The 57,671-nt window shown below is 43.1% G+C and carries 58 protein-coding genes, 2 tRNA genes and 2 pseudogenes (1 of these 62 running past the window's edge); 32 read left to right on the top strand and 30 right to left on the bottom strand.

Translation table 11 applies throughout. The features are described 5' to 3' along the window. Positions 1-62: 62 nt before the first annotated feature. The 7 genes and pseudogenes from BLQ60_RS07335 to BLQ60_RS07310 form a co-directional block, all read right to left on the bottom strand. A pseudogene (locus tag BLQ60_RS07335) lies at positions 63-714 on the bottom strand (hypothetical protein); the annotation flags it as partial. A 145-nt stretch (positions 715-859) separates the two neighbouring features. Beyond that, entirely contained in the window at positions 860-1,177 is a 318-nt protein-coding gene (locus BLQ60_RS07330) for a hypothetical protein (protein ID WP_092618166.1), read from the bottom strand. Beyond that, entirely contained in the window at positions 1,170-1,508 is a 339-nt protein-coding gene (locus BLQ60_RS07325; RefSeq protein ID WP_092618164.1) for a hypothetical protein, read from the bottom strand. The genes BLQ60_RS07330 and BLQ60_RS07325 overlap by 8 nt, the downstream gene beginning before the upstream one ends. After that, positions 1,505-2,134, bottom strand: a complete 630-nt coding sequence (locus BLQ60_RS07320) for an ASCH domain-containing protein (RefSeq protein ID WP_092618162.1) — start codon at positions 2,132-2,134, stop codon at positions 1,505-1,507. Before BLQ60_RS07320 ends, BLQ60_RS07325 begins: the two co-directional genes overlap by 4 nt. Beyond that, positions 2,131-2,331 (bottom strand): hypothetical protein, encoded by a 201-nt coding sequence (locus BLQ60_RS13960; RefSeq protein ID WP_143005198.1) that lies wholly within the window; start codon positions 2,329-2,331, stop codon positions 2,131-2,133. Before BLQ60_RS13960 ends, BLQ60_RS07320 begins: the two co-directional genes overlap by 4 nt. A gap of 37 nt (positions 2,332-2,368) precedes the next feature. After that, positions 2,369-2,857, bottom strand: coding sequence for a phage regulatory CII family protein (locus BLQ60_RS07315; protein WP_092618160.1), 489 nt, complete (start codon positions 2,855-2,857; stop codon positions 2,369-2,371). Between the two features lie 69 nt (positions 2,858-2,926). Then, complete coding sequence (locus BLQ60_RS07310) at positions 2,927-3,157, bottom strand: hypothetical protein (RefSeq protein ID WP_092618158.1); 231 nt, start codon at positions 3,155-3,157, stop codon at positions 2,927-2,929. Positions 3,158-3,253: 96 nt separating this feature from the next. Here BLQ60_RS07310 and BLQ60_RS14130 point away from each other — a divergent pair, with 96 nt between their 5' ends. The 11 genes from BLQ60_RS14130 to BLQ60_RS07260 all read left to right on the top strand — a co-directional run bounded on the left by BLQ60_RS14130 (position 3,254) and on the right by BLQ60_RS07260 (position 8,805). Next, positions 3,254-3,733 (top strand): hypothetical protein, encoded by a 480-nt coding sequence (locus tag BLQ60_RS14130; protein WP_244515984.1) that lies wholly within the window; start codon positions 3,254-3,256, stop codon positions 3,731-3,733. Continuing rightward, the gene (locus tag BLQ60_RS07300; RefSeq protein WP_092618156.1) at positions 3,708-4,544 is read left to right on the top strand and encodes a hypothetical protein; all 837 of its coding nucleotides are present in this window, start codon (positions 3,708-3,710) and stop codon (positions 4,542-4,544) included. The genes BLQ60_RS14130 and BLQ60_RS07300 overlap by 26 nt, the downstream gene beginning before the upstream one ends. Then, positions 4,508-5,452, top strand: a complete 945-nt coding sequence (locus BLQ60_RS07295) for a hypothetical protein (protein WP_143005197.1) — start codon at positions 4,508-4,510, stop codon at positions 5,450-5,452. Before BLQ60_RS07300 ends, BLQ60_RS07295 begins: the two co-directional genes overlap by 37 nt. A 181-nt stretch (positions 5,453-5,633) precedes the next feature. After that, a complete protein-coding gene (locus BLQ60_RS07290; RefSeq protein ID WP_092618152.1) occupies positions 5,634-5,843 on the top strand; it encodes a hypothetical protein in 210 nt (69 codons plus the stop codon). Positions 5,844-5,862: 19 nt separating this feature from the next. After that, positions 5,863-6,084: a hypothetical protein gene (locus BLQ60_RS07285; RefSeq protein WP_143005196.1), complete on the top strand. Its 222-nt coding sequence runs from the start codon at positions 5,863-5,865 to the stop codon at positions 6,082-6,084. A 17-nt stretch (positions 6,085-6,101) separates the two neighbouring features. Next, positions 6,102-7,121 (top strand): hypothetical protein, encoded by a 1,020-nt coding sequence (locus tag BLQ60_RS07280; RefSeq protein ID WP_092618146.1) that lies wholly within the window; start codon positions 6,102-6,104, stop codon positions 7,119-7,121. Between the two features lie 172 nt (positions 7,122-7,293). Further along, positions 7,294-7,461 (top strand): hypothetical protein, encoded by a 168-nt coding sequence (locus tag BLQ60_RS14040; RefSeq protein WP_171259071.1) that lies wholly within the window; start codon positions 7,294-7,296, stop codon positions 7,459-7,461. Positions 7,462-7,628: 167 nt separating this feature from the next. Then, positions 7,629-7,907: a hypothetical protein gene (locus tag BLQ60_RS07275; RefSeq protein WP_092618143.1), complete on the top strand. Its 279-nt coding sequence runs from the start codon at positions 7,629-7,631 to the stop codon at positions 7,905-7,907. Further along, positions 7,900-8,298: a hypothetical protein gene (locus BLQ60_RS07270; RefSeq protein ID WP_092618140.1), complete on the top strand. Its 399-nt coding sequence runs from the start codon at positions 7,900-7,902 to the stop codon at positions 8,296-8,298. The genes BLQ60_RS07275 and BLQ60_RS07270 overlap by 8 nt, the downstream gene beginning before the upstream one ends. Then, on the top strand, positions 8,291-8,515 hold the full coding sequence (locus tag BLQ60_RS07265) for a DUF7167 family protein (RefSeq protein ID WP_092618137.1): 225 nt from the start codon (positions 8,291-8,293) through the stop codon (positions 8,513-8,515). The genes BLQ60_RS07270 and BLQ60_RS07265 overlap by 8 nt, the downstream gene beginning before the upstream one ends. Next, on the top strand, positions 8,515-8,805 hold the full coding sequence (locus BLQ60_RS07260; RefSeq protein ID WP_244515983.1) for a DNA-binding protein: 291 nt from the start codon (positions 8,515-8,517) through the stop codon (positions 8,803-8,805). The genes BLQ60_RS07265 and BLQ60_RS07260 overlap by 1 nt, the downstream gene beginning before the upstream one ends. A gap of 4 nt (positions 8,806-8,809) precedes the next feature. Here BLQ60_RS07260 and BLQ60_RS07255 read toward each other — a convergent pair whose 3' ends face one another. Continuing rightward, entirely contained in the window at positions 8,810-10,063 is a 1,254-nt protein-coding gene (locus tag BLQ60_RS07255) for a tyrosine-type recombinase/integrase (RefSeq protein WP_092618134.1), read from the bottom strand. Positions 10,064-10,225: 162 nt separating this feature from the next. Between BLQ60_RS07255 and BLQ60_RS07250 the strand changes: the two genes are divergently transcribed. Continuing rightward, positions 10,226-10,302: transfer RNA gene (locus BLQ60_RS07250), tRNA-Ile, on the top strand. 495 nt (positions 10,303-10,797) lie between these two features. Here BLQ60_RS07250 and BLQ60_RS07245 read toward each other — a convergent pair. The 8 genes from BLQ60_RS07245 to pheS all read right to left on the bottom strand — a co-directional run bounded on the left by BLQ60_RS07245 (position 10,798) and on the right by pheS (position 22,811). After that, positions 10,798-12,288, bottom strand: a complete 1,491-nt coding sequence (locus tag BLQ60_RS07245) for an efflux transporter outer membrane subunit (RefSeq protein WP_244515982.1) — start codon at positions 12,286-12,288, stop codon at positions 10,798-10,800. Beyond that, complete coding sequence (locus BLQ60_RS07240; protein WP_092618129.1) at positions 12,285-15,416, bottom strand: efflux RND transporter permease subunit; 3,132 nt, start codon at positions 15,414-15,416, stop codon at positions 12,285-12,287. Before BLQ60_RS07240 ends, BLQ60_RS07245 begins: the two co-directional genes overlap by 4 nt. A gap of 9 nt (positions 15,417-15,425) precedes the next feature. Continuing rightward, entirely contained in the window at positions 15,426-16,703 is a 1,278-nt protein-coding gene (locus BLQ60_RS07235) for an efflux RND transporter periplasmic adaptor subunit (protein WP_092618126.1), read from the bottom strand. Between the two features lie 73 nt (positions 16,704-16,776). Continuing rightward, positions 16,777-17,364 carry a TetR/AcrR family transcriptional regulator gene (locus BLQ60_RS07230; RefSeq protein WP_092618123.1) on the bottom strand — a complete coding sequence of 196 codons (588 nt, stop codon included), beginning with the start codon at positions 17,362-17,364 and terminating at the stop codon, positions 16,777-16,779. A 174-nt stretch (positions 17,365-17,538) separates the two neighbouring features. Continuing rightward, the gene (locus BLQ60_RS07225; protein ID WP_092618120.1) at positions 17,539-18,876 is read right to left on the bottom strand and encodes an MFS transporter; all 1,338 of its coding nucleotides are present in this window, start codon (positions 18,874-18,876) and stop codon (positions 17,539-17,541) included. A 102-nt stretch (positions 18,877-18,978) separates the two neighbouring features. After that, positions 18,979-19,278, bottom strand: coding sequence for an integration host factor subunit alpha (locus BLQ60_RS07220; protein WP_092618118.1), 300 nt, complete (start codon positions 19,276-19,278; stop codon positions 18,979-18,981). Continuing rightward, positions 19,275-21,665, bottom strand: a complete 2,391-nt coding sequence (pheT, locus tag BLQ60_RS07215; RefSeq protein ID WP_092618116.1) for a phenylalanine--tRNA ligase subunit beta — start codon at positions 21,663-21,665, stop codon at positions 19,275-19,277. Before pheT ends, BLQ60_RS07220 begins: the two co-directional genes overlap by 4 nt. A gap of 165 nt (positions 21,666-21,830) precedes the next feature. Further along, positions 21,831-22,811 carry a phenylalanine--tRNA ligase subunit alpha gene (gene pheS, locus BLQ60_RS07210; RefSeq protein ID WP_092618114.1) on the bottom strand — a complete coding sequence of 327 codons (981 nt, stop codon included), beginning with the start codon at positions 22,809-22,811 and terminating at the stop codon, positions 21,831-21,833. Positions 22,812-23,028: 217 nt separating this feature from the next. Between pheS and BLQ60_RS07205 the strand changes: the two genes are divergently transcribed. Next, on the top strand, positions 23,029-24,234 hold the full coding sequence (locus BLQ60_RS07205) for an acetyl-CoA C-acetyltransferase (protein ID WP_092618104.1): 1,206 nt from the start codon (positions 23,029-23,031) through the stop codon (positions 24,232-24,234). 10 nt (positions 24,235-24,244) lie between these two features. Then, entirely contained in the window at positions 24,245-26,383 is a 2,139-nt protein-coding gene (locus tag BLQ60_RS07200) for a 3-hydroxyacyl-CoA dehydrogenase NAD-binding domain-containing protein (RefSeq protein WP_092618101.1), read from the top strand. Positions 26,384-26,468: 85 nt separating this feature from the next. Here the strand turns inward: BLQ60_RS07200 and glpD are convergent, their stop codons facing one another. From glpD to glpK, 3 genes are all read right to left on the bottom strand, one after another. After that, positions 26,469-27,989 (bottom strand): glycerol-3-phosphate dehydrogenase, encoded by a 1,521-nt coding sequence (gene glpD / locus BLQ60_RS07195; RefSeq protein ID WP_213030468.1) that lies wholly within the window; start codon positions 27,987-27,989, stop codon positions 26,469-26,471. A 187-nt stretch (positions 27,990-28,176) separates the two neighbouring features. Next, a complete protein-coding gene (locus BLQ60_RS07190) occupies positions 28,177-28,938 on the bottom strand; it encodes a DeoR/GlpR family DNA-binding transcription regulator (RefSeq protein WP_092618093.1) in 762 nt (253 codons plus the stop codon). A gap of 24 nt (positions 28,939-28,962) precedes the next feature. After that, positions 28,963-30,486 (bottom strand): glycerol kinase GlpK, encoded by a 1,524-nt coding sequence (gene glpK, locus BLQ60_RS07185; protein WP_092618090.1) that lies wholly within the window; start codon positions 30,484-30,486, stop codon positions 28,963-28,965. A gap of 282 nt (positions 30,487-30,768) precedes the next feature. On the opposite strand from glpK, the pseudogene BLQ60_RS07180 reads away from it, so the two are divergent. The 4 genes and pseudogenes from BLQ60_RS07180 (at position 30,769) to BLQ60_RS07165 (ending at position 34,277) form a co-directional block, all read left to right on the top strand. Further along, positions 30,769-31,725 (top strand): annotated as a pseudogene (locus BLQ60_RS07180) (sensor domain-containing diguanylate cyclase). 177 nt (positions 31,726-31,902) lie between these two features. Then, positions 31,903-32,841: a patatin-like phospholipase family protein gene (locus tag BLQ60_RS07175; protein ID WP_092618088.1), complete on the top strand. Its 939-nt coding sequence runs from the start codon at positions 31,903-31,905 to the stop codon at positions 32,839-32,841. 63 nt (positions 32,842-32,904) lie between these two features. After that, the gene (locus tag BLQ60_RS07170; RefSeq protein ID WP_092618086.1) at positions 32,905-33,369 is read left to right on the top strand and encodes an NfeD family protein; all 465 of its coding nucleotides are present in this window, start codon (positions 32,905-32,907) and stop codon (positions 33,367-33,369) included. Positions 33,370-33,437: 68 nt separating this feature from the next. Next, entirely contained in the window at positions 33,438-34,277 is an 840-nt protein-coding gene (locus BLQ60_RS07165) for an SPFH domain-containing protein (RefSeq protein ID WP_092618083.1), read from the top strand. Positions 34,278-34,400: 123 nt separating this feature from the next. Here BLQ60_RS07165 and putP read toward each other — a convergent pair whose 3' ends face one another. Then, on the bottom strand, positions 34,401-35,894 hold the full coding sequence (putP, locus tag BLQ60_RS07160; protein ID WP_092618082.1) for a sodium/proline symporter PutP: 1,494 nt from the start codon (positions 35,892-35,894) through the stop codon (positions 34,401-34,403). 310 nt (positions 35,895-36,204) lie between these two features. Here putP and BLQ60_RS07155 point away from each other — a divergent pair, with 310 nt between their 5' ends. The 5 genes from BLQ60_RS07155 to BLQ60_RS07135 all read left to right on the top strand — a co-directional run bounded on the left by BLQ60_RS07155 (position 36,205) and on the right by BLQ60_RS07135 (position 40,062). Then, entirely contained in the window at positions 36,205-37,425 is a 1,221-nt protein-coding gene (locus tag BLQ60_RS07155) for a cupin domain-containing protein (RefSeq protein WP_092618081.1), read from the top strand. 137 nt (positions 37,426-37,562) lie between these two features. Then, positions 37,563-38,261, top strand: a complete 699-nt coding sequence (queE, locus tag BLQ60_RS07150; protein ID WP_092618078.1) for a 7-carboxy-7-deazaguanine synthase QueE — start codon at positions 37,563-37,565, stop codon at positions 38,259-38,261. A gap of 130 nt (positions 38,262-38,391) precedes the next feature. Continuing rightward, positions 38,392-39,060, top strand: a complete 669-nt coding sequence (gene queC, locus BLQ60_RS07145; protein ID WP_092618076.1) for a 7-cyano-7-deazaguanine synthase QueC — start codon at positions 38,392-38,394, stop codon at positions 39,058-39,060. Between the two features lie 23 nt (positions 39,061-39,083). Continuing rightward, entirely contained in the window at positions 39,084-39,458 is a 375-nt protein-coding gene (locus BLQ60_RS07140) for a hypothetical protein (RefSeq protein WP_143005195.1), read from the top strand. 136 nt (positions 39,459-39,594) lie between these two features. Continuing rightward, on the top strand, positions 39,595-40,062 hold the full coding sequence (locus BLQ60_RS07135; RefSeq protein WP_092618072.1) for a peroxiredoxin: 468 nt from the start codon (positions 39,595-39,597) through the stop codon (positions 40,060-40,062). Positions 40,063-40,253: 191 nt separating this feature from the next. Here the strand turns inward: BLQ60_RS07135 and BLQ60_RS07130 are convergent, their stop codons facing one another. Further along, entirely contained in the window at positions 40,254-40,850 is a 597-nt protein-coding gene (locus BLQ60_RS07130) for a nicotinate-nicotinamide nucleotide adenylyltransferase (protein ID WP_092618069.1), read from the bottom strand. Positions 40,851-40,936: 86 nt separating this feature from the next. Here BLQ60_RS07130 and BLQ60_RS07125 point away from each other — a divergent pair, with 86 nt between their 5' ends. Then, positions 40,937-41,734, top strand: coding sequence for an enoyl-CoA hydratase-related protein (locus BLQ60_RS07125; protein WP_092618067.1), 798 nt, complete (start codon positions 40,937-40,939; stop codon positions 41,732-41,734). 57 nt (positions 41,735-41,791) lie between these two features. Here the strand turns inward: BLQ60_RS07125 and BLQ60_RS07120 are convergent, their stop codons facing one another. The 5 genes from BLQ60_RS07120 to rlmE form a co-directional block, all read right to left on the bottom strand. Then, on the bottom strand, positions 41,792-42,145 hold the full coding sequence (locus BLQ60_RS07120) for a hypothetical protein (protein ID WP_092618064.1): 354 nt from the start codon (positions 42,143-42,145) through the stop codon (positions 41,792-41,794). A gap of 8 nt (positions 42,146-42,153) precedes the next feature. Then, entirely contained in the window at positions 42,154-42,465 is a 312-nt protein-coding gene (locus BLQ60_RS07115; RefSeq protein ID WP_092618061.1) for a YqfO family protein, read from the bottom strand. 36 nt (positions 42,466-42,501) lie between these two features. Continuing rightward, positions 42,502-43,356 (bottom strand): dihydropteroate synthase, encoded by an 855-nt coding sequence (folP, locus tag BLQ60_RS07110; RefSeq protein ID WP_092618059.1) that lies wholly within the window; start codon positions 43,354-43,356, stop codon positions 42,502-42,504. A gap of 157 nt (positions 43,357-43,513) precedes the next feature. Beyond that, a complete protein-coding gene (ftsH, locus tag BLQ60_RS07105; RefSeq protein ID WP_092618057.1) occupies positions 43,514-45,427 on the bottom strand; it encodes an ATP-dependent zinc metalloprotease FtsH in 1,914 nt (637 codons plus the stop codon). Positions 45,428-45,597: 170 nt separating this feature from the next. Continuing rightward, positions 45,598-46,245, bottom strand: a complete 648-nt coding sequence (rlmE, locus tag BLQ60_RS07100; protein WP_092618055.1) for a 23S rRNA (uridine(2552)-2'-O)-methyltransferase RlmE — start codon at positions 46,243-46,245, stop codon at positions 45,598-45,600. Between the two features lie 226 nt (positions 46,246-46,471). Here rlmE and yhbY point away from each other — a divergent pair, with 226 nt between their 5' ends. Further along, positions 46,472-46,798, top strand: a complete 327-nt coding sequence (gene yhbY, locus BLQ60_RS07095; RefSeq protein ID WP_092618053.1) for a ribosome assembly RNA-binding protein YhbY — start codon at positions 46,472-46,474, stop codon at positions 46,796-46,798. A gap of 22 nt (positions 46,799-46,820) precedes the next feature. Further along, the gene (locus BLQ60_RS07090; protein WP_092618051.1) at positions 46,821-47,357 is read left to right on the top strand and encodes a DOMON-like domain-containing protein; all 537 of its coding nucleotides are present in this window, start codon (positions 46,821-46,823) and stop codon (positions 47,355-47,357) included. Between the two features lie 166 nt (positions 47,358-47,523). Here the strand turns inward: BLQ60_RS07090 and BLQ60_RS07085 are convergent, their stop codons facing one another. Further along, positions 47,524-48,093: a hypothetical protein gene (locus tag BLQ60_RS07085; RefSeq protein WP_092618049.1), complete on the bottom strand. Its 570-nt coding sequence runs from the start codon at positions 48,091-48,093 to the stop codon at positions 47,524-47,526. 279 nt (positions 48,094-48,372) lie between these two features. Here BLQ60_RS07085 and carA point away from each other — a divergent pair, with 279 nt between their 5' ends. From carA to BLQ60_RS07065, 4 genes are all read left to right on the top strand, one after another. Then, complete coding sequence (carA, locus tag BLQ60_RS07080) at positions 48,373-49,512, top strand: glutamine-hydrolyzing carbamoyl-phosphate synthase small subunit (protein WP_092618046.1); 1,140 nt, start codon at positions 48,373-48,375, stop codon at positions 49,510-49,512. Positions 49,513-49,528: 16 nt separating this feature from the next. Continuing rightward, complete coding sequence (gene carB, locus BLQ60_RS07075) at positions 49,529-52,762, top strand: carbamoyl-phosphate synthase large subunit (RefSeq protein ID WP_092618042.1); 3,234 nt, start codon at positions 49,529-49,531, stop codon at positions 52,760-52,762. Positions 52,763-53,045: 283 nt separating this feature from the next. Further along, the gene (gene greA, locus BLQ60_RS07070) at positions 53,046-53,522 is read left to right on the top strand and encodes a transcription elongation factor GreA (protein WP_092618039.1); all 477 of its coding nucleotides are present in this window, start codon (positions 53,046-53,048) and stop codon (positions 53,520-53,522) included. Positions 53,523-53,644: 122 nt separating this feature from the next. After that, positions 53,645-54,337, top strand: coding sequence for a hypothetical protein (locus BLQ60_RS07065; protein WP_092618036.1), 693 nt, complete (start codon positions 53,645-53,647; stop codon positions 54,335-54,337). A 97-nt stretch (positions 54,338-54,434) separates the two neighbouring features. On the opposite strand, the gene ruvC is transcribed toward BLQ60_RS07065, so the two are convergent. After that, positions 54,435-54,980 carry a crossover junction endodeoxyribonuclease RuvC gene (gene ruvC, locus BLQ60_RS07060; RefSeq protein ID WP_092618034.1) on the bottom strand — a complete coding sequence of 182 codons (546 nt, stop codon included), beginning with the start codon at positions 54,978-54,980 and terminating at the stop codon, positions 54,435-54,437. Positions 54,981-55,128: 148 nt separating this feature from the next. On the opposite strand from ruvC, the gene BLQ60_RS07055 reads away from it, so the two are divergent. Continuing rightward, the gene (locus tag BLQ60_RS07055; RefSeq protein WP_092618031.1) at positions 55,129-55,698 is read left to right on the top strand and encodes an FxsA family protein; all 570 of its coding nucleotides are present in this window, start codon (positions 55,129-55,131) and stop codon (positions 55,696-55,698) included. 87 nt (positions 55,699-55,785) lie between these two features. Then, positions 55,786-55,861 (top strand) — tRNA-Asn (locus tag BLQ60_RS07050). A gap of 71 nt (positions 55,862-55,932) precedes the next feature. Here BLQ60_RS07050 and BLQ60_RS07045 read toward each other — a convergent pair. Continuing rightward, positions 55,933-56,961, bottom strand: coding sequence for a competence protein CoiA family protein (locus BLQ60_RS07045; RefSeq protein ID WP_092618030.1), 1,029 nt, complete (start codon positions 56,959-56,961; stop codon positions 55,933-55,935). Positions 56,962-57,037: 76 nt separating this feature from the next. Then, on the bottom strand, positions 57,038-57,671 hold the 3' portion of the coding sequence (locus BLQ60_RS07040) for a class II glutamine amidotransferase (RefSeq protein ID WP_092618029.1). The gene runs 215 nt beyond the window's last position; the window shows 634 of its 849 coding nt (coding positions 216-849); the start codon falls outside the window, past its right edge; it ends in the stop codon at positions 57,038-57,040.

The raw sequence follows: 57,671 nt of genomic DNA, 5'->3' as shown, positions 1-57,671 counted from the left end.
TCTGAATCCGAGTTTTCAGTGTTTGAATTCTCGTTTTGATTTTCTGCGCTCGTTTTTTGCTCGTGCGTGTTTGTGTGTGGATTTTCAGAATCAGGATTCAGGTTAAAGGATTCAGGATTCAGGATTCAGTGAATCAGGATTCAGGGCGTTTCTATCTGAGTTAGAAACAGTTATGAAACTGTTTCTAACTTGTTCTTGACTTGTGTTTGTATTGTTTTCTGCGCTCGTATTTGACGGTGCAAAACCGTTTTCGCCTTTTAAATCAGTGCTATTCCCTGCAAATTGCCCTGTTTTATTGTAAAAATCTTCGACTTGATCTTGTTGAAGATAAATCGGTTTACCCACAGTCGTTTTGTTTTTTGGGTTGCGATTGTAGACAGTGTAAATGCCGTTTTCGTCAGGAAGCTCGCTATCTTTCTCCAATCCATGCGGTGATTGATGCTTTGAAAAGTTAGTTATTTGGATAACATCCGTTTCATTGATGTTATATAACTTGATAAAACCGAGCTTATGAATGTTAGATAACAGTTCCGAAACGTTTATTTCATCCGCAGGGAATAATGACATTTTGATTTTTTTAGGTCGATTTTCTAAGCGACCCTCACGATCCGCCAAAGTCCACAAGCCGATGAATAACAAACGAGCTTCGCAAGATAGCTCTACAATGTCCTCATTCTGAAAAAATGAGGGCTTAATATTTCTTGCTCTAGCCATTACGCACCTCCCTGTTGGTCTTTAATGACTGACCAGCAGAACGCTATTGCAGTTGCACAGAACCAAAACCAATTTAAAAGAATTAAATTGTTTGAAAAAATGATCGACGCAGTAACGTACTGCACTGCCAAAAATTGAGTTCGATTCATGATTCACCTCGACTTTCAACAACACTCGAACACGCAACACACTTCTTGCGCACGGTACAAAATCGAGTTTCACCGTGCACAGGACAGCCAAAAAAGAACGTGCTTTTGTTGCGCTTTTTAGCCTCTTTGGCAACGACGTCTTTAGATCGCCCTCGCCTGTACACTTCGCCTGTATTGCTGAGTATTGTTGGCTTGTTTCCCTTTGCTTCCCACTCTTTTACTTCTTGCGCTATCGTGTAATTCTCAGGCTTGACTGGTGAGAACGTCTGAATCTGATATTGATGCGCTTGTGACGCTATACGACAGTCAGTCATGTGACCCTCCTCGCAAGGCATTAACAGTCGAAAGCAGATATGACTTACAGAGCGTTTCGTCATCTACAGAATTAAGCGCAACATGCAGATAGTTCTCAGCCTCATCAACAGCATCCAGAGCATGGCTAAGCCGTTCTTGTAGAACATCAATCCGCTTTTGCTGAACTTGCCACGATGCTAGCCATGAGCTCCATTGCTTTTTCATAGTTTCTGATAGGTATCGCTCCCCTGAGATTCTTTCAAACTCGTCATATCTAGCCTTTAGCTCCTCATAAGAAACTTGACACATTTTCGCTTGGTATTTTCCAAACGCTTCTCTAGCTTCAGTCATTGATCACCTCGCACAACACGAAACTCTATGACCCAAACCCACGGATTTTCAGCCCAAGAATCAGCGCCGTTAATTGATTCCCATAACTGCATAAATTTAGGTTTTTTGCAGTCACGTAAAAATGCCGAACCAACACCCTCTTTTACACAGTCAGATTCAGAAACATCATTCAGACGCTCAACTTGAATATTCGTGATTTCTAACAAAATGCGTGAAGCCCAACGTGGCATGTGGATAGATGGTTTCCATTTTCCATCTACCTTTGTTTCTGATGCTGCATAATAAATATGTGCATCCTTCACATCCCAAACTGGATTACCATCTTTATCGCAAATGTGATCATCTTCATTCCATGCATAACAGAATGTTTCACGCACCCAAAGACGATCGCCTATTTTTCCAAATGGACTTTTACATTTAAAAAATGACGAACAATGCGGAATGTCATCCTTTAAAATTTCATGAAAAGAAACTTCGGTTACCTTGTGTTCAACTTGATAAAGCGGGACAACTCTATTTTTCTTAACTGGCGGTTGAGCCTTTAATACACGACGAGTCTGTGTCTTTCGACCTTTCAAAATCGCTTGAACCATTTCTGTTTTGAATAAAATCGGGCGCTCTTTCATTGCTCACCCCCAAAATGCTTATGCGCTTCTTCTTTCAACGCAACAGCGCTTTCACGAGCTTGGTCACGTGACTTGAGTGCTGAGTCCATTAGCTCTGAAAGTCTCGTCTCTTTCACAAGATAATGACAGCACTGCTCATCCGTAAAATTCGGACACTTGTTTTTGCACGGATGTTGTTCTAAAATATCGTTATTCATTTGTTCACCATTTGAATCCAAAGCCTGACCTCAACCGTCAGGCTTTATTTGTTTGTAGGGATGAAGAAAATTGCTTGCATTGCGCTTCGAGTGAGTTGCGCAGTTGATGCAAGTTTGTTTCGACTTGATCCAGCACAGTCACCAACAAATCAAGCTCATTCGGTGTAATCCGCCCATCTGCCAGCGCATCGTGAACGCCCTGATTGATTTGACCGTTACCGATATTGATCTGTAGCAATGACTCAAGCACGCTCACCTGACGCTCAGATTCACCACACTTTGGCGCTGGTAAACACATAAAGCCGATGTCGTGTGCCATCACTTTGATCACCGCAGGGTTGCCAGTGAGTTTTGTAACCTGTTCCAGCCATGCGAGGCTTGGTACGTGGCTTTCCATGTTCTTGTTTGCGTAGTTCAGCACGGTGTTGTTGTGCGTGCCCGTGTAGTTTGCAATTTCTTCTGTCGACACGTCTGATTCACGTATCAACTTGTGCAATGCAATCTGTAATTCTCTTGATACTGCCATGTGATTTTTTCCTCAAATTTCACGTTTACGTGAGGCGTTGTACATTTGATACTTTGCTCATGGGTGCTCCTAAGCGTGTGCGGAATCTCGTTTCGAAGTAAATCCGAAATGCTCCAGTACATCGTCATCTGTAACCATGCCATCACTTTCACGTGACAATGCCTCTCGTAGTTTTTTACGAGGCTCTTTGTAGGCGTAAAAAAGATGGACCATTAAATAGTTAGGCGTAGTGCCAACTCGTTGCGCATACGCCTGAATTTGGTCTTCAGATAGGCTTTGTAGATATTCTTTAAATTTCATAAGAAATCCTCCATGCCTAATATTACCTTTTTGGTAATGTAAAAACAACCTTTTTTATTGTTTACCTTTTTGGTAAGTTTGGGGAGAATGTTTGCTATGGACAATAAGACTATTCGATATACGAATGTCCGCTATCTAGTTGATTTAATAGGCGGAGTTTCAAACTTTGCTCAAAGGCTAGACAAAGGACAATCACAGACAAGCCAATTTGCTGGAACTAATCCTATTAAGGGGATTGGTAATAAAATTGCTCGTGAAATAGAAGATGCTTTTAGCAAGCCTCATGGTTGGCTCGATGTGGCGCACCCTGAATTATGGGGTGTCCAGTCGAACATTGAGCAAGACACATCATCACGTAGTCCATCACTTAGCCATTTGGTGCAGAAGCTCGACCTATTAGAACAAAGCCAAAGCCTAACCAAAGAAGAAATAGACCTAATCAATCAAACGGTTGATGTTTTGAGTAAAAGTAAGAAAGTCAATAGAACAATTGATCTACAAGAAGCTGAACGTGCCAATCGTGCCATTTTTGATGAGGAAGCCACCACAAATGATCGTACAGAAGATCAAAAATGATCGGTTTTATAGTTTTATTGATTGGGTAAATCCAAAGTACCAAAACCTTAACCCTGTCTTTGTCGCCACCTATAATTTGCCAAATGTCGGCTTGGTGACGGCATATAGTAAAATTTATCAATTAAGCGCCGATAAGCGCAGTTTGATTAATGAGATTGTTGGCTATCTCTTTGCTAGTGCTTTAGGCATTCCACAGCCTGAATACGCTTTTCTCGCCGAGATTCCAACTACACATTTAAGAGATGTGGCAGTCAAGTACCCTCAATTTGCATGGCTTACGAAACTAAACTATTACCCTGCATTCTGTACTTCCCGACTGGATGGGGAAACAGCAGGCATCTTTCTTGGTGATGTGATACATACACAAGCCAAAGTGCAGACTGAGTTAAATAAATGGAAAGCTCTCCCTAATGCTGTAACGCTTGATGAGAATATTGCACATACCGACCGTCATTTAAATAACCTAATCCGAATCCGACACAACGAGTACGCCACAATTGACAATGGGCGTTTGATCTGCGATATAAGTGATGACTGGCAATGCACTATGCTTGCACCCAAGAAGCATTACACAAACAAGCTCTCTCAGATGGCTTGCAATCATTCCCCGAGTAATGATCAAGTCAGCACAATGCTTTCAATTTCAGAAAAACACCAAAATGCTTTTGAACAAATTCAGGACGAATTGATATACTGGGCTGGTCAACTTATCCCAAATAATACAGATAGGTCGCATTTTTTATCTTTTATTCAAGACCGTACAGGGCTAACAAAATGGCTAATAGAACAACGCTACCATCGACTGATATAGCATTTAATCTATTTGATGATGCTAGTCATTCTGATGTGCCAAAAATCACAGGACAGTGGTTTTCAATAAAAATTACTCCCGATCTTGTTGCAGATGATTCCTTTAATATTGGTGTGGTATTTATTGGCAATCACGATCAGAAACTACGTTACAAGCTCATCCCATCAGCTAAGCCTTTTCAGTGTTTATACGGCTTTGATGGATTAGACAATTTTAATTTTTTACTACAATCCACTCGTGAGCTTTTAGACAGTGGCGTGTTTGGCGAATCTGTATCACCGCATATTTCTTATTCGCAGCCGTCCCATTCATCAGGCATTACGGTTGATGAAATCCTCACATCACTATACAACACCAAAGTCCGATTACAGTGCGATGGCGACAGCATTAAGGATGAGGAGTTTAACTCATCATATTCTAGCGACCAGTTGCGCCGTAATTTTTTTGGCAAACTTAAAAAAGAAATGCCATCAGTTTATGAAAGAATCTACCATCAAGATCCGATTAAGCTGATTGACCCAGCAACCAATAATGAAATCAAGGTATCTTTGCCGATATGGAGCGAGCAACTTAATTTGCATAATGACAGCCCAGTGACGTTTGCTAACGTCATTTCAGCCCACTACAAGAGCGAAGTGCATCGTGGTTATAGCTTGGAGAAAAACGGCTGTACGCAAGTGCGCAATGCGTGTGAAATCAAGGGCAAGAAAGCCAAAGCGGGTATATTTATTTATCGCCCTAGCGTCAGCTCTATCGGCTTTAGCTCAGACATTATTGAGCAAGTGGATAATGACATTGAGCAAGTTTTACATTCCATTCTATTGATGAAAAAGAACGGCTACGACATTCAAGTCAAAGTCGAAGCTGATAAAAACAAACTCTACGAACACATGAAAGACTTCATCTAACCAACACCACCACAAACCACCTGTGAATCACTTTGCAAGTGGTTTTTTTATTGCCTTTAAAATCATAAATATAACCAAAAGGGTAAAAATAAATTACCTTTTTTCTAATTTTATCTTGCAATAAATTACCTTTTTGGTAATATCAACCTCATCAAGATAGCGACCAAGCTGGAACATACTCATGATGAAACGATTTAACAAAAAAGACGGCTACGGCATTGGTAATACAGCCAAACCCGCCGTAAACCACTTTCACTACACCACACCAACGCACGTGCGCTCACGTCAAAAACGCATCAAACACAATATGCTCTATGCAATCGAGCTGATGCTGTACGTCTTTGTTGCATGGGTCATGCTGTGCGGTATCGGCGCAGTGATGGGGCTGTAACATGGACAGTGGCATCAAAATGAAAACAGAGCACCAAGAACACATGTTCACGCTTCACTGTGAAAAAGTCGACGTAGCGCTCAGCAATGAACCTTTAGGTATGACCGTGCGCCAACTTGCCTGCAAATGTCGATTGAGCCTACGCACGATCTCAGATGCATTATTTGCGATTGGCGCTGTCTATGACGGTCAACGCTTCCACATTGATATGAATCGCAAACGTGCGGTGAATTGTTTTTAATTTTTAGAGGAACAACGATGAACGATCAATCCACCCATATCCAAATATTTGTGCCGTTGGCATTTTTAAAATCCGCTGTGATGTGCGCAGGTGATTTCGATTTGGATAACACCCAGCCATTTCGTAATGAACACGTGCATTTTCGTGACGGTCACATTGTAGCAACCAATGAGCATATGATGTTCTATGCGCCGATCAAGGGCTTGGCTACGGATGTGAAATTTAGCATTCCCAAGATTGACGTAAAACAGTTTATCGAGCGTGCGGAACGTCAAAATCTTAGCGCTCACAAGATGATTAGCATTCACTACAACGATGCTGTTAAAAATGGATTTTTAGAAGTCAAAAAGCATCTTCATTGTGAAGTGCATTTCCATGACCATCTGCAACTCGATAAATTTAACTGGCAAAATCCTGTCGAGCTATCAAACCAAGTTGTAGACAACGACTACCCGCATTTCCAAGCGAAATACATTCAAGTCATCGAAGATATTTCAAAACTTTTCGGCACGTTCTGCTCATCTGAAATCACCCCGACTGGCGCACGCAATCCAGCAAAAGTGGACTTTCTGTACAGCGAAATGGAATCACCCGCATACGTTCTGATCATGCCACGCCTGCATCATTCTGACAGCAATAAATACTGCGTAGAAGTGTACGAGAGTCCTGACGACACTGAGCCAACCGAGTGCGATCCAGCCGAATCTTTACATCATGCGATCAATGCAGTGATACGCATGCGTAAAGATGTCAAAGCAAACCTCACGTTGACTGCTGATCATGCGAGCACCTGCATCCAAGTCGCACGCTGGACGGGTGACGCAGAAAGCCATCATCGAGATATGTTCTATAACGATGCGTGGTTCGCCGAGCCACTTCGAGATTACAAGTCGCTCGAAGGTATCCGTGAGTTTATCGAAAAAACTGGCGATATTGTCGGCTGTATTGGCGCTGACGGAGCAACGACTATCGCACGCACGGTTGAAGAAGCCGAGTTGTTCTTTGCTGAGCATGGAGAAGCTGGCGTGACTTCTTAAAAGCCCATGCTATCTAAGCCGTGTAGTAATTGCGAAAGTGGCGACATGTACCACACGCCCACCTTTGCAGAGGTGTAAGCACAGAGTAGCAATGTAGTGTAACGGTTAGCCATGACATTATCGGGATAGCCCACCGTGGCGGTAAGGGTAATTAATTTTTTAGGAGATAGTTATGGGTATTGGATTTGTTGCATTTCTCGCTTTTGCATTTATTGGATTTTTCATTGCAGGCGTGTGGGTGGGTATTGATTTTTATCAAGCTAAGCTACGTGCCAAAGTAAAGAAAGATGCTTTGATTGAAGTTAATAATAAATTTTATCGGCTTGTTAAATTCGACTAATTTTTAAGGTGAAAGATGGATATTAAAGAACTGGTACAAGCAAGCCCATGCAAAAAGCGAATCTTATGGAACCGATATTAAGTCTTTTTACGGCTGGTGGCGCACCGAAGATGAAATCAAACAAGTAGTTGAAGCATTGCGCCAAGTATTCGGCAAGGAGATTGAAAATGATTGATATTGAAAAAGAGCGTGAACGCACTGGGTATAGCGGAAAACCACAGCAATGGCAGTTCGGCTTTGATCTAGCAATGTCTATCGCTCAGAAAGCCGAATCCGAAAAATGCGTTTGGCGTGAGACTGAGGATGGGATTTGGGGCACAGAATGCGGTCGAGATTATGTTTTCGATTCGTATGCAGCCCAAAAGCCGTCCGACAGCGGACAATACTGCTCGAATTGCGGTAAGAAAATCGAAGATGTACCTTTTGAGGATATTGAACATGAATAGCATAATCAATGGAAAACAGGCGTTAATTGCGCTGGCGAATGGTGAAGAAGTTCAATGGGCAACTGGTAATGATTTTCAAGACATTACAGACGAGTGGCAAGTCCGAGAGTTCTTACACCCTTCATTTAAGTTCCGCCTAAAACCAAAAATGATCTCAATCAATGGAATTGAAGTGCCTGCACCATTTAAGCCGAAAGTAGGTGATTGTGTTTGGAGCATATCGGATGATCCTAGTTGGGGATACTGCTCGTACAATTGGCTGGAAGGTTATTCTGTTGTTATTGGCGTATGGCGTACAGAACAGGAAGTAAAGCAGGTAGTTGAAGCATTGCGTCAAGTATTCGCTAAGAAAGTTGAAGAAGTGGGTTTTGAGGAGTGTGTAGATGAGTAAATTTAATTCGATAAAAATAAAGCTCTATTTAGGTATCGGCTTCCCTGGTGCGGTTCATGAAGAAGATGTTTTTCTTCACGAATACATAAGCGAAAGCGAATGGAACAAATTAAACGCAACTGAAAAAGAAGAGTTTCTACATGAAGAAATCTTTCGGGAATGGGTAAGTGGTTATCTCGATCAATCAGTTAGCATTTACGATGAGGAGGCAGAGTGATGGGCGCAATGCAAAAGATAGTTCGAGTAAGTAAACTTGATCAAATGACAGAAGCGCAAAAAGAAGCTGAACGTGAACGCTTTGAGGAACTTCCAGATGATGCGCTGGTTTCTCAAGAGATGACAGCAATTGTGATTGAGCGTTCACTGTCATTTTTGCAGAAAAAACGCTGTGAAGGTGGCGGCATCCCTTTTTACAAGGAAGAAGGCACACGCACGATCCTGTACCAAAAATCAGACATTCTTGCGTATCTCAAAGTAAAATTTAAGCGAATGATGCACACCGCTTAGTGCATCATTTCTTTTTCATCTCATCAACCAGATGCGCACGTTTATCAGCAAAAATAACTTGCTCGATCTCGTTCATCGCTTGACGTATCTTTTTATCACTCACTTGAATGTATCCTGCCGTCACATCCCTGTCGTCGTCTTCACGATGGTTCAACAGCCGTTTGATCGTATAGCGCCCATAGTCCAATCCCTCGGCTATTGATGCGAATGTCCTGCGCAAATCATGAAACGTAAACTGCACATCACAATCCGCATTAATCTTATCTCGCACTTTTGCAATATTAGAAATATGACCCGTCGCTGATTTTTTTGACGGAAATACCCAATTCCCATCGACATATCTGCGCCGTTTCTTCATCAATTGCCACAAAAAGTCGCCCATCGGCAAAGTATGCGGATCGCCATTTTTGGGATCAACTGAAGTAATAAAGCCATATTTCAAATCAATCGCATCCCAAGCAATCGATGCGCATTCTTCACTACGAAAACCCGTCAAAACCAAAGTTAATAAAAAATCTTTGTTGGTTTCGAGCTGCTGCCCTCGCCCCTGAAAATTTAAAACGGAATTTACCCAAGTCGGCAACTTATCCTCATTGATGTAAGTTTTTCGGCGTTTGATCTTATTCCATTGTCGTTTTGCTGTGAGCGTACTCACTGGATTAGATGTCGGCAAAATGGGGTGTTCGTTGTCATCAAGATAATGTTCAATCGAAAAGTTATAGATCGCACGAAATACACGCATCGCCATATTCGCTTGCGCTTTGCTATTCGCAGATAGCGATTGGTGCCGATCCTGAATCATTTTTCGAGTGATGTTTTTGAGCTTTATTTCTCGCCAATCTTTGAGATAGTTATTGATAACAGATTCGTAGTCGCTTCGTGTTCGTTCTGCCAGCTCACGCTCAACGCAATAGATCGCATACGCATCAAGTAGCGTTGGCTGTGACGCATCTAACTCATCATCACCAAGCGCACGCAGTCGATCATTTTTTTTAACTTCTGTGGGATTGATACCCCTGCTCATATCGAGCAACATTTCCTGCGCTTTCGCACGAGCCTGCGCTAATGTGAGCTGACCGTGAATGCCGACTGTCGCACGCACGTTCTTTCCATGAACTCGCTTTTCAACAACATATGTTTTGTACGTTGTATTGATGCGCACAGCAAAGCCGATCAAGTCCACGTCACGATAAATCGCTGGCGTTAATTCGAGTTGATCAATAAATGACTTTGTTAGCTTTACTCTACCTGCGCTCATGCGTTAAAATCTCGGCGTTTTGCAATATGTCGCAATATAACACAATAATTTCTAGTGCCTACTATGCGCCTACAAATTAAATTATATTGCAAATACCGTGATAATGATGCATTATTATTTCTGTATTTAAATATCGTAAATACAAAGAGTTAAAAAACTCAAGGGCCTATAGCTCAGTTGGTTAGAGCAGCGGACTCATAATCCGTTGGTCGACAGTTCAAGTCTGTCTGGGCCCACCAAATTTATGTATTATAACTATCAATATTGTCCAACATCACCACCTAACTCCATAAATTGTATAGATTTATGGTTTTTTTATGTCATGCTTTATCTCGTTTTGTCTCGCTTTAATTAGCCCTCTTGTGTATCCAGCTGTGTACCGAGTACGCTCATCAAATACTCGGATACAAAGTATACTTTATAATTTTCGGCGCATTCTGCACTAATTTACATTTGATTCTGCACTCAATCGCTAGTTTTCGTACCTCTTCAAACAATCAAAGCAGTTTTATTAGCTCATTCAAATCCATCTTTTCGTGCAATAAAAAGAGGCTGTCTCAAAACTATACCCCCCCTTGCGGAGTATACTCCTCATCCCCCTTCACTGGGGGAAGACCATTCAATAAAACCAAAGGGTTAGAATTCCTCCCCTTTTTAAGGGGAGGTTAGGTGGGGTTGAAAATTGGATTTTGAGACAGCTTCTTTTCGCATTTCTATCGAAGTAAACTCGCAAGCTATGAATCACTTTGCTGATTTTTCGCATCGGTAGAAGCATCTTGACTCGACTTAGCATCTGCGCCACCGCCGAGTACTTTATATAAAGTCACTCGGTTGGTCGCTTCTTCGAGTTGCAAACTGATCAGATTTTGCTGTGCGGTATAGAAGGTACGCTGTGCCGTCAGCGCCGTCAGATAATCATCAACGCCCTCTTTATAGCGTGCTGTCGCAAGAAGGTAGTACCGTGCTGAGGATTTGACTAAATCCTGTTGAGCTGTCATTTGCTGTTGAATGTATTCCCGTGCCGCCAATGCATTCGCCACATCATTGAATGCGGTTTGTATCGCTAGCTCATACTGTGCCACATAGATATTTTTCTGGATTTTAGAAGAATCCAACGTTGCTTTCAGCTCGCCCGCATTAAAGATCGGCACTGAAATCGACGGTGCAAAAGACCACACCCCAGTGGCTGCATTAAATAAACCTGCCAAGTCATCACTCGCCCGCCCTGCACTGGCAGTCAGCGAAATACTTGGGAAAAATGCTGCTCGTGCTGCACCAATATCAGCATTGGCACTTTTCAAGGTATGTTCGGCATAGAGCACATCTGGATGATTCAGCAGTACACTCGAGTCCAGATTACTCTGAATATTTGCCAATCGTACCTGATCAAAGTCGGCATTGGCTGGGGGTAAATAATCGTTCGGGACTTTGGTACCGACGACCAGATCGAGTTCATTTTTTGCCTGTGCCAACTCACTCTTGTAGCTGGCAATATCCGCTCGAGCACTGTCGACACTGGTTTTAATTTCCTCATAATCCATCGCCGAAGAAATGCCTTCTTTATATTTGGCATAGGTCAGTTGCATGGTTTTTTCTTGGCTGGCAAGGGTCTGCTGTGCGACCGCAAGCTGTTGCTGATAGGACACGATATTCAGCCAATCACCAGCAACCTCTGCAATCAAGCTCATCCGTGTACTGCGCTGAGTTTCTGCTGTGGCAAAATAGGTTTCTAAGGTTTCGTCCTTTTCATTTTTCAGACGACCAAAGAGATCCAACTCCCAACTGGTAAAGCCCACCGAAAACTCCGCAGACTGACTGATCGAACTGCTATTCCCAGAGCGGGTTTTAGCGCGAGTTTGCGTTGCAGATGCATCGACACTTGGAAACATCTCTGCACGTTGGATACGATATTGCGCTCGGGCTTTTTCAATATTCAGCATCGCAACGCGCAAATCCCGATTATTGTCTAATGCCAAAGCAATGGTCTTTTGCAAAGCAGGATCGGTAAATACACTGCGCCAATCCAGTTTGGCAATATCTTCGGCAGTAGTCGCTCCAACTGCTTGATTGCCAAAACTGCCTTGTACAGGCGAGTTTGGACGCTCGTACTTTGGTGCGAGATTGACACAACCATTGAGCACAAGGATGCTTGATAACAACACACCGATTTTAAAGTGCTTTGCATGATTCTTTGCATTGTTCCTTGCATATTTCATTGCAATCATGAATTGTGCTCCTGTGTCGTTTCAGCTTTGTCTTTTTTGGAAAAAATAGTACGAATCAATACATAGAATAGCGGGACAAAGAATATACCTAAAACGGTCGATACCAATGTCCCACCAAATACGCCTGTACCGAGTGAATGACGTCCCGCAGAACCTGCACCAGAAGAAAGCACCAATGGTAATACCCCCAGCAAGAATGCACACGAGGTCATAAGAATTGGACGAAGACGCATTTTTGCTGCATGAAGCACCGCATTGACTGCCGTTTCGCCTTTTTCTTCCAGCTCTTTGGCAAATTCCACAATCAAAATCGCATTCTTCGCCGCAAGACCAATGGTGGTTAATAGCCCGACTTGGAAATAGATGTCATTCGACAATCCTCTTAGACTGGTCAGCAACAGCGCACCCAGTACGCCGATCGGCACAGCCAGTAGTACAGAAAATGGAATCGACCAGCTTTCATAGAGTGCGGCTAAACACAGGAATACGAATAAGATGGAGACGGCATAGAGTAACGGCGCCATGCTGCCCGATTGTTGCTCTTGATAAGACAAGCCTGACCATGAATAACCAAAGCCACTTGGCAGTTGTTTCACCAAATTCGCCATTTCCGTCATTGCCGTACCCGAGCTTACACCTTCTGCGGCTTGACCACTGATTTCCATAGACGCAGAGCCATTGAAACGTGCTAAGGATGCAGGTGCAAAACTCCAACCACTTGAGGTAAATGCTGAGAAAGGCACCATATCATCATCTTCATTACGCACATACCAGCGGTTGATATCCGTTGGTGACATACGGGTTGATGCATCGCCTTGCACATAGACTTTCTTGATCCGTCCATTATTGACAAAATCATTGACATAGCTACTGCCAAGCGCCGTTGCCAGCACTGCATCAATATCGCTTTGACTGACTTTTAATGCCCCAGCCTTAGAGTCATTAATTTTCAAATCAAAAGTTGGTGCATCTTCCAAACTGCCATAACGTACCGAAGACAGCTTGTCATTCTTGTTTGCCAAAGCCAATAGCTTATCTTTGGCATCTACCAATGCATCATGTCCTGAACCACCAAGATCGGTGAGCTCCAATGTAAAGCCTGAACTTTGTCCGAGACCTGGGATACCTGAAGGCGCCATGGCAAAGATTTGCGCATCTTTGTACTGGGACATCATCTTGCCTGTGATCCGATTGCTAATTTCACCCGCACTCGCCTCACGCTCTCCCCAGTCTTTGAGGCTAATAAAGCCCATACCTGAGTTCTGACCACTCCCGCCTGTGCTAAAGCCAGCCACCGTCATCACAGTCTCTACTTCAGGCTGTTTTTCAATATAATCAGAAACTTCATCCATCACTGTCAAAGTTTGCTGTTGCGTAGCACCCGAAGGCAGTTTGACCGACACCATCAGCATGCCCTGATCTTCTTCAGGTAAGAACGAGGTCGACATGGTCATAAATAACCCTGCAATACCTGCCAAAATCACCAGATAGGCAATAATGACCGTCTTCTTATGACCGAGCACCCACTTCACACCACCGTGGTATTTATCGGTCATTTTATTAAAGCCATTGTTAAATCCAGCAAAGAAACGAGCCAACAGCCCTTTCTTCTTATGCTCAGATTTATCAATCGGTTTGAGTAATGTTGCACACAGCGCTGGGGTAATAGTCATCGCCACAATCACCGAAATGATCATCGCTGAAGCAATCGTCACGGAGAATTGACGGTAAATCGCCCCTGTAGACCCACCAAAGAACGCCATCGGGATAAACACCGCAGTCAAGACCAACACAATACCGATCAGTGCCCCAGTGATTTGCGTCATGGATTTTTCTGTCGCAGGTTTCGGTGCTAAGCCCTCCTCATCCATGATCCGTTCGACATTCTCCACCACCACGATGGCATCATCAACCAAGAGACCAATCGCCAGCACCATGGCAAACATCGACAAGGTGTTGATCGAAAAGCCTAGCAGTGACAACACGCCAAAAGTACCAAGCAAAACCACAGGCACAGCGACCGCAGGAATCAAGGTAATGCGCCAATTTTGCAAGAACAGATACATGATCAAAATCACCAAAGCAATCGCCTCAAACAAGGTGATGACCACTTCTTCGATAGAGATTTTGACAAACGGTGCCGTACTATAGGCGACCTTATAATCCACGCCTGTTGGGAAAAACTGTTTTAATTCATCCAGTTTTGCCAAGACTGCTTTTGACACATCGAGCGCATTGGCACCCGCTGCCAGTTCAATACCAATTGCTGCTGCATCTTTACCATTGAGCTTACTCACCATGGAGTAATCTTCACTACCGATTTCGACTTTCGCCACATCGGAGAGTTTGACTTCGGCACCTGATTCATCTGATTTTAAGATGATATTCTCAAACTGCTGCACCGTTTTCAGGCGACTACGTGCGGTGACCGTGGCATTTAATTCTTGCCCTTCGACTGCGGGTACAGCGCCTAGCGAACCTGCTGCTACATCACTGTTTTGAGTTTCGATCGCAGAGGTCACATCACTTGGCATCAATGAATAGGTTTTCAGCTTATCTGGATCGAGCCAAATGCGCATCGAATATTCCGAGCCCATGACCTGTACATTGCCCACACCGCTGACACGGCTGACTTGGTCTTGCACGCTGGAAACCATATAATCTGCCAAATCGGTGCCGGACATACTGCCGTCATTCGAGACGAAGCTGACCACCATAAACATGCTGCCAGAAGACTTGGTCACCGTCACACCCGTACTTTGTACTGAATCAGGTAATGAGGATTGCACCTGTTGTAGCTTATTTTGTACTTGTACCTGAGCGGTGTCAGGGTCTGTGCCCGAAGCAAAGGTCAACTTGACTGATGAACTGCCTGAGGAGGAACTGCTTGAACTCATATAGAGTAGATTGTCCAAGCCTGTCATGCCTTGTTCGATGACTTGGGTTACAGAGTTCTCAGTGGTTTCAGCAGATGCGCCAGTATAGTTTGCACTGATACTCACTGCGGGTGGTGCAATATCAGGATATTGTTCGATCGGTAAAGAATAAATCGACATCGCCCCTGCAAGCGAGATGACGATGGCAATCACCCATGCAAAAATAGGGCGATTAATGAAAAAATGGGCCATTTTTCGCTCCTAGTTTTTGCTTGTGGTCGTATTTGCGTCTGTGCTTGTTGTGGTGCTTTGCGTACTGGCTTGAGTAGTGCTTGCCGTATTCGTTGTCGATGTTGCTGTAGAAGTTGAGCTCGCAGCACTGGCTTCTGTATCGGCTTTTACTTGCGCTAAAACCGTTTTAACACTATCTCCTGCCGATACAGTGCTCGCACCCTCAATAATTAATTTTTCCCCTTGTTTTAAACCACCATTGACGATCCACTGATTGTCTAAGGTATCCGTCGTATCGATGACACGTTCTTCAACTTTGCCGTCTTTACCGACCAATTTCACCACAGGATCACCTTTGTGATTGCGAGTTACAGCTTTTTGCGGAATCAGAATGGCTTGATGATTGACCGCCATTGGCAATTCCGCTTTGACATAAGCACCGGGTAAGATCAGATATTTCGGATTCGGCACCAAGGCACGTAAAGTTACCGTCCCAGTTCCTGTATCCACCGATGAGCCGACAAACTCTAAAGTCCCCGACTGATCATAATAACTGCCATCTTCCAAAATGATTTTCACAGGCACTTTGCCATCTAAGGACTGTAACTTGCCTTCATCGATTTGCTTGCGCAGACTCAACAGCTCTGTACTCGACAACGTAATATCAACATACACAGGATTGATTTGTTCGATCGTGGTCAGCGCTGTGTCTTGATCAGCAGTGACCAAAGCCCCTGGTGTATATGTTGATGTTGCGATGCGACCAGAAATCGGTGCACGAACTGTGGTATATCCGAGATTAATTTTTGCCGTATTCAATGCAGCTTGCGCAGACATGACCGAAGCCTGACTTTGTTTTAATGTCGCTTCCGCATCGGCAAGATCTTGCTTACTGATCGCTTCGATTTTCATCAGATTGCGATAGCGCTGTACTTTGGGCTGATCAGAAATCAAACTGGCTTCGGCTTCAGCAAGATCAGCTTTGGCACTGTCATATGCCGCTTGGTATGATTTTGAATCCAGCTGATACAAAGGCTGTCCAGCCTTAACATAATCGCCTTCTTTAAATAAGCGTTTTTGAATGATACCGCCCACTTGCGGACGTACATCTGAGGTCATATAGGCAGTCACTCGTCCTGCCAAAGTATGTTTCATTTCCATCGATTGATATTGAATCACTTGCACCCCAACCTCTGGGGTTTGGTTCATCATTGCGGGGGCTTCTTCTTTGCTACACGCACTCAAAAATAATGGTGAACTGAGTAAAAATGCGGTCAGCAGTGCATATTGAAAATGGGATCGGTTCATATAGGCTCCAGTAATTATTTAATATTGATCGACTTTCTTAATCGTAAATCTTGACATTTCATTGGCATAATTGTTATGCATATAATGTCTCGATTGCGCTGAGCATTGCAAGATAGATTTTTTCCAGCGCATTTTGATCGACGCCTTTACTAAAACCTTTGCCCTTACGCAAGATAATCCCTTCTGAAATCGTCGCCATCACTTCAGAAATCGCCCGAATATCATACTGATCAGCACGAGGATAATGTCGTTGTAAAACCTCTTTGCCCATTTCACGCATCATTAGCTCTGACTTTTCCACCAAAGGGAAAACCGTGCTATTTTCTTTGACATTAAAGATTTCAAACAGCAAAGCAGATTCATCGGTGCTGATATTATTTGGATGACCATGCGCAAACTGCTGCGCACGCAACTGAATATCATGTTGCATGAGGTTAATATCAATCACTCGCTTTTGTGCGATATTCATCACGATACATTGGATAATTTCGTCTTTATCTTTAAAACAGCGATAAATTTGCCCCGGTCCTAGACTGCATTCATGCGCAATGACTGCGATCGAGAGTTGATTTAAACCATGCTTTGCAACGTATTGCATTGATTTTTCGATGATAAATTTACGACGGTGATGCAGTTTTTCAGAGAGGATACCGACAGCCATGCGAGTTCAGCCTTGTAGAGAGCGAGTGAGAATTTAAATTCTCCGCAATTTAATCCTCAACTTAGTGTTCAGCATGATGTGGCATTTTTGTTTTGTTTTTAATTGTATATTTTTAGTAATTTCATAAATTATTTTTGTGTATTCCATCACAGCTATTCAAAATGTCGTGCTCATTTACCGAGATATGGCATCGCTGTGTTTACTGCTTTTGTACCAAAACAGTTTCGGCAATAGACAACTTAACGAAATGATAAAAATCAGCAGTAAGGTGTGAAAATAACCCAGTTGCTCTGCCAAACCGCCACTGATGACATATAACCCACCACTCACCAAGCTCATGATCGCCACATGAAAAGTAAAATCCGTGCCTGCCATGTGTTGACGAGCATATCGCATGATCAGACTCAACATCGCCACCAACGCCAAAGCGGAACAGAACTCCTCTAAAGCATTGGCAAGATATAAGTGATATTTTGGAAATAAAATATGATTTTCAAATAGATATGCCAACACCACATAATAGCTGATCGCTAGACTTTGCAAAATTGCAAACGCCAAAAACATATTTTTTAAGCCAAACTGACGAATCATCAAACCTGCGAGTAAAGCGCCAACCAAAGCACAAATTGCCCCAAATACCGTCACGTTTAAACCAATCTGCGCCAGACTCAGTCCCATATCAATCATCATCGGCTTGATGATTGGACCACTAAGCCCATCAGCGACTTTGAAGGTCAGTAGCACGAAAAACCATAGTTTTAATTCAGGACTTTGCCAGAGATATGCCAAGCCTTGTTTAAACTTTAACAAAATCGAATCTTTGGTAATGGAATCAGCGAGTTCTATTGGTTGAATTTTCTGCGGTTCACTGTAAAACAGCACTGGGATACTATTGAGAAAAACGCCAAGACTGAGCAATAAAAAGGTCATTTTCCAAGACAGTAAGTCAATCGCATACAACACCGCCCCACCACCGACCAAGAAACCGAGCCGTGAACCAATCACTTGGAAACTATTACCCCAGTGGAGTTGCCCTTTCTTTAAAATATTGACTGCTAAACCATCTGTTGCAATATCTTGCGTGGCACAAAATAAATTGAGGCAAAATAGAACCGTGAATAATCCCCACAAAATCGTAGGGTTTGCCATTTGATCCATCGGTAAAAATGCCAATGCAATCAAGCAGATCAAGGTCAAACTTTGCGTAAAAATGATCCACGCACGATAATGTCCTAAACGTCGAGACCCAAATTGATCGACCACAGGTGCCCACAGAAACTTCAGCGCCCACGGCAACATCAACAGACCCGATACGCCGATCTCGGCAAGGGATACGCCATAATGACGTAGCAATGCAGGTAAGGCTTGAGTCATAAAACCAACAGGTAAACCTTGTGCCAAATATAGACTGAGCAATAGCCAAAGACTAAAATGTGAATGTTTAGAATGTATCGGTTGGTCAGATTGTATTGGCGCTACCGATGGTGAGTTGTGTTGCGGATTGTCGGTCATGAAGCGTCTTAATTGTTATATCATCAATGTAGATCAACATACCATAAAAAAATAAGGCTTCCATCGAAGCCTTATTTTTTTCATTCATATACAAATCGACAATTAATCATCAATTTGTTCATTTTCCACACGTTGTCTAAACTTCTGACCCGCACGGAATGTCACCACACGACGTGCGGTGATTGGAATTTCTTCACCCGTTTTTGGATTACGACCTGGGCGTTGGCGTTTATCACGTAATTCAAAATTGCCAAAACCTGACAGTTTGACTTGCTCACCGTCGATCAAAGCCTGACTCAATTCATTGAAAAATAACTCAACCAATTGCTTCGCTTCCCTACGATTTAAGTTGGTTTTTTCACTTAGGTGATCTGCCATTTCGGCTTTTGTTAATGCTGTCATGAGGCCCTCAATTTAGCTTTATACGTTGTTTCTAGGCTTTCAATTACATGATCCATCGCTTGCTTGATTTCCGCATCTTCTAAAGTTCGAGTCGGATGCTGGAACAGCAACGCAAATGCCAATGAACGGTGTCCAGTTTCAACGCCTTGTCCTGTGTAGACATCAAACAACCAACTTGCTGATAAATATCCGCCCGCAGATTGCTTGATCGTTGTTTCTATTGAAGTTAACGCAATATTAGCATCAATTACAAGTGCAATATCACGTCGAACTGAAGGAAATCGTGATAATTCTGTAAAATTATATGCAAATGGCTGTAAAAGCACACTTTGATCAATTTCTGCAAGCCATGTCACACCCAAATCTAACTCAGATTCTAATGATGGATGCAAACGTCCAAAATAACCCACCGACTGACCATTGACCAGAATCTCAGCGGATTGCCCTGGATGCAACCATGCACGCTCAGAACGCTGATACTCTGCCGACACATGCGCCGCATCCAGTAAAGTCTCCACTTCACCTTTGAGATCAAAGAAATCCATCGGCTGGGTTTTGGCATGCCATTGCTCAGGTGCTTTTGAACCAACGGCGATCATTGCCAAGGTTGGAATTTGTTTCAGATCATGAATTGATGAAGCGTTTTGATAATCAAAACGCAAACCTAGCTCGAAGAAACGTACACGATCTTGCTGACGATTTAGATTGTATTGCACGCATGGAATCAAGCTAGACAATAATGTGCTACGCATCACCGCCAAATCACTAGAAATCGGATTCGCCAAAGCCAAGGCATTAACCTGTGGATTGAGCTGTTTTTCCAACTTCGCATCGACAAAACTAAAGCTAATCGCTTCTTGATAACCGAGCGCCACCAAAGTCTGACGCAACTGTCCAATTTCACTTTGATCTTGATAATTTTCCAAAGTGATTTGCATATTCGGCTTAGTCGTTGGAATATTGTCATAGCCATAGATACGGGCAATTTCTTCGATCAAATCTTGATAAATCGCCAAATCATAACGATGCGATGGTGGAGTTACCGACCATTCTTGATTGTCTGCGTCACCTTGTGCAACCACATCACATTCAAGTCGAGTCAACACATCTTGGATAAATGAAGCTTCAACATGGAAACCAAGTAATTTATCCACTTGTGCTTGGCTCAATTGAATTGGCTCACGTTTTGGTAATAGCGCGACATTTTCAACTGTAGTCACTTCACCAAACTCACCACCTGTCAATTGTTGAATCAATTGACTGGCACGATCCATCGCCAAAGCAGGCAATTCAAAATCTACACCACGTTCAAAACGCTGTGACGCATCGGTATGTAAACCAAAACGGCGTGCACGCCCTGCGATCGCAAGTGGCGCAAAGAATGCACTTTCAAGGAAAATATTTTGCGTATCATCTGTCACACTCGATGACAGTCCGCCCATGATGCCACCAATTGCCAAGACTTTTTGATCATCAGCAATCACCGTCACATCGTCTTGCAATTCCACTTCTTGATCATTGAGCAATACTAGTTTTTCGCCTAGTGTGGCTTGACGAACATGCACCGCACCTTCGATCTTATCTGCATCAAAAGCATGCAAAGGCTGACCAAGTTCAAGCAAGACATAGTTGGTAATATCCACCAAAATACTGTGGCTACGAATCCCTGAATTGGTCAGGGCTTGCGCCATCCAGTCAGGTGTTGGCGCTTTGGTATTGACGTTTTGAATGACACGACCGAGATAGCGAGGTGAGGCTTCCGTCGTCACATTCACTGTTTTTTGCGCTGAAATCGTTGCTGGCACGGCTTGAATTTCAGGTGCTTGGGCACTTAGCTTGTTAATTACAGCCACTTCACGAGCAATACCACGAATACTGAAACAGTCGCCACGGTTTGGCGTGATACTGATGTCGATGACACGATCATCGAGCTTGAGATAATCACGGATATTGACACCAACAGGCGCATCCGCAGGCAATTCTAATAAACCATCAATTTGATCTTCTAAATCAATTTCCGATGCACCGCACAGCATCCCATGTGACTCAACGCCACGCAGTTTGCCTTTTTTAATTTTAAAATCACCTGGTAAAACTGCACCAATAGTTGCCACTGGCGCTTTCATACCAACAGTGACGTTCGGTGCACCACAAACGATTTGTACAGGTTCAGCTTCGCCAATATTCACCGTGGTGACACGCAAGCGATCGGCATCAGGATGTTGCTCTACCGTCAATACTTCACCGACCACCACACCAGTAAATGGTTTTGCTACTGGCGAGCTGTCGTCAATCTCTAGACCGAGCATAGTCAGTTGATCAGCCAATGTGTCGCTATCAACCACAGGATTCACCCAAGCACGCAACCAATTTTCACTAATTTTCATTTTTCAATAGTCCTTCAATCTCCCCTAACCCCTCTTTAAAAAGAGGGGACTTACATGAATCTCATTCGGTATAAGTTTCAGGATAAGTCCCCCTTTACAAAGGGGGATTTAGGGGGATTTCTTAATCACTCAATACTTCAAATCTATAAATCTGGATAAACTTACTTAGGCGAATTGACGCAAGAAACGCACGTCATTTTGATAGAACATGCGCAAATCATTCACGCCATAACGCAACATAGCGAAACGTTCTACACCAAGACCAAAAGCAAAGCCTGAATATTGCTCTGGATCAATTCCACAATTTTGTAGCACGGTTGGATGCACCATGCCACAACCTAAAATTTCCAACCATTTACCACGCTCATCCATAATGTCCACTTCGGCACTTGGCTCGGTAAATGGGAAATACGATGGGCGAAAACGCACAGTGAGTTCTTTTTCAAAAAAGGCTTCTAATAAATTGATGATGATGCCTTTAAATTCGGTAAAGTTGGTATTTTCCGTCACGTACAACCCTTCGATCTGATGAAACATCGGCGAGTGAGTTTGATCCGAGTCACAGCGATAGACACGACCTGGGCAAATAATGCGAATTGGTGGTTTTGCCGTTTCCATGGTACGGATTTGCACACCCGAAGTATGAGTACGCAATAAATGTTGTGCATCAAAATAGAAGGTATCGTGCATAGCACGTGCAGGGTGATGACTTGGAATATTCAAGGCTTCAAAGTTGTGATAATCATCTTCAACTTCAGGCCCTTCTGCCACCACAAAGCCTGCTTTGGTAAAAAATTGACTAATCCGCTCACGCACTTGGGTCACTGGATGGATACTACCGACATGCTGACCACGACCTGGTAAGCTAATATCAATGGTTTCGCTGGCAAGTTTCGCCGTCAATGCTTGCTGTTGTAGCTCAGCTTGGCGTGCGGTCAAGGCGTTGTTGATCGACTCACGCACGGCATGGATTTTCGCCCCTTCGATTTTACGTTGTTCAGGATCCATTTTGCCCAAGGCTTTAGACTGTTCTGCAAGTTGACTCTTTTTCCCTGTAAATTGCACACGGACTTGATCAAGTGCGGCAAGTTCATTGGCTTCGGCAATCGCCGTCAGCGCTTCAGCGGTCAAGGCTTCCAGTGACATAATAACTCTCAAATGTTCATCAATTTTTTTAGAGGCTGTATTCTAACAGTTTTTTCTCAAAATTTTTATGAAGAAGATGCAATAAAGCGTATCTCTCAAATAAATTGCACAAACTAGCATTTTCCATCACTGCGATTAAACATTCGTGTCATTGCAGATCAACGTCGATTCTGTACACTACTTGCAGGAATTTTTTGAATAGACATAGGAATTGCACATGAGCGAGGCTTATATTTTTGATGCCGTCCGTACCCCACGTGGGAAAGGGAAAAAAGACGGTAGCCTGTACGAAGTCAAACCGATCTCCCTCGTTACCACCCTACTTCACGCCTTAGAACAGCGCAATCAACTTGACACTTCCAAAGTCGAAGACGTGATTCTCGGCTGTGTCACACCGATTGGCGATCAAGGTGGTGATATTGCCAAAACTGCTGCCATTGCCGCAGGTTGGAGCGATCATGTATCAGGCGTACAGATCAATCGTTTTTGTGCATCAGGCTTAGAAGCGGTCAATCTCGCTGCACAAAAAGTCCGCTCAGGTTGGGAAGATTTGATCGTTGCAGGCGGTGTTGAGTCCATGTCACGCATCCCAATGGGTTCGGATAGTGGACCATGGGCGCTTGATCCTGAAACCAATCTAAAATCTGCCTTTGTCCCGCAAGGTGTCGGTGCAGATTTGATTGCCACATTAGATGGTTACAGCCGTGCCGATGTCGATGCCTTTGCGGTCAATTCACAACAAAAAGCGGCCAATGCACAAGCGAATGGCTATTTTGAAAAATCCATTGTCCCTGTCAAAGATCAGGCAGGTGTGACCATTTTAGATAAAGATGAATTTATCCGTGGCAATACCACAGCGGAGAATCTTGCCAAACTCAAGCCAAGTTTTGAGATGATGGGCAATATGGGTTTCGATGCAGTGGCATTACAAAAATATCCTGAAGCGCAAAAAGTCAACCATGTGCATCATGCAGGTAACTCATCAGGCATCGTCGATGGTGCAGCACTTGTATTGATTGGTTCTGAGAAAATGGCTCAAGCGCTGAACCTCAAGCCTCGTGCAAAAATCCTGTCTACGGCTTTGGTCGGTACTGATCCAACCATCATGCTTACAGGGCCTGCACCTGCGGCACGTAAAGCCTTAGCCAAAGCAGGTTTAACCATTGATGACATTGATTTATTTGAAGTCAATGAAGCCTTTGCAGCAGTGGTGATGCGCTTCGTCAATGAGATGAACGTGCCTATGGATAAGGTCAATGTCAATGGTGGTGCGATTGCCATGGGACATCCGCTTGGCGCAACTGGTGCAATGATTCTTGGGACATTACTCGATGAGTTGGAACGCCGAAATTTAAAGCGTGGGCTAGCGACGTTGTGCGTTGGTGGTGGGATGGGTATTGCCACAATTATTGAGCGAGTTTAAGGGGAAAATCATGAGCGCAATTCAATATCAAAAAGATGCCGACAACATCGTGATTTTAACTTTAGATTCACCGAATCAATCTGCCAATACCATGAATGCAGATTTCCGTGAGGCTCTAGAAGTAACAACGACGAAAATACTTGCAGAGAAAGAGCAAATTGCAGGGATTATTTTCACCTCAGCAAAGAAAACATTTTTTGCAGGCGGTGACTTGGATGAATTAATCCAAGCCACACCTGAACATGCCACAGAATTTTTCAACATGATCGAAAGCATGAAAGTACAATTTCGTCAGATCGAAACACTTGGCGTGCCTGTGGTGGCTTGCCTAAACGGTACAGCACTTGGTGGTGGTTGGGAGTTGGCATTAGGCTGTCATCATCGTATTGCCCTGCAAGATGCGAAAGCAAAATTTGGTTTACCTGAAGTCACTTTAGGACTGCTACCGGGTGGCGGTGGTATCGTTCGCATGGTGCGTTTGCTTGGGCTGCAAACTGCTTTTCCGTTCCTCATGGAAGGCAAACAGTTTGGCGTTGAACAAGCTGTTCAACTCGGCTTAATTCATGACACAGCAAGCTCGAATGAAGAATTACTCGACAAAGCCAAAGCATGGGTAAAGTCTAATCCAAAAAGTCAGCAACCTTTTGATGTAAAAGGCTATAAAATTCCAGGTGGCGATCCAAAGACACCTGCTGTTGCACAAGTCCTTGCCATTGCCCCTGCGATGCTCCGTAGTAAAACTAAAGGTTGCTACCCTGCGCCTGAAGCGATCATGGCAGCTGCAGTTGAGGGTGCTCAAGTCGATGTCGATACCGCACTGCGCATCGAAAGTCGTTATTTTACTGAGCTTGCCACAGGTCAAGTGTCAAAGAATATGATCGGTACTTTTTGGCATGGTTTAAATGCGATTAAAGCGGGTGAAAGTCGTCCGAAAAACATCGAAAAATGGCAAGCGACAAAAGTCGGCATATTAGGTGCAGGTATGATGGGTGCAGGTATTGCCTATTCAACTGCAATTAAAGGCGTGCCTGTTGTGCTAAAAGACGTCAGCATTGAAGCGGCAGAAAAAGGCAAAGCGTATAGCCAAAAACTACTCGAAAAGCGTGTATCACGTGGTCGTATGACCGCTGAGAAAAAGGATCAAATTCTTGCGCTCATTCAACCGACTGCCGATGCCAAAGATTTGCAAGGCTGTGACCTGATCATCGAAGCGGTGTTTGAAAATCAAGCACTCAAAGCCAAAGTTACCGAAGAAGCCGAACAGTATCTAGTAGATGGTGGTGTGATGGCATCGAATACCTCAACTTTACCAATTACAGGTTTAGCACAGGCCAGTAAAAATGCCAAAAACTTCATTGGACTACACTTCTTTAGCCCAGTCGATAAAATGCAACTGGTCGAAATCATCAAAGGAAATGAAACTTCTGATGAAACTTTAGCACGTGCCTATGACTTTGTTCAGCAGATCGCCAAAACCCCAATCATCGTGAATGATAGCCGTGGCTTCTTTACCAGTCGTGTCTTTGGTACGTTTGTACAAGAAGGTATGCGCTTACTTGCAGAAGGTGTACACCCTGCCAAGATCGAAATGGCTGCACTCAAAGCAGGCATGCCAGTTGGACCACTTGCCATTCAAGATGAGGTCAGCTTGAGTTTGAGTGAGCATGTCACTAACGAAACTCGAAAAGCGCTTCAAGCTGAGGGCAAAGACTTGCCGAAATCACCTGTCGAAGACGTGATTGCAGAGATGATCCACAAACATAAACGCAAAGGCAAAGCTGCTGGTGCAGGTTTCTATGAGTACCCTAGCGATGGCAAAAAATATCTATGGGAAGGTTTGTCACATTGGCAAAAAGATCATGATATCAGCGAACAAGATATGATTGATCGCTTCCTCTTTATTCAGGCGATCGAAACGCTACGATGCTATGAGGAAAATGTGCTGACTTCGGTGGTTGACGCAAATGTCGGTTCGATCTTTGGCATCGGCTTTGCGGCATGGACTGGCGGTGCGATTCAATTCTTAAATCAATATGGTTTGGATAAAGCCTTACAACGTGCCAATGAATTAGAAAATCGTTTTGGTGCACGATTTAAAGCACCTGAGCTGTTAAAAAAACATGCACAATCAGGTGAACCAATTCGTTAATTTGATTTAAACGTCAATAATTAAGCAATAAAAAAGCAGATTTTCGAATCTGCTTTTTTATATCATTTTGAACGATCGGCTAGGCTTAAGCCGCATCTAACGCTACGATCTTCTCTGCAAGATAATGATCCAACTCTGCAACTTTATCCGCAGGGAAAGATAGACCCAGTTTGCTACGACGCCATAGAATATCCGCACTGTGACGTGCCCACTCATGCTCAATCAGATAATCCACTTCTTGAGAATATAATCCCTCACCAAAGTCATAACCTAAATCTTCGACTTTACGAATGTGCGCAAGCATCGTCCAAACTCGTGAACCGTAAGCATTGACCCAACGAGTTGCAAGATGCTCTGAAACACCAATACATTTCTCTTGGACTTCATAAATTAACTGTTCAATCGACGTGATGTTTTCACCACCTGGCAAGGCTTCCTTTGCCGTCCAACTGGCTTGCATTTTCTCTTTGAAAAATGGACGCAATTGCTTCATCGCCGACTCTGCAAGTTTACGATAGGTCGTCAATTTTCCACCAAACACGGCAAGCATCGGTGCTTGATCGTCTGCATCTTGGATCAAAGACAAGGTGTAGTCACGAGTAATCGCCGCAGGATTATCCGACTCATCATCACAAAGTGGTCGCACACCCGCAAAAGTACTCACAACATCATCACGTTGCAATTGCGTTTTAAAATGCTCATTGCTGATTTTAATCAGATAGGCAATTTCTTCCTCACTGATCGCCACCTTGTCAGGATCGCCTTCATATTCACGATCTGTGGTGCCAATCAAGGTATAACGATCAAGGTAGGGAATCGCAAATACAATCCGACCATCGTCATTTTGCATGATGAACGACTTATCGCAATCATGCAGTTTTGGCACGATGATATGACTACCCTGAATCAGGCGAATACCATATGGGGATTTGATTTGCACATCTTCACGGATAAATTGCGATACCCACGGCCCTGCCGCATTCACCAATACTTTGGCTTTGATTTGGAATTGCCCGTGCGTATTTTCAAGATCAATCACCCACAGCCCATCTTCACGTTTCGCAGACACACAACGAGTTTGCGTCATGATTTGTGCGCCCTTTTCACGGGCTTGCATGGCGTTAAGAACCACTAAACGTGCATCATCAACGGTACAGTCTGAATATTCAAAACCACGAGTGATGGCAGGTTGTAATGGACTGTCTTCTTTAAAAAAGACATTGTTTGAGCCTGATAATTTTTTACGTTTACCCAAATGATCGTAGAAAAATAAGCCTGTACGAATCAGCCATGCAGGACGCAAATGTGGACGATGGGGCATGATAAAACGCATCGGTTTGATAATGTGCGGGGCTTTTGCCAACAACACTTCACGCTCAGCCAATGCCTCACGTACCAAACGAAATTCTTTATGTTCTAAATAGCGCAACCCGCCATGGATCAACTTACTACTCGCCGAAGACGTATGACTAGCTAAATCGTCTTTTTCGCACAGAAACACCGACAACCCTCGCCCTGCGGCGTCATTGGCAATACCGACACCATTGATTCCGCCACCGACGACGAATAAATCATAAACAATTTGGGAGGATTGAAGTTGTTGCATAGCACACCACGCAGTGTATTTATTTTCTATAATGAAAATAATATCAACATAAACGAACATATTCAAGCGAATATCATGCCGACTATCGAATAATTTCGAACATATAATTGATGAAAATTTTAGTTATACAGCGTAAGATTTAATCCAGTGTTTTGATTTTTAATGATTTAACTGGATTCGCACTGAATTACCCAGCAACAACCAACTTCACATCTGATGCTTTGATCCGATCAGCATAAATTTTTTCAGGCATTTCGTCGGTATAAATGCGATCGACCTGATCCAAACTCGCCAAACGATTCATGGCATGTCGTCCAAACTTTGAGCTATCAGCTGCGAGAAAGACTTGCCGTGCCCCGCTGATAATCGCTTGCGATACACCGACTTCTTGGAAGTCAAAATCGAGTAAAGTGCCATCTTGATCAATACCACTAATCCCAACTAAGGCATAATCAACTTTAAATTGCTTAAAAAAGTCGGCTGTCGCCTGACCAATCACCCCGCCGTCGGGACGCACTCGACCACTGGCAATCATCACTTCAAAATCAGCTTTGCTACTGAGAATTTTGGCGACATTGAGATTATTGGTAATGACTTTGAGTCCACTATGTTGTAATAAGGCTTGCGCAATCGCCTCAGTGGTTGTACCAATATTAATAAAAATCGACGCATGATCAGGCACGTCTTTGGCAACGGCTTCAGCGATACGGCGTTTTTCCTCAAGCAACTGCCCTGCACGCATGCTGTAATCGGTATTGGCAACACTGGAGGAGTCATAGGCTGCACCACCATGATAGCGACGCAGTAAACCGTCATCGGCAAGCTGATTAATGTCACGACGAATGGTCTGTGGTGTCACATTGAAATGCTGTGCCAGTTCATCAATGCTGATATAGCCTCGTGCTTTGACCAGTTCGATGGTTTGCTGATGTCGAAGAATTAAGCCCATAAAATAACGTCCTTGCTATTTAATTTATTCCGATTCCCAATGACGAGTGCGTTTCACCGCCTTTTGCCAGCCTTGATATAGTGCTTGCATGGCATCCTTGTCATGTGTCGGTATATAGGTTTGATCGATACTAATTTTTTCTTTCAACTCATCGATATCTTGCCAAAAATCAACCGCCAAACCTGCCAAGAATGCAGCGCCCATTGCCGTAGTTTCTTTCAGTGTCGGGCGTTCTACAGGGACATTTAAGATGTCAGATTGGAATTGCATCAGGAAATTATTCGCCGTTGCACCACCGTCAACACGAAGTTTTTGCAGAGAAATATCCGCATGGTTTTTCGTGGCATCTTTGAGCATCGCATCCAACACGTCACGTGTCTGATATGCAATAGATTCTAAGGTCGCACGGATAATATGCTCACAGCTTGCACCACGGGTTAAGCCAAAGATTGCACCACGTGCATCAGGATCCCAATATGGCGCACCCAGTCCTGTAAATGCAGGTACGACATAGACACCATTACTGTCTTTCACCTTAGTCGCATAATATTCTGAATCATGTGAATCATGAATGACTTTTAGCTCATCACGTAGCCACTGTACGCTCGAACCCGCATTGAAAATTGCTCCTTCTAAGGCATAATTCACTTCACCTTTTTTACCGCAGGCGATCGTGGTAATTAGACCGTGTTCCGAACGCACCGCTTCTTTACCCGTATTCATCAACAAGAAACAGCCTGTGCCATAGGTATTTTTTGCCTGACCAGATTCCACACAGATTTGACCAAATAGCGCTGCCTGTTGATCTCCTGCAATACCTGCAATTGGAATACGTGTTTCTTGCCCGCTGATAGTATAGGTATGCCCATACACTTCTGAAGATGAACGTACTTCTGGCAACATCGCTTTGGGAATATCTAAGGCTTTAAGTAAGGTATCGTCCCAATCGAGTTTATGAATATCAAACAACATAGTACGTGATGCATTTGTAAAGTCTGTGACATGCACTTCACCGTGGGTCAGTTTCCAAATCAACCACGTATCCACTGTGCCAAATAGCAAATCACCCTTTTCGGCTTTTTCACGGCTACCTTCAACATGATCAAGAATCCATTTAATTTTTGTGCCTGAAAAATACGGATCAATCACCAAACCTGTGACGTTTTTGACGTGTTCTTCTAAACCCTGTTGTTTCAGTTGATTGCAAATTTCGGTGCTTTGACGGCTCTGCCAAACGATGGCATTGTAGATCGGCTTGCCTGTATGTTTATCCCAGATAATGGTGGTCTCACGTTGATTGGTAATGCCAATCGCCGCCACTTGTTCACTGGAAATCCCTGCATGTGCCAACGCCTCGACCCACACCGAACTTTGTGTTGCCCAGATTTCCATCGGATCATGCTCAACCCAACCTGACTTTGGATAAATCTGACTAAATTCACGCTGTGCAATACTGACCACTTTGGCATCATGATCAAATACGATCGCCCTTGAACTGGTGGTGCCTTGATCAAAAGCGACGATATATTTCTTTGCTGTAGCGTTCATGCATTGTTCCAGACTGTAGCTTTTCGTTGTGTGCTGTGTATTTTGTGCATGCAAAAATTTCTGTGAAAAGGAACATACACACAAAATGAGTATTTTTTAAGCACAATCATTCCAACCGAATAATCATTAAAAAACAATCATTTTCAATTTGCTGATTATCATAGCGAAACTTGTTCGAAAATGAAAATAGCGCAACGGCGAAAGTTACATAATATTTTCCAAGTCAAGTGCTTAAAATACTAAACATCGCTATAATATGTAAGGTTTAGCGAGGTGGTGACAATGGATGTACATGGTTTTAAAAATTTTCAGGAAGTCGGTCAAAGCGTTTTAAAATTTTTACACGCTCGATATGGCTTTGATCTGTGGATGATTACTCGAGTAGAGGATAAAGACTGGATCGTATTGCAATCTGAAGATTATGCCTATGATGTCAGACCTGGTCATGTATTTTGTTGGGAAGATTCATTTTGCTCACACATGGTTAAAGGCAAAGCACCCCGTATCGCACCACGCTCTGATGAAATTCCACTGTATGCCAATGCCCCAATTGCACAGCAAGTTCCGATCAAAGCCTATATTGGACAGCCGCTATATCATGAAGATGGCAGTATCTTTGGAACCCTCTGTGCAGTCGATCCGCAACCTAAGCCCAAATCTTTACTCGATGAAGCGCCTTTAATTGAACAAATGGCAGCGCTTCTCAGTTATATTTTACAAGCAGAGCTACGTACCAGCGCCCAACTTCGCCAACTAGAACGCCTTCAAGTCGAAGCATTGACAGATCATCTCACGAGCTTGGTCAATCGCCGTGGCTAGGATCAAGTTATTGATGCCGAAGAAGCACGGTGCAAACTTTATGGGCATCCTGTTGCGATCATCATTATCGATCTCAATGATCTCAAAATCACCAATGATCTATTCGGTCATTCTGCAGGTGATGAATTATTGCAAGCCACCGCCAAGGTATTAAAAGCATCCATCTCAGATCAACATATGATAGCCCGACTTGGCGGTGATGAATTTGGGATACTTTGTGTCAACACGACGGAAGTTGAAGCGGAGAAAATCCGCCAACATATTGACAATGCGCTCAGTCGTGCCAATATTCGTGCGGCACTGGGTATGGCAATGCGTGATCCGACTAAAGGGCTCTTGGATGCGATTAAACAAGCCGATCTCAACATGTATCAAGACAAAAAGGAAAAACTTGGCGTGATGCCAACACCACAGGATTAAGTTTTTTCGATTGAAATCACAGCGTTTATCAGTGCTCAACATCAAAAAATATTCTAAACACAGCTTATTCAGCTCTGTTGACTGACGACAGTATTGCTTACAATGTTTGCTCTTTGGTATCACTCAAAATAAATGTACTATGAGTACAATCCTTTTCATTTATTCTCACTTGTTAAAATGATAAATATCCTTACGCAATCCAACCTGCTCAAATTAGCCACCATTTCTAGCCTGAGTATTGCCATCAGCGCCTGTGATTTTGGCAATAAAAAACCTAACCCAACCCCTGTACAAAAAGCCCGTGAACCTGTGATTGCGATTGCGCTGGGTGGCGGTGGTGCTAAAGGTTTTGCGCACATCGGTGTGATTAAAGTGCTCGAATCACATGGCATCAAAGCCAAAATCGTGACGGGTACGAGTGCGGGGAGCTTTGTTGGCAGTATTTACGCTTCAGGCAAAACCCCATATCAACTGCAAGAAATTGCGCTGAAACTGGAAGAGTCCGACATTCGTGATCTGACGCTCAGTCGTCAGGGCTTTGTGGTGGGGCAAAAACTACAAGATTATGTCAATCGCCAAGTCGGTAACAAAGCCATTCAGCAATTTCCAAAACGCTTTGCCGCAGTCGCTACAGAGCTCAATACTGGTAAGAAAACTGAATTTATCAAAGGTAACGCAGGACAGGCAGTACGTGCCTCATGCAGTATTCCCAATGTCTTTGTACCCGCAACCATCGGTGGGAAAAAATATGTCGACGGTGGCTTGGTCAGTCCGATTCCTGTGAGCACTGCCAAAAGTATGGGTGCTGATCTTGTGATTGCCGTAGATATTTCTGCCCGTCCAAAAAATGCCAAGTCGATGAGTCTGTGGGGCTTGCTCGATCAGACCATTAATATCATGGGTCAGCAAAGCATTAACAATGAACTGAAACAAGCAGATGTAGTGATTCAACCTGAAATCGGTCATCTCGGTGTGCTCGATCTTGCAGCACGTAACGAGTCGATCTTGGAAGGTGAACGTGCTGCGCAGAAACAAATGCCAAAGATCAAGAAAATCATCGCCGAATTTAAACAATCACCGCAGGCTTTTTTAGCACCACCGAAAGCCAAATTTTAAGACGTTTCATGACATTTTCGGCTATGATGAATAAAAATCATTTTCATAAAAGGGATTTCACCCATGAATTATTATATTGAACCTTGGCACTGGCTCATCTTTGGCTTGATCTTGATGGTGCTTGAGATTTTTATTCCAAGTTTTACCATTTTTTGGTTTGGTCTAGCGGCGGTGGTGATCAGTGCATTGGTTTGGCTGATTCCAACCTTGCCTGTGGCTGCACAAATTCTCATTTGGGTGGTGTTGTCTACTGTGATCATGGTGCTTTGGTTTAAATTTGCCAAGCCAGCGTTATCCAAAGATGTCACCAAAGCGGGATTGTCCCGTGAAGCCACCATTGGTCAAGTCGGCATGGTGATCCAGATTTTGCCAGAACATAACGAAGCGGTGGTGCGTTTTCCGATGCCTGTGCTGGGTACGGATGAATGGACGTGTCGTACACTCGCTCCTGTGACAGTGGGTGAGCGTGTGACGGTAACGGATATTTTAGGCAATCAATTGGTGGTGCAACCTCACCACACACAATAAACATATGATGTGCTAGATGATTGGCACATTTCGCTATGAATACAGAATTTTTATAAGAGGAATCAAATATGGAATTTGCAATTATTTTAGTGGTACTGGCGGCAATCGCTGCCTACAACATGGTGGCGATTGTACCACAAGGTTTTAAATATATCGTACAGCGCTGGGGAAAATATAACAGTACCCTCACCCCAGGCATCAACTGGATCATTCCATTTATGGATAAGGTGGCGTTTAAAGTCACCACCAAAGACATCGTACTCGACATTCCCTCTCAAGAAGTGATTACCCTCGATAATGCGGTGCTGATCATGAATGCGGTGTCCTATATCAACATCACCACACCAGAAAAAGCGGTGTACGGGATTGAAGACTATACTTGGGCGATTCAGAATCTGGTGCAAACCTCGCTTCGTTCAATCGTGGGTGAGATGAATCTCGATGATGCACTGTCCTCTCGTGATCATATCAAAGCCAAACTCAAAGCGGCGATTTCTGATGATATTGCCGATTGGGGCATCACCCTAAAAACCGTGGAAATCCAAGACATTAAACCATCACCAACCATGCAGTCTGCGATGGAAGCACAAGCAGCCGCAGAACGTCAACGTCGTGCGACTGTGACCAAAGCGGATGGTGAAAAACAAGCGGCGATCCTAGAAGCAGATGGTCGTTTGGAAGCCTCAAAACGTGATGCTGAAGCGCAAGTGGTACTGGCACGTGCATCACAAGAAGCGATTGGATTGGTCACCAGTGCAATTGGTGATAAAGAAATCCCTGTGGCGTATTTGCTTGGTGAACAATATGTCAAAGCCATGCAAGATATGTCGAAATCAAATAATGCCAAAACCGTGGTATTGCCTGCCGACTTGATGAATACCATCAAAGGTGTGATGGGACGTTCATAATCTACCTGCATCAATACACAGCAAGCCATAAAAAAACAGCCTGACAATGATCAGGCTGTTTTTTTGCTATGTTGGAAAATACTTAAGTATTTAAAATCCACATCAACAATCATTGTCTATACATTAAGAGTGTTGTTGATAGATACGTTCAGCTTCGTCAAAGCGAGCCAATGTGGCAGGCGATGGCGCTTTAGAACACAAGCTCACCACCACAATGGTCAGCATGGATAGTATAAATCCAGGAATAATTTCATAGACACCTGTTGTTGCAAAGTAATTTTTCCAGACAATCACTGTGACTGCACCGACGATCATGCCTGTAATCGCACCTGATAAAGTCATGCGCTTCCACATCAGTGACAATAAAATCAATGGACCAAATGCAGCGCCAAAGCCAGCCCAAGCATAAGATACCAAGCCAAGCACTTTACTTTCAGGATCACTTGCCATAGTAATAGCCAAGACAGCGATTGCCACCACCATGATCCGTCCAACCCAAATCAGTTCGTTTTGCGATGCCCCTTTACGGATAAAGACTTTGTAAAAATCTTCAGTAATCGTGGTCGAACACAGCAACAATTGACTACTTAAAGTACTCATCACAGCCGCCAAGAATGCCGCCAAAATTACCCCAGCAACCCACGGATTAAATAAAATCTGGGTCAATTGCAAAAATACCGTTTCCGAGTTTTCGGTGACAGGCGCAGCAAGTGTTGGATTGGCTTGAAAAAATGCAATCCCAAAGAAACCGATACCGACTGAACCCAACAAACAAATAATCATCCACGACATGCCGATACGGCGTGCCATTGGAATGGTTTTGACCGAATCTGCCGCCATAAATCGAACCAAGATATGTGGCTGACCAAAATAGCCCAGCCCCCATGCCATAGAGGACATGATCGCAATCCAGCTTAAATTCTGAATCATATCCATCGCTTCAGGTCGGGCAGCTTGGACATAATGCATGACATCGCCACCATTATCGGTGATCACAAGATAAGCAAACAGTGGCGTGACGAGCAAGGCGAATAACATCAATCCTGCTTGGAAAGTATCTGTCCAACTAATCGCTAAAAACCCACCGATGGTGACATAAATAATCGTGGCACAAGCACTGAGCCAAAGCGCCGTGCTATAGTCCATCTGAAACAGGCTTTCAAACAATCGTGCGCCTGCCACCATGCCTGATGCACAGTAGATCGAGAAGAAAATCAGAATAATCAACGCAGAAGATACCCGCAGAATTTTGCGATGATCATCAAAACGATGGGTAAAATAATCAGGTAAGGTCATGGCATTATGCTGTACCTCGGTCTGAATACGCAGGCGACCAGCGACCAATAACCAATTTAGCCAAGCACCGATCACCAAACCAATGCCGATCCACGCTTCACTTAGCCCAGACAAATAAATTGCCCCAGGCAACCCCATGAGTAACCAGCCACTCATATCCGACGCCCCTGCCGAAAATGCAGTGACTAAACTGCCAAAACTTCGTCCACCCAAAATATAATCTGAATAATCTTTGGTTGCACGGTAAGCATACACGCCTATCGCAATCATCAACACAATATATAAAATAAAGGTTAATACGGTTGGGTTTAATCCATTCATCGACCGTTCCTATTTTTAACGCTAAACAAATTTTAAAGCTGATTAGGTGACGTCATATCACCCCAGCAAAAGATACATGAACAACGTCTATACACAGACAGTAGCTGAAGTCATTCAAAAATAAGGCGACAGTCTATCGCAATTCAGAAAAATGACCAAAATCACCTATCTCGAAACCAGCAAAAGTACACATCAAACACATTCCAACCCGCTACCAACCCATTCCAACAATCATCAGAATCCAGATCAAGTTGCAAGCTCATCCCGAACAAGGGAAAATAACCACAAATCTCTCTGAATTAAAGCACTCATGTCTAAACCATCCACTCAGCCACTTGCCATTTTAGGCGGTATTAGCGCAGCACAATTTCTTGCCGAATATTGGCAAAAAAAACCGTTACTTGTACGCAATGCGCTACCTGAAATTGTCGGCATGTTTGAACCTGATGACATCAAAGAATTGGCATTGGATGAGGATGTGACTGCCCGTCTAATCACACAGCATGGTCAAAACCACGAGCAATGGCAGGTAAAAAACGCACCACTTTCACCAAAAGACTTTAAAAAATTACCGCCGTACTGGACGCTGTTAGTTCAGGCGGTTGATCATTATTCACTAGAGCTTGCTGAGCTATGGAAACAATTTTCCTTTATTCCGCAGTGGCGCCGCGATGACATTATGGTGTCTTATGCACCTCAAGGTGGATCGGTAGGACAACATTTTGATTTTTATGATGTATTTTTATTGCAAGGTTTCGGGCATCGCCGTTGGCAACTGGGACAATGGTGTGATGAATCCACTGAAATCTTGCCAAATCAACCACTCAAATTACTTGCAGAAATGCAAGTCGACTTTGATGAAGTGCTTGCCCCAGGCGATTTGCTTTACGTGCCACCTCGTCTTTCTCACTACGGCGTAGCACAAGATGAATGTCTGACTTTTTCTTTTGGCTTTCGTATGCCCAATCAGGCGCAATTGATCGACCGTGTCAGTGACCAATTTGCCGATCAAATCCTCACAAAGACCCCAATCAATGATGATCAACGCAGTATGCCACAAGCCATCGGGGAAATTTCACAGCTTGAATTAGACCGATTAAAACAACAACTTTTACAAGCGATTGAAAATAATGCAGGTTTTGAGTCGGCGGTGATGGCACTGATCAGCGAAGCCAAATATGCCGAACATATTCCCGAACCCGAAGAAATCGACAACGAAGCATTACAAAGCTATGCAGATGATGGCTATGGCATTGCGCTTGAACCTGCCAATCGGCTGCTCTATCGCACGCTGGCGAATGACGATACACATACAACACCAGAAACCAGATTAGAGTTTTGGGCAAATGGTGAATTATTTCCAGTCGATACAGATTCAGCATCGCTATTTAAAGCCTTGGCTGATGGTGAGCAGTTTTTATTAAATGAATTACCAAAGCAGACAGCGAATCTAGAAACAACGCTTGAACTCATCGTCGAAGCATTAAATTCAGGTATTTTGATGTTGATCGAACCCGATGAATCTGAATAATGCGTCTCAATGAAGCACGCAATCCAACAACATCAAAGAAATTGCTCAGCTATTTTTCTGAAATTCAGGTAGAATAGCTCGCTTATTTTTTCCACTGCTGTTTATTCGTGAATCAACTGACATCTAACACTGCAACTATGCGCACCCAATCTATTCCTGTCACCGACCCTGCTGCAGGGCTGAAACTGACCGAGATTTTTTACTCGCTACAAGGTGAAGCCAATGAAGCTGGTCATCCGACAGTATTCGTGCGCTTAACAGGTTGTCCCCTACGTTGTGTGTATTGTGATACTACCTATTCTTTTGATGGTGGTACACGATTTGGTTTAGACGATATTATCCAGCAAATTTCTCAATACAATGCCAAATATGTCTGCGTGACTGGCGGCGAACCTCTGGCACAGCCGAACTGTGTGGTCTTGCTGAAAACCTTGTGTGATAGTGGCTTTAAAGTGTCATTGGAAACCAGTGGCGCATTAGACATCAGCAAAGTTGATACCCGTGTCTCTCGCATTGTCGATGTCAAAACACCATCTAGCCATGAGCAACATCGCAACATGATTGAGAATTATCCACATTTGACTCAACATGATCAGATTAAATTTGTGATTAGCGATCGTGCTGATTATGAATGGTCTAAAGATTTTCTCATGCAACATCAGCTTGCAAATCTAGTCTCCACCGTCTGGTTCTCGCCTGCCTTTGCCATTGAAGGTAATGTGCGTTTACCGCCACTGGCTCGCAATCTGGCACAGTGGATTTTGGAAGATCATTTACCTGTCAAATTCCAATTACAACTGCACAAACTGCTTTGGCAAGATGAAAAAGGTCGTTAAGCCATTTTCCTTATCACCTTTTCCTCATCAACTAAGTCGCATCGCCCTTGCTGTATTTCTGCGCAAATCCAAAGTCAGGATTGTGCTAAACTCGTTCGCTGATTTATTCGTATTATTTTAAGGTTGGAGCATGCGTCAAAGAGCCGTAGTCTTATTATCAGGTGGTTTAGATTCAAGTACTTGCCTAGCTTGGGCTGCATCGCAATATGATTGTTATGCGATTAGCTTTATGTATGGACAGCGCTCAACCAGCGAACTTGAAGCTGCCAAAACCATTGCCGAAAAATATGCGCTGGATCACCGTATTATCAATATCGACCTTGGCAATATTGGTGGCTCTGCCCTCACCGATCACAATCTCGATGTGCCAGATCAACTGCAAGACGGCATTCCCATCACCTATGTGCCTGCTCGAAATACCATTTTTCTGTCCTATGCACTTGCACTCGCCGAAGTCAAAGATGCACAGGCGATCGTGATTGGGGTCAATGCGGTAGATTACTCTGGCTATCCAGACTGCCGTCCTGAATATATCGATGCCTTTACAAAAATGGCGAATCTTGCAACAAAAGCAGGTGTAGAAGGTCATCCGATAAAAATTGAAACACCCCTGTTACATTTATCCAAAGCGAATATCATACGCTTAGGCGTCGAACATGGGTTAGACTATGCTCAAACGGTATCATGCTACCAAGCAGATGCTGACGGTCGGGCATGTGGTAAGTGTGATAGCTGTCGCTTGCGCCATCAAGGCTTTATTGAAGCTGAGATCGCTGATCCAACACGTTACGTGAATTAATTTTTTAGAAAAACAGGTTCTTTATGAAAAATATGATGTTAAAAACTGCTGGTGCATTCCTCGTTGCTGCTTTGGCTAGCCAAACTTATGCAGCTGACTTGAGCAAAAGTACCAACATCCGTGGCGATCTTGAAAAAAATTGCCAAACTTCGTTCACCAATGCCAAAGTATTGTCGACTTCTGAAGCATCAAAGTTCTGTAAATGTACTATTGATAGCCAAGCGAAAATGACCAATGCAGACGAATGGGAAATCCAAAGCGCAATCAATGCGAAAAAAGATCCACGTACAGTTGGCGTGGTTAAACGCACTGAACAATATATGAATACCTGTGCTGGCGCAGACTTGATCAAAAAAGTACAAACTGCTGCTCAATCAGCACAAGCGAAAAAGAAATAATTTTTCGTGAACAAAAGCCTGCACTTGCAGGCTTTTTTATTACTTGAATTTATAGCAAGAATGTATTGTTCAAGGATTTATCATCTGGATAAATGCTAAGATCAGAGCAACATCAAATTTTGAAAGAGAACTTCACATGGCAGATCAAATAGAACAAATTCAATTACCCAACTACGCGCTTGAAAGCACCCAAGGCGAGATTAACTTAAGTGACATTAACGATTGGCTAATTATTTATTTTTATCCTAAAGATTCAACGCCTGGTTGTACCACACAAGCCAATGAATTTAGCCAATTTAAAGATGACTTTGCCAAACTTGGCGTGCAAATCTTCGGTGTATCTCGTGATTCAATCAAAAGCCACGAACGCTTTACTGAAAAGCAAGACATTAACTTTAGCTTGATCAGCGATCCTGATGAAAAACTTTGTCAGCACTTTGACGTGATCAAAGAAAAGAACATGTATGGTAAAAAAGTCATGGGCATTGAGCGCTCGACCTTTATTTTCCACAACGGCGAACTCAAAGCCAGCTTCCGCAAAGTCAAAGCCTCAGGTCATGCCGAAATGATTTTAGAAGAAATTAAGCAGTTACAAAGTGCTTAAATTGGGGGCTTTAGGGGGCGTTAGCCCCCTAAAACCTAACACGCCATCAGTCGCCAAAGGCAACTGATGGCGTTAAAAATACTATCTCAGCAATCTCAACCTGAGTTTAAAAAATACCTATTACTATTGTTGCTTAATGTGAGTTTTGCCAGTCAATCTTTATGTGTAGTAGTTTAGGCTTAAAACTCTATTCAAACAGAATCATCGGGCAAAATGACTGGTGAATCATCCTGCTGTTGAAAGGCATCTTGCAACAGCGGATACCATTCACTATTTTGAAATTCGATTAAAAACTCTTGGACTTCAGTACTTAAATGATCTTGATCTATTTCACCCTGATAATATTTGACACGTAGCGGTGTCGCTGAAAGTTGATTTTTTAGATTTTCCAATTCAAGCAATTTCCACTCAGGAAATAGCGCCAGATAATATGAACTGTCATCTTTAAAATGACCAATTAAGCCGACATTTTGATTATCTTGGGTGATTTCTGCAACGCCCTTTTTGACCGCTTTGACCCATTTCTCATCATTATATAAATCCACAATCGGGACGAACTGAATACGCTGTCGTGTCACTTCATCAAAGCTGGATAAAATCATCTGCTGACGTTCGGTGACCGAGAAAGGATTTTTAATACTGCGTTCATCTTGCGCTGAACCAAGCACCAGAATGACTTGCTCCGCCTGCGCCAGCGCAATATCAATGACTTCTCGATGTGCGATGTGGAACGGCTGAAAACGCCCAATGAACACCAAATAATCAAATCTTTTGAACTCGTGCGACATAAAAACCTCAATCTCTCAACTATACAGCGTGCGTCATCTTTGTTAAAACTAGATGCAAGTTTTATAACAGACCATGGACTATCAAAATGAGCTTAGATTGTTTAAACAATAGCAACCCACATCTCAAAGCAGAATTAGCCAACGGCATTCTCACCTTGGCAATCGACCGTCCTGAAGCCAAAAATGCGCTCTATAGTGACTTATATATCGAGATCGAACAAGCATTGTATCAAGCGGATGCGTCAAATGACGTGCGCATCGTGATCCTGCGTGGCGCAAATAACGACTTCTCTGCGGGCAATGACATGCAGGACTTTGCTGCAAGCCTGAAGAAAAATATCAGCCCTGCGGGTGATGGTGCACCATTTTTATTATTAAAATCAGCAGCGAAATTCTCAAAACCGTTAATCGTTGGGGTCAAAGGTGTGGCGATTGGGATTGGTGTGACGATTCTCTTGCACGCCGATTTTGTTTATACCGACACCAGTGCAGTATTCCAAATTCCTTTTGTTAGCTTAGGTTTATCCCCTGAAGGTGCGGCGAGTAAACTTCTACAACAACGTGCAGGTTATTTATTAGCGGCGGACTTGTTGATGTCAGCTCGTAAGTTCAATGCGGAAACCGCATTCGACGCCAAGCTAGTCACACAAATCGTAGATGATCCGTATGCGCAAGCTGCGCAAATGGCAGAGCATCTCAATCAACTGCCACTTGCCTCACTCAAACAAAGTAAAGCCTTGATGAAAGCTGATAAAGATGACATCGTGGCTTGGATTGATCATGAAGCAGAAATCTTTATGCAACGTGTTAAATCGCCTGAAATGGTCGAAGCATTGACTGCATTTAAAGAAAAACGTAAAGCGGATTTTTCAAAGTTTAATTGATCATGACACCTCTAATTCAACAAAATCAGCTTTTTGACTTTGAATTAGAGGTTGTTTTTATTCAATAGTAATTTCATAAGTATCCGAATTTTTCCAACCAATTACTTGAAATAAATCACTTATAAGTTTTTGACCTTTAAAATATCGTACTAATTCAGCAGGACTCCAACCATTTCCATCTGAAAATAATGCACCAATACTAATTAGAAAAGTAATCAATTCTAACCTTTCACTTTGTGAGCAATCTGAAATATTCTTATGATAAAGCTGACCTTGCCCATTATATTTCTTAACTTCTATAAATCCTTTTGCTTTTAAAGTAGATATAGCCTCCAACTGCAAACAAAATAGTTGGGCTTGATGTCCTGCAATATCAGTTACAATAATATGATAATCAGGTAATTTATTCATAAGAAGTCTTAAACCTCTATAATTTTCAAGAACTCTAAAGTAGGTTCTTCATAGGGATGACTTGCCAATAACGCCTGTTTCACCGCTTGAGCATACTGTTCATCGACAATGGTTTCGACACGCCATTCTTCGACTTGTTCGAGCTGATCTACCTGACCAATAAAAGGATTGGCTTGACCTAATGGTTTAAACTGACCAATGCCTTTGACCTGCCAAGCACACTCTACATAATCACCGATACCGCCTGCGCCCGCTTGAAAAATCGCTTGCTTGGTCACTTCGAGATGCGACTCAGGCACATAGTAGATCAGTTTTAACATGGCATATTCCTTCCCTTTAGAAATTACTGAAAATCATCAAATCGCATCATTCATGGCTTGCCACATTTTGATGGTATCCGACATCACTTTGACATTATGTGTGCGCACCATACATGCACCCTGTTGGATCGACAGTAAATGTGCTGTGCTACTGGCAATATCACGCTCCGTTGCTTCGGCACCACCCAATACTTCACCGATGAATCGTTTACGAGAAAGTGCCGAAAGTATTGGATAGCCCAGTTCATGCAATTTCCAAAACTCATTCAATAATTGTAAATTTTGCGAAGCTGTCTTGGCAAAGCCAAAACCGGGATCAATGATGATATTTTCTTTGCGAATGCCTATGGTTAATGCTTCGTCAATACGCTGTTGTAGCTCTGCCATGACTTCTGCGGTGACATCTTGATAGACCGCCAAATCATTCATGGTACTTGGCTCACCACGCATGTGCATCAAGATCACAGGAATGTTTAATTCTGCCGCTGTTTGCATGGCATGAGGACGTTTTAAAGCACGCACATCGTTCCAAATATGCGCACCTTTGACGACTGCTTCTCGTATCACTTCAGGCGAGCTGGTATCGATCGAGATCACCACATCATGAGTAGCCAACTGCTCAACCACTGGAATCACCCGATCCAGCTCTTCTTGCACACTCACCGCATCGGCATGCGGGCGAGTCGATTCTCCACCAATATCGATGATGGTTGCGCCCTGTTCCATCATCTCCAAAGCATGTGCAATCGCTTTGGACGTTTGGCGAAATTGCCCACCATCACTGAAGGAATCAGGGGTGACATTGAGAATGCCCATGATTTGCGGCGTGGATAAATCCAAAGTTTTATTAGCGTATTGTAGTGTGCGGTTGGGTAAGCGGGACAATTGCATGATGACTCCTTGATTACCCGATTAGTGTAACCAATTCATTTGCTTAAAAGTGAAAATATCACCCTATAACTTTGAAGTCGTTCAGAATTCCGACATGATTCGAGCATAAAAAAGACCGCTCGGAAACGGTCTCATTTATCATTTCATCCAGCCAAATTTAGGCTTTAGGCAATGATGGTAAAGGTGGCGGTGTCGATGGAGAATCATCTTCCTCACCCACCGTTTCATCACCGACCGTAATCGGATTTTCAGGCACATACACTTTCGGTGGTTGTGGCTCACGACCTTCCATGATGTCACGGATTTGATCACGATCAATGGTTTCCCATTCCATCAAGGCTTTCACCATTTCATGGGCGATCGATTGGTTATTCTCTAAAATCTCACGTGCAACTGTATATTGCTCATCAAGAATTCGACGAATTTCAGCATCGACTTGCTGTTGTGTCGCTTCAGAAATGGTACGGTTGCCCATGTTGCCGAAGAAGCCATTTTGATTTTCTTCTTCGTAAACCATGACACCCAAACGATCTGACATACCGTACTTGGTGACCATCGCCCGTGCCATTTTGGTGGCACGCTCAAAGTCATTTGATGCGCCAGTCGATTGTTGATTGATAAAGACTTCTTCAGCGATACGACCACCGAACAAAATCGAAATCTCATTCAACATCTTGTCTTTATAGTTGCTAATCGCATCTTGCTCAGGCAACTGCCACGTCACACCCAGCGCCCAACCACGAGGCATAATGGTGACTTTGTGTACAGGATCAGTCTTCGGCAATAGCTCTGCAACGATCGCATGCCCTGCTTCATGATACGCCGTGGCACGACGTTCTTCATCACGAATGACCATCGATTTACGCTCAGGACCCATGTAGATTTTGTCTTTGGCATCTTCGAAGTCATGCATATCGACCGTGGTCTTATTACGACGTGCAGCGAATAAAGCCGCTTCATTGACCAAATTGGCAAGTTGTGCACCAGAGAATCCTGGTGTACCACGTGCCAATACTTGCGTATCCACACCCGTCACAGATGGCAATTTTTTCAAATGAACATTAAGAATTTGCTCACGACCTTTAATGTCTGGCAAGCCAACCATCACTTGACGGTCAAAACGACCTGGGCGAAGTAATGCTTTATCCAAGACATCTGCACGGTTAGTCGCAGCAATCACGATAATGCCTTCATTCCCATCAAAACCGTCCATCTCAACCAGCATTTGGTTCAAGGTTTGCTCACGCTCGTCATGACCGCCGCCAGTACCTGAACCACGATGACGACCGACTGCATCAATCTCATCAATGAAGATAATACATGGCGCATGGCGTTTGGCTTGCTCAAACATATCACGTACACGTGATGCGCCGACACCAACAAACATCTCGACGAAGTCCGAACCAGAGATACTGAAGAATGGCACTTTGGCTTCACCAGCAATCGCCTTAGCAAGCAAGGTCTTACCTGTACCTGGAGGACCGACCATCAATACACCACGTGGAATCGATGCACCAAGACGTTTGAATTTTGCTGGATCTTTTAAGAAATCAACAATTTCAACCACTTCTTGCTTGGCTTCGTCAACACCAGCCACATCTTTAAAAGTAACTTTGACTTGATCTTCTGAGAGCATTTTGGCTTTTGATTTACCAAAACTCATTGGACCGTTTTTACCACCAGCACCACCGCCCATATTCCGCATAAAGAACATGAACAATAAAATGATCAATAAAATAGGGAAACTTGCGATCAACAGTTGCATCAACAAGCCTTGACGATGCGGTGCAACACCTTCAACTTCAACGCCTTTTTCAATCAAATTCGGTACAAACTGCGGTTCAAAGACATCAGGGCGAATGGTTTCAAATTCTGAACCATTGGCTTTCGTGCCTGTGATGCGTTCGCCATCTACAGTCACTTGTTTGACCTGTCCATTATCCACAGCAGCGATGAATTGAGAATAGCTCAACGCATCTGTTTTTCCTCGGTCGCTGAAATTACTAAAAACCAGTACCAGCACACCGATAATAATCAGCCACAATACGGCATTTTTGAAGAAATCGCTCAAAGCTCTATTCCCATATTTATCAAATTTGGTCAGTCAAAAAACAACTTAACTCACCATCCTAAAAAAGCGAAACCACATCTTAACAGCTTTAGTGTACAGATGCTCACAAAAACGCATACTCTACATTCGGCTTTGCAAGTCACAATTTAAAGTCACATTTTACAGCGACTTTATAAAGACTTGTTGCGTCCCTGACCGATCAAAAAAACCTCTTTTGATCGTGCTCGAGAAGCAGCAGGCTTCGCCGTTTTTAACACATCGAAGGTATCAACCATCTGTTTTCGAAACTCATCAAAACCAGTTCCTTGAAAGACTTTGACCACCATCTGTCCTTTTTTTCCAAGCACTTTTTGTGCAAAATCCAAAGCCAACTCACACAAATAAATTTGACGTGGTTGATCGACAGACCTATTACCTGATGTATTGGGTGCCATGTCGGAAATTACAAGGTCTACAGGTCGTCCATTTAAAATATTTAACAATTTTTCAAATACTTCTTCTTCTCGGAAATCACCCTGCAAGAAAGTTACATCAGGCAAAGCATCCATCTCTAAAATATCTGAGGCGATCACAATACCTTTATCACCGACCAGTTTTCCTGCGATTTGCGACCAACTGCCTGGCGCTGCGCCCAAGTCCACCACCGTCATACCAGGTCTGATTAAATTGTATTTTTCTTGAATTTCTAAGAGCTTATATGCTGCTCTGGCACGATAGCCTTCTTTTTGCGCTTTTTTGACAAATGGATCATCCAAATGTTCACGCATCCAAGCACGACTACTTTTAGATAATTTTTGATTGGTGATTTTAGTGGCCATTTGTCATACAAAATATCAGTGAAAACAGCCTGCATTCTACGTGAAAAAAACGTCCGATGCAGTAAAACCGCACAAATCAAGTCGAGAAAGCCCAATCAAATTTTCCATCAAAACCATCGGTCAAGCCAAAACGCATCACAAGCCGCCGTAGAAATAATTCATGAAAGCCCTGCATTTTTTGATGAAAAACGTTTAAAATAGTGCGTTTTCATTATCGGTTCGCATCATGGCAGCTTTAAAAATTCAAGAACGCAAACGTCTACGTCAAATTGGTCACGCACTGCAACCTGTGGTGATGATCGGTAGCCAAGGTTTGACCGACAATGTCGTCGAAGAAACTGAACGTGCGCTCAATGATCATGAATTGATTAAAATCAAAGTCGCTGGCGAAGATCGTGAGGCGCGTGCAGCAGTGATTCAAGCACTGATCGAACGCACAAGTGCAGAAAGCGTACAACAAATCGGTAAAGTGGTTTTGCTCTATAAAAAAGCCGCGCAGCAAAATCAAAAACTCTCCAATATCGTGCGTCATGCGCATTTGATCAAAGACTAATTGCGCTTGCGTAATCCGTATTATGGCAAGTTTTGAACTCAGCGCATTTCAACCCACCCGTGATCTCAGCATCGTGGCGGCGGTTGAATCCCCTGCCAATGGCATTATCCAACTCGGCTTTTGGCTGAATGACCCGATGCAACAGATTATCTGGGGAGATACGGTTGCAGGACATCCACGACGTGATTATTTGTGGGAACAGACCTGCTTTGAGCTGTTTATTGGTATCAAAGACATTGACGACTATATTGAAGTTAATCTTTCCCCTTCGGGTGCTTGGCAAAGTTATCACTTTGAAGAATATCGCTATCCTGAAACGACGCCACCGCCGATCAATTCTAAAATTGAATTGGTCGAACTCAAACGCACAGGTTTTGGACTGACTGCAGCGATCGATATTAATTTGTTTTTGCATCACTACAAGGTTGCCATGAAGGATGTGTTTCTTGGTATTAGTGCGGTGATTCAGACGGCTGCGAAACCACATTATTTCGCCATGCAACACAGTAGCCCAGAAGCGGACTTTCATAATAAGCGAGATTGGTTACATCAGTTTTAACTGTGCTCCACAGTTTTAGTGATCTTTCAATTTTGTTTTCTGCGATGTATTGATTTGCGAAAAAAACGGCGCCGAAGCGCCGTTTTACTTATATCGAATAGTCACATCAAAGCATTACGACTGAGTTGAGTTTTCTTGTTATTGTGGTAGCAAATTCAGTGAAGCATTAAGACGCTTTTGATTTGACTTCGTCAACCTTCTCTTCCACTTTTTCTTTGACTTGTGAAAGATTGATTTTGTTGAATGCTTCAACCGCATGCTCTTTCGAGCGCTTAAAAGTTTCAGTAAGCTGTTCTTTATGCTTTGATGAAATCTCAGTAATGTCTTGTTTGATGTCTTTAGACACTTTGGTTACATCATCGAACAATGCAGAAAACTCAGTTTTCAAAGTTTCTTTCAGCTCAAGCAAATCCGCTTGTGTCACAGGAAATTGAGTTTTCAAAGTTTCGATACGCTTCAACACTTCAGCTTTGATTTCAGTCACTTGTGATTGAACACTTTGTGCAAAATCTTTTTTAGCTTCAGCGGCATCGTTTTTAGCTTGTTCGAGTTTTTGTGACGTATCCGCAGTTGCTTTCTCGACATCGGCTTTAATGTCAGCAACTTTGTGCTCAACGTCCGCTTTTACTTTTGCCGCAGTATGCTCGACTTGGGTTTTCGCTTGATCAAGCTCAGTTTTTGCCTGATCAACCAATTGTTCTGCTTTATCTGTCAATTTGGTCGTTTGTCTAGCCATGAGTGTTTACCTCTAAGTTTGTTATGTTTGGATAACGCCTATTAAATACCCAAATTATTTTTCTTGTGGATTTTTTGTCTAACAATTCTCATTTTTAACAAATGTTCACGCTGTGCTTTTCCATCAATTGGCTGATTTAAGGTTAGACTTTCGCAGAACTTTTGCGTACAATACTTCTTTAAGTTACAAGCGAGCAGACCGAAGCGGAAAGTCGATTATTTTCCAGCTTCTCGATAAGTCTACTCGCTTTTTTACAGCTTAAAATTCAGGAGCTTTGCTTTGAGCATCCCCGCCATTTTAGCCCTCGCTGATGGGACGATTTTCAAAGGTACGTCGATCGGCGCATCTGGTTCTACGACTGGTGAAGTCGTTTTCAATACTGCCATGACTGGCTATCAAGAGATCCTCACCGATCCTAGTTATGCGCAGCAGATGGTCACATTGACCTATCCACACATTGGTAATACTGGCTGTAATGCAGAAGACACCGAGTCTGGACGCATTCACAAAGTCTGGGCGAATGGTTTGATCATTCGTGACTTACCTTTACTTCACAGTAACTTCCGTGCAGAACAATCACTGAGCGACTACCTACAACAACACAATGTCGTGGCGATTGCAGATATTGATACTCGTAAGCTGACCCGTATCTTGCGTGACAAAGGCGCACAAAACGGCTGTATCCTTGCAGGGGAAAATATCACCGAAGCAGAAGCCTTAGAAAAAGCCCGTGCCTTTGGCGGTCTCAATGGTTTAGACCTTGCTAAAGAGTGCTGTGATCCTGAAGGCTTTGAGTGGACAGAAGGTTCTTGGGCATTGGGCGAAGGCTTTGCCAAACCTGAAATGAAATTCCATGTGGTTGCTTATGACTACGGTGTAAAAACCAACATTCTTCGTATGCTTGCCGATCGTGGTTGTAAGCTGACAGTTGTCCCTGCACAGACTCCTGCGGAAAAAGTTTTAGCCTTGAATCCTGATGGCGTGTTCTTATCAAATGGCCCCGGCGATCCAGCAGCGTGTGATTATGCGATTGACGCAGTGAAAACCATTGTTGAATCGACCAATTTACCTGTATTTGGTATTTGCTTGGGTCATCAGATTTTGGCATTGGCTTCTGGTGCGACCACGATGAAAATGAATCATGGTCACCACGGTGCAAACCACCCTGTGCAAAACCTTGAAGATGGTACGGTGATGATCACCTCGCAAAACCATGGTTTTGCTGTTGATGAAAGCACGTTGCCTGCAACGCTCAAAGTGACACATCGTTCATTATTTGATGGTACAAACCAAGGTATTCATCGTACCGATAAGCCTGCGTTTAGCTTCCAAGGTCACCCTGAAGCAAGCCCAGGTCCGCATGACTGTGCGCCATTATTTGATCATTTTATCGAACTCATTGAAGCTGCAAAGCAGTAATTAAGGAATACTTCATATGCCTAAACGTACAGACATAAAAAGCATCTTAATTATTGGTGCAGGTCCTATTGTCATCGGTCAAGCCTGTGAGTTTGACTACTCAGGTGCGCAAGCGTGTAAAGCCCTGCGTGAAGAAGGTTACCGTGTCATCTTGGTCAACTCAAACCCTGCGACCATCATGACAGACCCTTCGATGGCAGATGCAACTTATATTGAGCCAATCACTTGGCAAACCGTTGCGCAAATCATTGAAAAAGAACGTCCAGATGCGGTACTTCCAACGATGGGCGGTCAAACTGCATTGAACTGTGCTCTCGCCCTTGATGAGCACGGTGTACTGGCAAAATATGGCGTGGAGCTGATCGGTGCAAGTAAAGATGCCATCGAGAAAGCCGAAGACCGTAAGCTATTCGACCAAGCGATGCGCAAAATCGGTTTGGAATGTCCAAAAGCTGCCATTGCAGAGAGCATGGACGAGGCACTTGAAATCCAAAACCGTTTTGGCTTCCCTGTAATTATCCGTCCATCATTTACCATGGGTGGTTCAGGCGGCGGCATTGCATATAACAAAGAAGAATTTTTAGAAATCTGTGAACGCGGTTTCGACCTTTCTCCAACCAAACAACTTTTGATTGATGAATCATTGATTGGCTGGAAAGAGTATGAGATGGAAGTGGTTCGTGACAAGAACAACAACTGCATCATCGTCTGCGCCATTGAAAACTTCGACCCGATGGGCGTGCATACTGGCGACTCAATCACCGTTGCCCCTGCACAAACCTTGACCGATAAAGAATATCAATTGATGCGTAATGCCTCAGTTGCGGTACTTCGTGAGATCGGCGTAGAAACTGGTGGTTCAAACGTACAGTTTGGTATTTGCCCGAACACGGGTCGTATGGTCGTGATCGAGATGAATCCACGTGTATCACGTTCATCTGCGCTTGCTTCAAAAGCAACAGGCTTCCCAATTGCCAAAGTCGCTGCCAAACTTGCCGTTGGTTATACCCTCGATGAATTAAAAAATGACATCACTGGTGGCGTGACACCAGCATCGTTTGAGCCATCAATCGACTATGTCGTGACCAAGATTCCTCGTTTTAACTTTGAAAAATTCCCACAAGCTGAGCCAACACTGACTACGCAAATGAAATCCGTTGGTGAAGTGATGGCAATTGGTCGTAACTTCCAAGAATCAATGCAAAAAGCACTTCGTGGCTTGGAAGAAGGCGCATGTGGTTTTGATGAAAAAATCACGGCTGAGACCAGCAACATCAAAGACAAGATTTTGGTTGAGCTGAAAATTCCGAGCCCTGCACGGATTTGGTATATCGCAGATGCATTCCGTCACGGCTTTAGCTTGGATGATGTGTTTGAAGCAACCAAAATTGACCGTTGGTTCTTGATTCAAATCGAAGACATCGTTAAAACCGAAGCGCAAATCAAAGCACTCGGTGTCGGTGATTTAACAGCAGAAAATGTACGCTCGTTCAAACGTAAAGGGTTGTCTGATCTGCGTATCGCTAACTTGATGGGCATTTCGCAAAAACAATTCCGTAAAGAACGTTGGAATTTGGGCGTTTATCCAGTCTACAAACGTGTCGATACTTGTGCAGCTGAGTTTTCATCAAATACAGCCTATATGTATTCGACCTATGACGAAGAATGCGAAGCCAATCCATCGGATAAAGACAAAATCATGGTGATCGGTGGCGGTCCAAACCGTATCGGTCAAGGCATTGAGTTTGATTATTGCTGTGTCCACGCTGCGCTTGCGATGCGTGAAGATGGTTTCGAGACCATCATGGTCAACTGTAACCCTGAAACCGTGTCTACCGACTATGACACCTCAGATCGTTTGTACTTCGAGCCAGTCACTTTAGAAGACGTGTTAGAAATTATTCGCACGGAAAAACCAAAAGGTGTGATCGTTCAATATGGCGGTCAAACCCCATTGAAATTGGCGCGTGCTTTGGAAGAAGCTGGCGCACCAATTATCGGCACATCGCCTGATGCGATCGACCGTGCAGAAGATCGTGAACGCTTCCAACAAATGATTCAAAAATTGAATCTACGCCAACCAAACAACAGCATTGTCAAATCTGCTGAAGAAGGCATCGCCGAAGCTGCTAAAGTTGGCTTCCCATTGGTGGTACGCCCTTCTTATGTCCTTGGTGGCCGTGCGATGGAAATCGTCTATAACGAAGAAGAGCTAAAACGCTACCTCCGTGAAGCGGTTCAAGCATCGAATGAAGCCCCTGTATTGCTTGATCGTTTCTTAGATGATGCGACCGAAGTCGATGTAGACTGCGTATCTGATGGCAAGGAAGTTGTGATCGGCGGCATCATGCAACACATTGAACAAGCAGGTGTTCACTCTGGTGACTCAGCATGTTCAATTCCGCCATATTCATTGTCTAAAGAAATCCAAGACGAAATGCGTCGTCAAACTGTGGCGATGGCAAAAGAGCTTGGCGTGGTTGGCTTAATGAATGTACAGTTTGCGGTCAAAGGTAACGATGTCTACATTCTCGAAGTGAATCCACGTGCATCTCGTACCGTACCATTCGTATCGAAATGTATCGGTGAATCTTTAGCGAAAGTGGCTGCACGTTGTATGGCAGGTCAGTCTTTGGCATCGCAAGGCTTTACTAAGGAAATTATTCCAAAGAGCTTTGCAGTCAAAGAAGCGGTGTTCCCTTTCAACAAATTCCCAGGTGTTGACCCTGTGCTTGGGCCTGAGATGAAGTCTACTGGCGAAGTCATGGGTGTGGGTAAAACCTTTGGTGAAGCCTTCTACAAAGCCGTACTTGGCTCGAATGATCGCCTACCAGGTAAGCCAACTGAAGGTGAAGTGAAACATGCTTTCTTGTCTGTACGTGATTCAGATAAGCCACATGTCGCTCGAGTTGCACAACAACTGATCGGTCATGGCTTCAAACTGGTTGCCACTGGCGGTACATTTGATGTATTAAAAGAGGCTGGTTTAGAATGTGAGCGTGTCAATAAAGTCACCGAAGGTCGTCCACATATCGTGGATCGCTTGAAAAATGGCGAGATACACCTCATTATCAATACTACAGAAGGCAAGCAAGCTCAGCAAGATTCATTCTCGATTCGTCGCTCTGCATTGCAAGGCAAAGTGTATTACACCACCACATTAAACGGTGCAGATGCAGTTTGTCAGGCTTTAGGAATTCAATTGCCAATGGATGTATATCGCTTGCAAGATTTACAAACAGACGCTTAATACACCGACGACACTTCCGCCATCTCTGACGGAGGTGGCGGATTTTTTTTAATTTGAACTGAGCCAATTGAAAGTGAATGATCAGCATATATCACACTTTCATTTATGCTCATAAGCACACGAGGAATTCTCGAAAACCTAGCGAGTAGAGTAAATTTCAAGGCGCACCTCGCACAGCAACCACAATGTACATCACGTACATGAGGATTGCGAGCAAGGCTCAACGCAGAAATTTGCCGACGTAGATGGTTTTTCGAAATTCCGAATAGATAGTGAGGAAAACATGCAACGCTATCCAATGACGCCAGAAGGCAAAGCTGCGCTAGAAACAGAATTACAACATCTCAAATCTGTAGAACGCCCACGTATTACCCAAGCGATCGCAGAAGCACGTGAACACGGTGATCTTAAGGAAAACGCCGAGTATCATGCTGCCCGTGAACAACAAGGCTTCTGTGAAGGTCGTATTCAAGACATCGAAGGCAAACTTGGCGCTGCACAAGTGATTGATGTCAAAGACTTAGAACAAAATGGTCGTGTGGTCTTTGGTGTGACTGTCACCATTGAAAACCTTGATACCGAAGAACAAAAGACTTATAAAATCGTGGGTGATGACGAGGCAGATTTTAAGCAAAATAAAATCTCAGTGAACTCCCCGATTGCGCGTGGTCTACTCAGTAAAAATGAAGGTGACGATGCCAAAATCACTACGCCACAAGGTGAAGTTGAGTACGAAGTGGTTAAGGTTGAATATCTGTAAATTGCTATGCTAAATTAGCTCCCAACTTTGGGAGCTTTTTTTTTGTGTATTTCGCTCTATAACCAATTCGATTGAATAATGAATAAAATGTTGTAGAAAATAATTGTATGGACTTTTAGCATATGAAATTTTTGATTGTCAGCGTTATTACAGGCATAGGTCTAATTATTGTTTATAACTTAATAGAATTGCTATACATCAATAAAACTTATAAAAGTGAAATGCACAACTATGAAAAATATCAGGTAATGGCATGGGAAAAGCATGTCTACCCACCTGAAAAGAAGTTTGAATTTCACTACGTTTATACTTCAGGTACAAGTTCAAAAGGTGGTAAACATGGTTACCATATTACCCTACGTGAACATGGGAATTCCTCTGCGTTAGTTCATAAAGAGTTTTTTCGACCTTTCTATATCGAACCTGAACTCTATAAAGAAAATTATCCTCGGCAAATATTAGTCGACAACGTATCACTCTATTGTACAGAGGATTATAGTAAAGTCATTAAAAGGCATGGCGATTGCCTCTTTGACAAAGCAACGATTTATGATGAAAAGAATACAGCTATCGAGGTTTCAGGGAATAATCCTTTCGATTCTAAAATCAGAAATCAGCGGAAAGACGATTTTTACTTTGCGACGTATTTATGGTCAGGTGGATTAGCTTTTATAGGTTTGATTTTAATTGTAATTTCAGTTTTTTCAGAAAAGGAGGATCTTTGTTTTAGAATAATAAAATGTTTATATGGCATATTGTTTTTATTCTTTTCTTTTAAAGTCATTTATTTATTTTTTTACACAATTTCTCTTTGATGAACCAGTTAAAAAAAACTCTATTCAAGCTTAAATAAGGTTTCACTACAGTTTGCAGTGGAACGAATAGTATAACTTATCAAGATATTTTCACCATTTAACGTCGACGTAATCCTCGCCCGCGCCCTCGTGCCATACCACCACCTAACGCATTGAGCACTGCCAGTTTATTCAGACTGCCTGAAGCATGTGCATGGCAAATCGCCCCTGCTAATGCATCTGCCGCATCAGCTTGGGGTTTCACGGAGAGATTCAGTAATTTCATCACCATCATCTGCACTTGTTCTTTATCTGCCGCACCATAACCCACAACAGACTGTTTTATTTGCCGTGCGGTATATTCTGCTACGCTCAAATCAAGATTGACCAAAGCCGCAATGGCTGCTCCTCGGGCTTGACCAAGTTTTAAGGCAGAATCAGGGTTTTGCGCCATAAACACTTGTTCGACCGCAGCTTCTGTCGGCTGATGAAAACGCACGATGCGATCTACTCCTGCGAAAATCCGTTTCAATCGCTCAGGCATGTCTTGGCTTTCAGTACGAATCGTCCCTGCATCGACAAAGCGCAATTTTGCCCCGTCTTTTTCAATGACGCCATAGCCCGTCAGCCGTGAACCAGGATCGATACCGATGATTATTGTCATTTCGCCCTTTAAATTTTCAAAATCGTCACTATTGTTACATAAATCACTGTAAAAAACCTGTGCGCTAGTGATTGGTACTGCGTGATGGGTTAAATTGAACACATTATTTTTTCGCTTTAAAATTTAAATGAGGTTGCAAAGTACCGAAATGGGTCTGATTTTATTAGTATTGATTGCCATCGTGACTGAGATCGTGACGTGGATTGTGGTCGGCGATCTGGTTGGTAGTGCTTGGTACGTGTTCTTCTGGTTCATTGCCGCTGCAGTGATCGGGATCAGTATGCTCCGCAGTAGCGTTGCCCACATCATGCCACAGATGCAACAAATGCAAATGTCAGGACAAATGGGCAATGACCCCAATGTCGGTAAATATCTCCCTAGAGCGATTGCTGGGCTATTACTTGCGATTCCAGGGCTTTGGTCGGACTTGATTGCAGTGCTGATGCTGATCCCTGCGGTGCAAACGCTATTTAGAAATGCGGCAATGAGTGCCATGCAAAAACGCCAACAAGCGATGATGGAAAAGATGATGGGTGGCATGACAGGTAATGCCAATGATCCAAATAATCCGTTCGCCGATGTAATGCGTCAAATGCAAGAAATGCAACGTCAGCAGATGGGCGGACGTGGTGCGAGTAATGATTCGAGCATTATTGATGGTGAAGCCCGTGAAGTGACGCCAGAAGCAAAACGTATTGAACACAAGGATAATGACTAAAATTACAGCAATTAACGATTGGATTGATATTTTTATAATTAAAATCCTTGACCTAAGCGCAATTAGTTCATAGAATCCTCTGCACATTCTCCCATAGCTCAGTCGGTAGAGCGACGGACTGTTAATCCGCAGGTCCCTGGTTCGAGCCCAGGTGGGAGAGCCAAAATTTAGATACAGCGCTAGTTGTATTGAAAAAAGCCTAGACATTGATCTAGGCTTTTTTATGATTTTCTCTTAAAGAATACTATTTGTTGCTAACTTATACCAATTACACTCAGCGGCTTGATTTGAACCACACTTAATTTTTTTAGCCTTACAAAAAATTGGCTGGTTACTATCACCATTCCAATTTTCTCCACTATATTTACATAAAAAACAATTTCTTATAGAGATTTTCTTACTTGCAGCTAATCTCACTTGAGAAATAAACAAGTCCCCATGAGCATGACCGAAATTGACCGTTGAATTCTCGAAATCGGAATCTATTTCAATTATATTGTTATAGATAATCTTATTTTTAAACCTTAACAGCCTACCCTCAATTTCTGACAAATAAGTTAATTCCAAAAATGCTTTTCCTGATTCCCACACATAAAAAGCGAAAAATTGCTTACGCATACAACGACATTCTGCTTCAGGTACAACCTCCACCCCTTGATAAAAGCCCTTAAAAAGCGCATCGCTTGGACTTAAACAAGACTTATATATTTTCTCAACATCATCCTCAGAGTTGAGTGGTATCTCAATTATTCTTTTACCTGATTTCTTCTTCTTTTCGCTTAAAAAATGTGTAACTGCAATCTCAATATAAATATTATCTTCGGAACTAAATCTTCGAGAGAGTAAGATATCTGGTATAAATTCTTCATTTCGTTTTTCAATCTCGATTTGAGAATAGTACTCCGTCAAATCAAATTTTTTCTTTACAAATCCAAGATTACAATATTTTCGGATTGCTCTTTTATATTTATGGCACTTTTTAGGTATTTCAAATTCTACATAGTAGGGAATATTTTCAGTTAGACATTTTGTATACGTTTCAAAAAAAACTTGTTTACCCAAATAATGTAAATACGTTTCCCCCTGACATTCCTGAATATTTTTATGTGCAAAGTGGGGGGTATATATCTTTCCATTAACTTTTGCGATCAAAAGATTTCCACAACCAAAGCAAAAGAAATTTGTAGATATTTCCTGTCCAACTAAATCTGTTGCTTTTACGATATTTCCCTGATCATCTTTAGCATATTGATATCGTGCCATATTCAATCCAAACCAATTTAATTAAAATTAGGCGGTACTAGTCTGAAAACTAAAAACTTTACTATTTTTCTTTTTATTAATACACATCGGCACGGGTTTTACGCACCAGACTCGGATCTTGTTTTTCCCGTTCTAAGCGTTGTACTGTGGTCATGGCTTGCAATTCGATCTTACCATCTTTAAACAAAATCATCTCACCCGCCTGATAGGCTTGCCATGTTTCGTTGTCAGTCAGTGGCTCGGTGGTAATGACCGCCACTCGATCCGCCGATGTGGTGACTGTACTAAAATCAATGTCAACATCGATGTCAATGAGCTTGGCATATTGAAATGGATATTCACGAATCAGCCAGTGCAGTTTCGTCGTGGCATAACTAAATAGCGCCTGACCATTGGATAAGAAAAAGTTGAATGTACCATGCTCAGCGATTTGTGGTGCGATCACTTGCAATACTGCAAAAATATCTTCAAGGCTTGGATGATCATTGCCGAATTTTAATGCCAATTGATCCAAGACATAACAAAACGCCAGCTCACTATCGGTATCGCCAACAGGTTGAAAGCGCCCTGTGAGCTCAGGATGAAATTGCAGTAAATCGCCATTATGGGCAAAAATCCACTGTCTGCCCCACAGCTCTCGCACGAAAGGATGCGAATTTTCCAGATTAATTTTGCCTTGCGTGGCTTTGCGAATATGTGCAATGACATTA

Origin of the sequence: Acinetobacter marinus (assembly GCF_900096915.1) — a bacterium.
Taxonomy (GTDB): Bacteria; Pseudomonadota; Gammaproteobacteria; order Pseudomonadales; family Moraxellaceae; genus Acinetobacter; species Acinetobacter marinus.
Note: the sequence above shows the minus strand (reverse complement) of the source record. Positions and strands in the feature narration are given on the sequence as shown.

Bases quoted from the DNA above. Each gene is read 5' to 3' on its own strand.
- BLQ60_RS07300 (WP_092618156.1), top strand. From the start codon at position 3,708: ATGATCGTACAGAAGATCAAAAATGATCGGTTTTATAGTTTTATTGAT.
- BLQ60_RS07285 (WP_143005196.1), top strand. From the start codon at position 5,863: ATGAAAACAGAGCACCAAGAACACATGTTCACGCTTCACTGTGAAAAA.
- BLQ60_RS07170 (WP_092618086.1), top strand. From the start codon at position 32,905: ATGAATTATTATATTGAACCTTGGCACTGGCTCATCTTTGGCTTGATC.
- queE (WP_092618078.1), top strand. From the start codon at position 37,563: ATGCGCACCCAATCTATTCCTGTCACCGACCCTGCTGCAGGGCTGAAA.
- glpD (WP_213030468.1), bottom strand. From the start codon at position 27,989: ATGCAACAACTTCAATCCTCCCAAATTGTTTATGATTTATTCGTCGTC.
- BLQ60_RS07320 (WP_092618162.1), bottom strand. From the start codon at position 2,134: ATGAAAGAGCGCCCGATTTTATTCAAAACAGAAATGGTTCAAGCGATT.
- BLQ60_RS07085 (WP_092618049.1), bottom strand. From the start codon at position 48,093: ATGGCTAGACAAACGACCAAATTGACAGATAAAGCAGAACAATTGGTT.
- BLQ60_RS07055 (WP_092618031.1), top strand. From the start codon at position 55,129: ATGGGTCTGATTTTATTAGTATTGATTGCCATCGTGACTGAGATCGTG.
- glpK (WP_092618090.1), bottom strand. From the start codon at position 30,486: ATGAACGCTACAGCAAAGAAATATATCGTCGCTTTTGATCAAGGCACC.
- BLQ60_RS07045 (WP_092618030.1), bottom strand. From the start codon at position 56,961: ATGGCACGATATCAATATGCTAAAGATGATCAGGGAAATATCGTAAAA.
- BLQ60_RS14130 (WP_244515984.1), top strand. From the start codon at position 3,254: ATGGACAATAAGACTATTCGATATACGAATGTCCGCTATCTAGTTGAT.
- ruvC (WP_092618034.1), bottom strand. From the start codon at position 54,980: ATGACAATAATCATCGGTATCGATCCTGGTTCACGGCTGACGGGCTAT.
- folP (WP_092618059.1), bottom strand. From the start codon at position 43,356: ATGCAATTGTCCCGCTTACCCAACCGCACACTACAATACGCTAATAAA.
- BLQ60_RS07265 (WP_092618137.1), top strand. From the start codon at position 8,291: ATGAGTAAATTTAATTCGATAAAAATAAAGCTCTATTTAGGTATCGGC.
- BLQ60_RS07270 (WP_092618140.1), top strand. From the start codon at position 7,900: ATGAATAGCATAATCAATGGAAAACAGGCGTTAATTGCGCTGGCGAAT.
- BLQ60_RS07200 (WP_092618101.1), top strand. From the start codon at position 24,245: ATGAGCGCAATTCAATATCAAAAAGATGCCGACAACATCGTGATTTTA.
- BLQ60_RS07325 (WP_092618164.1), bottom strand. From the start codon at position 1,508: ATGACTGAAGCTAGAGAAGCGTTTGGAAAATACCAAGCGAAAATGTGT.
- BLQ60_RS07205 (WP_092618104.1), top strand. From the start codon at position 23,029: ATGAGCGAGGCTTATATTTTTGATGCCGTCCGTACCCCACGTGGGAAA.
- BLQ60_RS07225 (WP_092618120.1), bottom strand. From the start codon at position 18,876: ATGACCGACAATCCGCAACACAACTCACCATCGGTAGCGCCAATACAA.
- BLQ60_RS07165 (WP_092618083.1), top strand. From the start codon at position 33,438: ATGGAATTTGCAATTATTTTAGTGGTACTGGCGGCAATCGCTGCCTAC.
- BLQ60_RS07290 (WP_092618152.1), top strand. From the start codon at position 5,634: ATGATGAAACGATTTAACAAAAAAGACGGCTACGGCATTGGTAATACA.
- BLQ60_RS07230 (WP_092618123.1), bottom strand. From the start codon at position 17,364: ATGGCTGTCGGTATCCTCTCTGAAAAACTGCATCACCGTCGTAAATTT.
- BLQ60_RS14040 (WP_171259071.1), top strand. From the start codon at position 7,294: ATGGGTATTGGATTTGTTGCATTTCTCGCTTTTGCATTTATTGGATTT.
- BLQ60_RS07295 (WP_143005197.1), top strand. From the start codon at position 4,508: ATGGCTAATAGAACAACGCTACCATCGACTGATATAGCATTTAATCTA.
- BLQ60_RS07125 (WP_092618067.1), top strand. From the start codon at position 40,937: ATGAGCTTAGATTGTTTAAACAATAGCAACCCACATCTCAAAGCAGAA.
- BLQ60_RS07140 (WP_143005195.1), top strand. From the start codon at position 39,084: ATGAAAAATATGATGTTAAAAACTGCTGGTGCATTCCTCGTTGCTGCT.
- queC (WP_092618076.1), top strand. From the start codon at position 38,392: ATGCGTCAAAGAGCCGTAGTCTTATTATCAGGTGGTTTAGATTCAAGT.
- BLQ60_RS07235 (WP_092618126.1), bottom strand. From the start codon at position 16,703: ATGAACCGATCCCATTTTCAATATGCACTGCTGACCGCATTTTTACTC.
- BLQ60_RS07275 (WP_092618143.1), top strand. From the start codon at position 7,629: ATGATTGATATTGAAAAAGAGCGTGAACGCACTGGGTATAGCGGAAAA.
- pheT (WP_092618116.1), bottom strand. From the start codon at position 21,665: ATGAAAATTAGTGAAAATTGGTTGCGTGCTTGGGTGAATCCTGTGGTT.
- BLQ60_RS07315 (WP_092618160.1), bottom strand. From the start codon at position 2,857: ATGGCAGTATCAAGAGAATTACAGATTGCATTGCACAAGTTGATACGT.
- BLQ60_RS07130 (WP_092618069.1), bottom strand. From the start codon at position 40,850: ATGTCGCACGAGTTCAAAAGATTTGATTATTTGGTGTTCATTGGGCGT.
- BLQ60_RS07090 (WP_092618051.1), top strand. From the start codon at position 46,821: ATGGCAAGTTTTGAACTCAGCGCATTTCAACCCACCCGTGATCTCAGC.
- BLQ60_RS13960 (WP_143005198.1), bottom strand. From the start codon at position 2,331: ATGAATAACGATATTTTAGAACAACATCCGTGCAAAAACAAGTGTCCG.
- BLQ60_RS07240 (WP_092618129.1), bottom strand. From the start codon at position 15,416: ATGGCCCATTTTTTCATTAATCGCCCTATTTTTGCATGGGTGATTGCC.
- BLQ60_RS07245 (WP_244515982.1), bottom strand. From the start codon at position 12,288: ATGATTGCAATGAAATATGCAAGGAACAATGCAAAGAATCATGCAAAG.
- BLQ60_RS07155 (WP_092618081.1), top strand. From the start codon at position 36,205: ATGTCTAAACCATCCACTCAGCCACTTGCCATTTTAGGCGGTATTAGC.
- BLQ60_RS07220 (WP_092618118.1), bottom strand. From the start codon at position 19,278: ATGACAGCATTAACAAAAGCCGAAATGGCAGATCACCTAAGTGAAAAA.
- BLQ60_RS07135 (WP_092618072.1), top strand. From the start codon at position 39,595: ATGGCAGATCAAATAGAACAAATTCAATTACCCAACTACGCGCTTGAA.
- BLQ60_RS07280 (WP_092618146.1), top strand. From the start codon at position 6,102: ATGAACGATCAATCCACCCATATCCAAATATTTGTGCCGTTGGCATTT.
- rlmE (WP_092618055.1), bottom strand. From the start codon at position 46,245: ATGGCCACTAAAATCACCAATCAAAAATTATCTAAAAGTAGTCGTGCT.
- BLQ60_RS07115 (WP_092618061.1), bottom strand. From the start codon at position 42,465: ATGTTAAAACTGATCTACTATGTGCCTGAGTCGCATCTCGAAGTGACC.
- BLQ60_RS07175 (WP_092618088.1), top strand. From the start codon at position 31,903: ATGATAAATATCCTTACGCAATCCAACCTGCTCAAATTAGCCACCATT.
- greA (WP_092618039.1), top strand. From the start codon at position 53,046: ATGCAACGCTATCCAATGACGCCAGAAGGCAAAGCTGCGCTAGAAACA.
- pheS (WP_092618114.1), bottom strand. From the start codon at position 22,811: ATGTCACTGGAAGCCTTGACCGCTGAAGCGCTGACGGCGATTGCCGAA.
- putP (WP_092618082.1), bottom strand. From the start codon at position 35,894: ATGAATGGATTAAACCCAACCGTATTAACCTTTATTTTATATATTGTG.
- BLQ60_RS07310 (WP_092618158.1), bottom strand. From the start codon at position 3,157: ATGAAATTTAAAGAATATCTACAAAGCCTATCTGAAGACCAAATTCAG.
- yhbY (WP_092618053.1), top strand. From the start codon at position 46,472: ATGGCAGCTTTAAAAATTCAAGAACGCAAACGTCTACGTCAAATTGGT.
- BLQ60_RS07065 (WP_092618036.1), top strand. From the start codon at position 53,645: ATGAAATTTTTGATTGTCAGCGTTATTACAGGCATAGGTCTAATTATT.
- BLQ60_RS07190 (WP_092618093.1), bottom strand. From the start codon at position 28,938: ATGGGCTTAATTCTTCGACATCAGCAAACCATCGAACTGGTCAAAGCA.
- BLQ60_RS07255 (WP_092618134.1), bottom strand. From the start codon at position 10,063: ATGAGCGCAGGTAGAGTAAAGCTAACAAAGTCATTTATTGATCAACTC.
- BLQ60_RS07330 (WP_092618166.1), bottom strand. From the start codon at position 1,177: ATGACTGACTGTCGTATAGCGTCACAAGCGCATCAATATCAGATTCAG.
- BLQ60_RS07260 (WP_244515983.1), top strand. From the start codon at position 8,515: ATGGGCGCAATGCAAAAGATAGTTCGAGTAAGTAAACTTGATCAAATG.
- BLQ60_RS07120 (WP_092618064.1), bottom strand. From the start codon at position 42,145: ATGAATAAATTACCTGATTATCATATTATTGTAACTGATATTGCAGGA.
- carB (WP_092618042.1), top strand. From the start codon at position 49,529: ATGCCTAAACGTACAGACATAAAAAGCATCTTAATTATTGGTGCAGGT.